Annotated in this window: 50 protein-coding genes and 1 pseudogene (1 of these 51 running past the window's edge); 21 read left to right on the plus strand and 30 right to left on the minus strand. The window is 73.3% G+C overall.

Features of this window, described 5'->3' with window-relative positions:
- On the minus strand, positions 1–380 hold a 380-nt coding region (locus tag RBH18_RS12320; RefSeq protein ID WP_306207051.1), incomplete at its 3' end, for an LLM class flavin-dependent oxidoreductase.
- A gap of 85 nt (positions 381–465) precedes the next feature.
- Here RBH18_RS12320 and RBH18_RS12325 point away from each other — a divergent pair.
- On the plus strand, positions 466–2,253 hold the full coding sequence (locus tag RBH18_RS12325) for a glycoside hydrolase family 76 protein (protein ID WP_306207053.1): 1,788 nt from the start codon (positions 466–468) through the stop codon (positions 2,251–2,253).
- Here RBH18_RS12325 and RBH18_RS12330 read toward each other — a convergent pair.
- Positions 2,224–2,808: a TetR/AcrR family transcriptional regulator gene (locus RBH18_RS12330; RefSeq protein ID WP_306207055.1), complete on the minus strand. Its 585-nt coding sequence runs from the start codon at positions 2,806–2,808 to the stop codon at positions 2,224–2,226. The genes RBH18_RS12325 and RBH18_RS12330 overlap by 30 nt on opposite strands.
- A 115-nt stretch (positions 2,809–2,923) precedes the next feature.
- Between RBH18_RS12330 and RBH18_RS12335 the strand changes: the two genes are divergently transcribed.
- Positions 2,924–4,930, plus strand: coding sequence for a pyridoxamine 5'-phosphate oxidase family protein (locus tag RBH18_RS12335; protein WP_306207057.1), 2,007 nt, complete (start codon positions 2,924–2,926; stop codon positions 4,928–4,930).
- 69 nt (positions 4,931–4,999) lie between these two features.
- A complete protein-coding gene (locus RBH18_RS12340; RefSeq protein ID WP_306207059.1) occupies positions 5,000–7,237 on the plus strand; it encodes a putative bifunctional diguanylate cyclase/phosphodiesterase in 2,238 nt (745 codons plus the stop codon).
- Between the two features lie 9 nt (positions 7,238–7,246).
- Here RBH18_RS12340 and RBH18_RS12345 read toward each other — a convergent pair whose 3' ends face one another.
- From RBH18_RS12345 to RBH18_RS12355, 3 genes are all read right to left on the minus strand, one after another.
- Positions 7,247–8,320 (minus strand): DICT sensory domain-containing protein, encoded by a 1,074-nt coding sequence (locus RBH18_RS12345; RefSeq protein WP_306207060.1) that lies wholly within the window; start codon positions 8,318–8,320, stop codon positions 7,247–7,249.
- An 87-nt stretch (positions 8,321–8,407) separates the two neighbouring features.
- A complete protein-coding gene (locus RBH18_RS12350; RefSeq protein WP_306207061.1) occupies positions 8,408–9,337 on the minus strand; it encodes a DUF389 domain-containing protein in 930 nt (309 codons plus the stop codon).
- Between the two features lie 13 nt (positions 9,338–9,350).
- Positions 9,351–11,144, minus strand: coding sequence for a thiamine pyrophosphate-requiring protein (locus RBH18_RS12355; RefSeq protein ID WP_306207062.1), 1,794 nt, complete (start codon positions 11,142–11,144; stop codon positions 9,351–9,353).
- Positions 11,145–11,260: 116 nt separating this feature from the next.
- Between RBH18_RS12355 and RBH18_RS12360 the strand changes: the two genes are divergently transcribed.
- Positions 11,261–12,388 (plus strand): baeRF2 domain-containing protein, encoded by a 1,128-nt coding sequence (locus tag RBH18_RS12360; protein ID WP_306207064.1) that lies wholly within the window; start codon positions 11,261–11,263, stop codon positions 12,386–12,388.
- A gap of 379 nt (positions 12,389–12,767) precedes the next feature.
- Entirely contained in the window at positions 12,768–14,045 is a 1,278-nt protein-coding gene (locus RBH18_RS12365) for a nitric oxide synthase oxygenase (RefSeq protein WP_306207065.1), read from the plus strand.
- A gap of 7 nt (positions 14,046–14,052) precedes the next feature.
- Here the strand turns inward: RBH18_RS12365 and RBH18_RS12370 are convergent, their stop codons facing one another.
- Positions 14,053–14,457, minus strand: coding sequence for a globin domain-containing protein (locus RBH18_RS12370; RefSeq protein WP_306207067.1), 405 nt, complete (start codon positions 14,455–14,457; stop codon positions 14,053–14,055).
- A gap of 270 nt (positions 14,458–14,727) precedes the next feature.
- Between RBH18_RS12370 and RBH18_RS12375 the strand changes: the two genes are divergently transcribed.
- The 4 genes and pseudogenes from RBH18_RS12375 to RBH18_RS12390 form a co-directional block, all read left to right on the plus strand.
- On the plus strand, positions 14,728–17,397 hold the full coding sequence (locus RBH18_RS12375) for a BTAD domain-containing putative transcriptional regulator (protein ID WP_306207068.1): 2,670 nt from the start codon (positions 14,728–14,730) through the stop codon (positions 17,395–17,397).
- Positions 17,398–17,438: 41 nt separating this feature from the next.
- Positions 17,439–17,981, plus strand: coding sequence for a hypothetical protein (locus RBH18_RS12380; protein WP_306207069.1), 543 nt, complete (start codon positions 17,439–17,441; stop codon positions 17,979–17,981).
- A gap of 29 nt (positions 17,982–18,010) precedes the next feature.
- Positions 18,011–18,529 carry a DUF3558 family protein gene (locus tag RBH18_RS12385; protein WP_306207070.1) on the plus strand — a complete coding sequence of 173 codons (519 nt, stop codon included), beginning with the start codon at positions 18,011–18,013 and terminating at the stop codon, positions 18,527–18,529.
- 81 nt (positions 18,530–18,610) lie between these two features.
- A pseudogene (locus tag RBH18_RS12390) lies at positions 18,611–19,351 on the plus strand (GH12 family glycosyl hydrolase domain-containing protein); the annotation flags it as partial.
- 212 nt (positions 19,352–19,563) lie between these two features.
- Here the strand turns inward: RBH18_RS12390 and RBH18_RS12395 are convergent.
- The 9 genes from RBH18_RS12395 to kdpF all read right to left on the minus strand — a co-directional run bounded on the left by RBH18_RS12395 (position 19,564) and on the right by kdpF (position 30,230).
- Positions 19,564–20,145, minus strand: coding sequence for a DUF305 domain-containing protein (locus tag RBH18_RS12395; RefSeq protein ID WP_306207071.1), 582 nt, complete (start codon positions 20,143–20,145; stop codon positions 19,564–19,566).
- 3 nt (positions 20,146–20,148) lie between these two features.
- Entirely contained in the window at positions 20,149–21,480 is a 1,332-nt protein-coding gene (locus RBH18_RS12400) for a copper amine oxidase (protein ID WP_306207072.1), read from the minus strand.
- Between the two features lie 11 nt (positions 21,481–21,491).
- A complete protein-coding gene (locus tag RBH18_RS12405; protein WP_306207073.1) occupies positions 21,492–22,166 on the minus strand; it encodes a hypothetical protein in 675 nt (224 codons plus the stop codon).
- Between the two features lie 139 nt (positions 22,167–22,305).
- The gene (locus RBH18_RS12410) at positions 22,306–22,983 is read right to left on the minus strand and encodes a response regulator (protein ID WP_306207074.1); all 678 of its coding nucleotides are present in this window, start codon (positions 22,981–22,983) and stop codon (positions 22,306–22,308) included.
- Positions 22,984–23,067: 84 nt separating this feature from the next.
- Positions 23,068–25,551 carry a sensor histidine kinase gene (locus RBH18_RS12415; RefSeq protein WP_306207075.1) on the minus strand — a complete coding sequence of 828 codons (2,484 nt, stop codon included), beginning with the start codon at positions 25,549–25,551 and terminating at the stop codon, positions 23,068–23,070.
- Between the two features lie 5 nt (positions 25,552–25,556).
- Positions 25,557–26,396, minus strand: coding sequence for a potassium-transporting ATPase subunit C (locus RBH18_RS12420; RefSeq protein ID WP_306207076.1), 840 nt, complete (start codon positions 26,394–26,396; stop codon positions 25,557–25,559).
- 5 nt (positions 26,397–26,401) lie between these two features.
- Positions 26,402–28,498 carry a potassium-transporting ATPase subunit KdpB gene (gene kdpB / locus RBH18_RS12425; RefSeq protein WP_306207077.1) on the minus strand — a complete coding sequence of 699 codons (2,097 nt, stop codon included), beginning with the start codon at positions 28,496–28,498 and terminating at the stop codon, positions 26,402–26,404.
- Positions 28,495–30,141: a potassium-transporting ATPase subunit KdpA gene (gene kdpA, locus RBH18_RS12430; RefSeq protein ID WP_306207078.1), complete on the minus strand. Its 1,647-nt coding sequence runs from the start codon at positions 30,139–30,141 to the stop codon at positions 28,495–28,497. The genes kdpB and kdpA overlap by 4 nt, the downstream gene beginning before the upstream one ends.
- Positions 30,141–30,230: a K(+)-transporting ATPase subunit F gene (gene kdpF, locus RBH18_RS12435; protein ID WP_306207079.1), complete on the minus strand. Its 90-nt coding sequence runs from the start codon at positions 30,228–30,230 to the stop codon at positions 30,141–30,143. The genes kdpA and kdpF overlap by 1 nt, the downstream gene beginning before the upstream one ends.
- A gap of 239 nt (positions 30,231–30,469) precedes the next feature.
- Here kdpF and RBH18_RS12440 point away from each other — a divergent pair, with 239 nt between their 5' ends.
- Together RBH18_RS12440 and RBH18_RS12445 are read left to right on the plus strand one after the other, a co-directional pair.
- Positions 30,470–31,603 (plus strand): glycosyltransferase, encoded by a 1,134-nt coding sequence (locus RBH18_RS12440; protein ID WP_306207080.1) that lies wholly within the window; start codon positions 30,470–30,472, stop codon positions 31,601–31,603.
- Positions 31,604–31,641: 38 nt separating this feature from the next.
- A complete protein-coding gene (locus tag RBH18_RS12445) occupies positions 31,642–32,802 on the plus strand; it encodes an MFS transporter (protein WP_306207081.1) in 1,161 nt (386 codons plus the stop codon).
- Positions 32,803–33,201: 399 nt separating this feature from the next.
- Here the strand turns inward: RBH18_RS12445 and RBH18_RS12450 are convergent, their stop codons facing one another.
- The gene (locus RBH18_RS12450; protein ID WP_306207082.1) at positions 33,202–33,747 is read right to left on the minus strand and encodes a TetR/AcrR family transcriptional regulator; all 546 of its coding nucleotides are present in this window, start codon (positions 33,745–33,747) and stop codon (positions 33,202–33,204) included.
- Positions 33,748–33,868: 121 nt separating this feature from the next.
- On the opposite strand from RBH18_RS12450, the gene RBH18_RS12455 reads away from it, so the two are divergent.
- Complete coding sequence (locus tag RBH18_RS12455; protein WP_306207083.1) at positions 33,869–34,636, plus strand: SDR family NAD(P)-dependent oxidoreductase; 768 nt, start codon at positions 33,869–33,871, stop codon at positions 34,634–34,636.
- A 21-nt stretch (positions 34,637–34,657) separates the two neighbouring features.
- Complete coding sequence (locus RBH18_RS12460) at positions 34,658–35,617, plus strand: alpha/beta hydrolase fold domain-containing protein (protein ID WP_306207084.1); 960 nt, start codon at positions 34,658–34,660, stop codon at positions 35,615–35,617.
- Positions 35,618–35,938: 321 nt separating this feature from the next.
- Here the strand turns inward: RBH18_RS12460 and RBH18_RS12465 are convergent, their stop codons facing one another.
- From RBH18_RS12465 to RBH18_RS12475, 3 genes are all read right to left on the minus strand, one after another.
- Positions 35,939–36,949: a hypothetical protein gene (locus tag RBH18_RS12465; RefSeq protein ID WP_306207085.1), complete on the minus strand. Its 1,011-nt coding sequence runs from the start codon at positions 36,947–36,949 to the stop codon at positions 35,939–35,941.
- Between the two features lie 92 nt (positions 36,950–37,041).
- A complete protein-coding gene (locus RBH18_RS12470; RefSeq protein ID WP_306207086.1) occupies positions 37,042–37,815 on the minus strand; it encodes an oxidoreductase in 774 nt (257 codons plus the stop codon).
- Positions 37,812–38,606, minus strand: coding sequence for an alpha/beta hydrolase (locus RBH18_RS12475; RefSeq protein WP_306207087.1), 795 nt, complete (start codon positions 38,604–38,606; stop codon positions 37,812–37,814). The genes RBH18_RS12470 and RBH18_RS12475 overlap by 4 nt, the downstream gene beginning before the upstream one ends.
- 40 nt (positions 38,607–38,646) lie before the next feature.
- On the opposite strand from RBH18_RS12475, the gene RBH18_RS12480 reads away from it, so the two are divergent.
- Genes RBH18_RS12480 through RBH18_RS12490 form a run of 3 tightly spaced genes read left to right on the plus strand, consistent with a single transcriptional unit; the run spans position 38,647 to position 41,783 of the window.
- Complete coding sequence (locus RBH18_RS12480) at positions 38,647–39,948, plus strand: AfsR/SARP family transcriptional regulator (RefSeq protein ID WP_306207088.1); 1,302 nt, start codon at positions 38,647–38,649, stop codon at positions 39,946–39,948.
- 12 nt (positions 39,949–39,960) lie between these two features.
- Complete coding sequence (locus tag RBH18_RS12485) at positions 39,961–41,130, plus strand: sensor histidine kinase (protein ID WP_306207130.1); 1,170 nt, start codon at positions 39,961–39,963, stop codon at positions 41,128–41,130.
- Positions 41,127–41,783 carry a response regulator transcription factor gene (locus RBH18_RS12490; protein WP_306207089.1) on the plus strand — a complete coding sequence of 219 codons (657 nt, stop codon included), beginning with the start codon at positions 41,127–41,129 and terminating at the stop codon, positions 41,781–41,783. The genes RBH18_RS12485 and RBH18_RS12490 overlap by 4 nt, the downstream gene beginning before the upstream one ends.
- Here the strand turns inward: RBH18_RS12490 and RBH18_RS12495 are convergent.
- Positions 41,752–42,903, minus strand: a complete 1,152-nt coding sequence (locus RBH18_RS12495; protein WP_306207090.1) for an MFS transporter — start codon at positions 42,901–42,903, stop codon at positions 41,752–41,754. The genes RBH18_RS12490 and RBH18_RS12495 overlap by 32 nt on opposite strands.
- 25 nt (positions 42,904–42,928) lie before the next feature.
- Entirely contained in the window at positions 42,929–43,870 is a 942-nt protein-coding gene (locus RBH18_RS12500) for a LysR family transcriptional regulator (protein WP_306207091.1), read from the minus strand.
- Positions 43,871–43,947: 77 nt separating this feature from the next.
- On the opposite strand from RBH18_RS12500, the gene RBH18_RS12505 reads away from it, so the two are divergent.
- Positions 43,948–45,357 (plus strand): NAD-dependent succinate-semialdehyde dehydrogenase, encoded by a 1,410-nt coding sequence (locus RBH18_RS12505; RefSeq protein WP_306207092.1) that lies wholly within the window; start codon positions 43,948–43,950, stop codon positions 45,355–45,357.
- On the opposite strand, the gene RBH18_RS12510 is transcribed toward RBH18_RS12505, so the two are convergent.
- From RBH18_RS12510 to RBH18_RS12550, 9 genes are read right to left on the minus strand one after another with little or no spacing between them, the layout of a single operon-like run.
- Positions 45,354–46,448: a DUF3500 domain-containing protein gene (locus RBH18_RS12510; RefSeq protein WP_306207093.1), complete on the minus strand. Its 1,095-nt coding sequence runs from the start codon at positions 46,446–46,448 to the stop codon at positions 45,354–45,356. The two genes, RBH18_RS12505 and RBH18_RS12510, sit on opposite strands and share 4 nt — an antisense overlap.
- Positions 46,449–46,462: 14 nt before the next feature.
- On the minus strand, positions 46,463–47,122 hold the full coding sequence (locus RBH18_RS12515) for a GntR family transcriptional regulator (RefSeq protein ID WP_306207094.1): 660 nt from the start codon (positions 47,120–47,122) through the stop codon (positions 46,463–46,465).
- Between the two features lie 48 nt (positions 47,123–47,170).
- Entirely contained in the window at positions 47,171–47,845 is a 675-nt protein-coding gene (locus tag RBH18_RS12520; protein ID WP_306207095.1) for an RraA family protein, read from the minus strand.
- Positions 47,842–48,606 (minus strand): HpcH/HpaI aldolase family protein, encoded by a 765-nt coding sequence (locus RBH18_RS12525; protein ID WP_306207096.1) that lies wholly within the window; start codon positions 48,604–48,606, stop codon positions 47,842–47,844. The genes RBH18_RS12520 and RBH18_RS12525 overlap by 4 nt, the downstream gene beginning before the upstream one ends.
- Positions 48,591–49,382, minus strand: a complete 792-nt coding sequence (locus RBH18_RS12530) for a fumarylacetoacetate hydrolase family protein (protein ID WP_306207097.1) — start codon at positions 49,380–49,382, stop codon at positions 48,591–48,593. The genes RBH18_RS12525 and RBH18_RS12530 overlap by 16 nt, the downstream gene beginning before the upstream one ends.
- Positions 49,379–50,446, minus strand: coding sequence for an amidohydrolase family protein (locus tag RBH18_RS12535; protein ID WP_306207098.1), 1,068 nt, complete (start codon positions 50,444–50,446; stop codon positions 49,379–49,381). Before RBH18_RS12535 ends, RBH18_RS12530 begins: the two co-directional genes overlap by 4 nt.
- The gene (locus RBH18_RS12540) at positions 50,443–51,987 is read right to left on the minus strand and encodes an ATP-binding cassette domain-containing protein (protein WP_306207099.1); all 1,545 of its coding nucleotides are present in this window, start codon (positions 51,985–51,987) and stop codon (positions 50,443–50,445) included. The genes RBH18_RS12535 and RBH18_RS12540 overlap by 4 nt, the downstream gene beginning before the upstream one ends.
- A complete protein-coding gene (locus RBH18_RS12545) occupies positions 51,984–53,123 on the minus strand; it encodes a sugar ABC transporter substrate-binding protein (protein ID WP_306207100.1) in 1,140 nt (379 codons plus the stop codon). Before RBH18_RS12545 ends, RBH18_RS12540 begins: the two co-directional genes overlap by 4 nt.
- Before the next feature lie 10 nt (positions 53,124–53,133).
- Positions 53,134–54,078: an ABC transporter permease gene (locus RBH18_RS12550; protein WP_306207101.1), complete on the minus strand. Its 945-nt coding sequence runs from the start codon at positions 54,076–54,078 to the stop codon at positions 53,134–53,136.
- Positions 54,079–54,253: 175 nt separating this feature from the next.
- Here RBH18_RS12550 and RBH18_RS12555 point away from each other — a divergent pair, with 175 nt between their 5' ends.
- The 4 genes in view from RBH18_RS12555 to RBH18_RS12570 are tightly spaced (each overlapping or abutting the next) and all read left to right on the plus strand, a layout consistent with a single transcriptional unit that may run on beyond the window.
- Positions 54,254–55,513 carry an FAD-dependent monooxygenase gene (locus RBH18_RS12555; protein WP_306207103.1) on the plus strand — a complete coding sequence of 420 codons (1,260 nt, stop codon included), beginning with the start codon at positions 54,254–54,256 and terminating at the stop codon, positions 55,511–55,513.
- Positions 55,510–56,703, plus strand: a complete 1,194-nt coding sequence (locus RBH18_RS12560; RefSeq protein WP_306207105.1) for a DUF3500 domain-containing protein — start codon at positions 55,510–55,512, stop codon at positions 56,701–56,703. Before RBH18_RS12555 ends, RBH18_RS12560 begins: the two co-directional genes overlap by 4 nt.
- On the plus strand, positions 56,700–57,107 hold the full coding sequence (locus tag RBH18_RS12565) for a YybH family protein (protein WP_306207107.1): 408 nt from the start codon (positions 56,700–56,702) through the stop codon (positions 57,105–57,107). Before RBH18_RS12560 ends, RBH18_RS12565 begins: the two co-directional genes overlap by 4 nt.
- Positions 57,104–57,671, plus strand: the 5' portion of a protein-coding gene (locus RBH18_RS12570) for a fumarylacetoacetate hydrolase family protein (RefSeq protein ID WP_306207109.1). It continues 260 nt past the right edge of the window; the window shows 568 of its 828 coding nt (coding positions 1–568); the start codon lies at positions 57,104–57,106; its stop codon lies off the right edge, out of view. The genes RBH18_RS12565 and RBH18_RS12570 overlap by 4 nt, the downstream gene beginning before the upstream one ends.

The following is a 57,671-nucleotide window of genomic DNA, read 5'->3' on the forward strand; positions in this document are numbered from 1 at the left end:
GCGTAGCGGTGCGCCTGATCGCCCTCGCTGTCCCCGTACGCGGCGAGGTTGTCCTGCCCCGACACGACGTTGATCAGCACCCGCCCGCCGGACAGGTGCTGCAGGGTCGCCGCCGCCGACGCGAAGTGGGCCGGCTGCCAGTATCCGGGCCGGATCGCGATCAACGGCCGGAACGTCGTGGTACGCGCGGCGAGGGCGGCCGCCACGGTGAACGTGTCGGGCCGCCCCCAGCCGGTGCCGAGCAGAGCACCGTCCCAGCCGTGCTCCTCGAGTGCGAGCGCCTGCGTGGTCAAGGTGTGCAGGCTGTTGTGGTCGTCGGTGACGTCGTCGCCCCGATGCCCGGGCCGGTTCTGATTCGGGATGTACCAGAGGTAATTCATACCTCCACGGTAGGCTTTTTCCGGGTAAACATTGTCATCTTTCGATTAAGGGCGTAGCTTCACCTCAGATCGAAGGAGCACCCCCATGCGAACGCTTCGATTTCTCATCCCCCTGCTCGCCGCCCTGCTGAGCGGCACCGTCCCCCCGGCGTCCGCGGCCCCGGCCGCCGCAGCCGCCGTCTGCTCGCTCAGGTGCGACACCCTGGATCCGTCCCGGGCGCAGCAGGACACCTTCCCCGTGCCCGACAAGGTGCAGAACGGCCGGCGCATCGCACTGCACCTGTCCGAGGCCGACGTGATGGCGTGGGCCAGCATCGACAACGGCACGACCGGCGACTCGGTGTGGCTCGACCGCTCCTGGGACGGCGGCGCCACCTGGGAGGGCCTGCTCGGCAAGGCCTCGATCCCGGGCACGTGGACCGGCACGCGCACGCTCATGTGGAACCTCGCCGACCCGGCACACCACCGCCGGGGACTGCTCCGGGCCTGCGGGGACGCCGGCGGTGTGCAGTGCACCGACTGGTTCCGGCCGCAGGCGTGCGACGCGGCCTGCGACGGTGCCGCCCCCGCGACCGGCGACACGCAGCCGGTGCCCGCCACGACGCTCAGCGGGCGCACGATCGCGCTGCACGCCGACGCGCGCGGCATGATGTGGGCCACCATCGCCGGCGGCGCGACCGGCGACGAGGTCTGGCTGGACCGGTCCTGGGACGAGGGCGCCACCTGGGAGATGAAGGGCCGCACCACCGGCACGCGCACGGGCCTGTTCGCCTCGCGGGACCCCCAGCTGCTGCTGTACGGCGGAGCCCTGCGCGCGTGCGGCCGGGCGGTGACCGGATCCAACGGCAGCTGCACGGCCTGGGCGCGCCCGGCGGGCGACCGGGCCGCCGCGGCCGCCGACGCGCTGATGTGGGCGTACCAGCCGGACACCGCGTGGTGGCCGTCGAGCTGGTGGAACTCCGCCGACGCCGTCACCGCGCTGATGACCTGGATGAAGCGCACCGGGCGCAGCGACTACCGGTGGATCGTCGACCGGACGTTCACCGTCAACCAGGGCGCCTTCCCGGCGGGCGTGAAGAGCAGCGACGCGATCGAGGGCCACTTCATCAGCCGGGCGATCGACGACGCGGCCTGGTGGGGCCTGGCCTGGATCCAGGCGTACGACCTGACGGGCGAGCAGAGGTACCTCGACGAAGCGGTCACCATCGCGACCTACGTGCACGGCTTCTGGGACACGTCGTCCTGCGGCGGGGGCGTGTGGTGGGACCGCGAGCGCACGTACAAGAACGCGGTCACGATCGGCCTCTCCGTGCGCCTGTCCGCCAGCCTGCACAACCGGATCGCGGGCGACACCACGTGGCTCGACCGGGCCGTGACGGGCTGGAACTGGTACACCGCCAGCGGCATGATCAACTCGTCGAACCTCGTCAACGACGGCCTGACCGGCTCGTGCGCCAGCAACAACGGGACGGTCTGGACGTACAACCAGGGTCTGGCCATCGGCGCGGCGGTCGAGCTCTTCCGCGCCACCGGCAGCACCACGGTCCTGGCCCGCGCCCGCGCCCTCGCCGACGCCGCGATCGCCCGCCTCACCACCGGCGGCATCCTCACCGAGTCCTGCGACACCGGCGCCGCCACCTGCGACGACAACGCCAAGGAATTCAAGGGCATCTTCATGCGCCAGCTGCTCGACCTGGCCGACGTCACCGGGCAGGCGAGCTACCGCACCTTCGCCCGCGCCCAGGCCGACAGCATCTGGACCACCGACCGCGACACGCTGAACCGCCTCGGCCAGCGCTGGACCGGCACCACCCCCAACGCCCGCGACTGGCGCACCCAGGCCTCAGCCCTCGGCGCCCTCGTCGCCGCGTAGGTAGCGGGTGACCATGTCGACCAGCTCGCTCTCGAAGGTGGCGGGCGTGGGGGTGCGCGGGTCGGCCATCAGGCGGTGGGTGTTGATCTCGACCGTGAAGGTGATGAGGCCGGCGGCCGTCTCGAGGTCGCGGACGCGCACGTCCGGGTGGCGGGCGAGCAGGTCGCGCACCTGACCGACGCGGAGCTTCTCGTGGCGGGCGATGGTGTCCATCAGCTCCTGGGAGAGCGGGGCCTCCTCGATCATCATGCGCAGCAGCCGGGGGTCGTCGCGGTGGTGGTCGATCGCGTCGCGGACCAGGGCTCGCACGGTCTCGCGCAGGCTGCCCGGGGACAGGTCGACCCGGTCCGCCTGCGCCCACGCGCCGCGGTCGACGTGCTGCACGAGGAGGGCGGCGAGGATGGCGTCCTTGTTCGGGAAGTACTGGTAGAGCGAGCCGATGGAGATGCGGGCGCGCTCGGCGATGCGGTTGGTGGTGCCGGCGGCGTAGCCGTGCTCGGCGAAAACGTGAGCAGCCGCGGTGAGGATCCGCTCGCGGGTGAGCTCCGCGCGCACCTGCCGAGGCTTGCGACGTGGCTGAAGACGGCGATCGGCCGCGGGCATCCGGGCTCCCTCCGGGGTGGGCAAAAGCGAGTAGCCAAAGACCTGAGCTATTACTCACAATAGTGCAGTGAACTGGGAAAACAACGTGACGTCGCGGGACGGGGTCGAGGCGGTCGTGGGCCGTCCGGCCGCCGTCATCATGCTCAAGACGATCCCGTTCCTCGACGACGGCTGCCGCACCGTCCTGGCCCGCAGCCCGGTCGCCGCCTTCGGCTACCGGGACGCCGGCGGCACGAGCCGGACGACGTTCATCGGCGGCGCTCCGGGCTTCGCGCGGGTGCTGTCCCCCACGCGCATGTCCGTTCCGGGCGCCGGCGACGTGTCCGGTCCGGTCTCGTTCTTCTTCCTGCTGCCCGGCGTGGGCGAGGTCCTGCGGGTCAACGGCTCGGCCGACGGGACGACGGTCCAGATCAAGGAGGCGTACGTGCATTGCGCGCAGGCCGTCCTCCGGGCCGGCCTGTGGGAGCCACCCGCCGGGGCCGCACCGGCGGCGGAGGTCGCGGGCGACGGGCCACTCCGGGCGCCGGGGGTGGCCGGCTTCCTCGCGGCAGCGCCCTTCCTGGCGCTCTCCACCTGGGACACCGAGGGGGGAAGCGACACCAGCCCGCGCGGTGATCAGGGGACGGTGGCGCGGATCCTCGACGGCCGCACGCTCGTCATCCCCGACCGCAAGGGCAACAAGCGCACCGACACCCTGCACAATCTCGTGCAGGACGATCGGCTGTCGCTCGCGGCGCTGGTCCCGGGGCGCAGCGGCGTGCTGCACATCCGCGGCCGGGCCGCCATCACCGCCGATCCCGCGCTACTGGCAACCATGGCGCTGCGCGGGCTGCCGCCGCACCTGGCCCTGCTCGTCGATGTCGAGCACGCCGAGGTGGCCGGGAACGACGCCGTGGCCCGCGCCCGGCTGTGGAATCCCGGCGCGCACCTCGGGCCCGGCACGGCACCGGACCTGCTGGCCATGGCCGGCACGCACCTCGCCATCGGATCGGCGCGGCCGGTGGTCAAGAAGCTCTTCGCCGTTCCGGGCGTGTCCCGGCTGATGCGCCTGGCCATGAACAGCGCCTACCGCTCGGGGCTGCGCAAGGAGGGCTACGACGCCGTCACCCTGCCGGCCGCCCGGACGGGGCCCGCCCTGCCCGACCCGCGGCGCGAGGTCCGCCTGACCGAGGTGCGCCGGGAGACGCCGAGCACGGTCACGCTCGTCCTCGAGGACGGCCGGCCCTTCGACTTCAAGCCCGGCCAGTACTTCACGCTCGTCGCCGACGTCGGCGGCCGGCCGGTGCGGCGCGCGTACTCGGCGTCGTCGGCGCCCGGCTCGACCCGCCTGGAGGTGACCGTGAAGCGCGTGGCGGACGGCCGCTTCTCCGGCCACGTGCACACGGCGCTGCGGGCCGGCGACCGGCTGGCGGTGCTGGGCCCCTCCGGCACCTTCCACCCGGCCGGGGACCAGCTCGTCCTCGTCGCGGCGGGCAGCGGCATCACCCCGATGATGAGCATGATCCGTGCCGCGACGACCGGCCGGATCGCCCTGCTCCACGCCAGCCGCACCGAGGACGAGATCATCTTCGGCGCCGAGCTGGAGCGGCTGGCCCTTTCCCGGCCCGGCCGGCTGTCCGTCACCCACGTGGTGAGCAGCACGGACGGTCGGCTCGACGCGGAAGGCGTACACCGGTGGCTCGCGGGACTGCAGCCGATGCCCGGCGCGCACTACTACATCTGTGGGCCCGACGCCCTGACGGACATGGTCCAGGGCGTGCTGACCGAGCGGGGCGTTCCGGACGAGCGGGTGCACAGCGAGCGCTACCTCAGCACCGGCGCCGCGGTGGCGACCACCGAGCCGCAGCAGATGACCGTGGGCTCCCTCGGCGCCGTGGTGGTCGAGCCCGGGCAGACGCTGCTCGACGCCGGGCTCGCCGCGGGCCTGCCGATGCCCTTCTCCTGCACGGTCGGCAGCTGCGGGGAGTGCGTCATGCGCCTGCGCAGCGGCCGGGTGACCCCGCCCCCGGCGGACGGCCGGGTGCTGACCTGCGTGAGCAGCCCGGAGTCGGAGGTGACGCTCGACCCGCTCTGAGCCTCCTTTGCTCCCGGCCGGCAACCGGCGGTCGCGCAGTCCGGACGGCGCGATGCCGAACAGGCGGGTATGGCAGATGCGCGCACGCACCTCTCCCGGTGGCTGACGGCGGCTGTGTGGGGCACAGGTGCCCTGCTCGGCCTGATCCTCGTGCAGTCCGTGACCGGCTGGGGCACCGAGGCCCAGGCGCAAGCGCTCAACGACCTGGCCCAGCTGCCGGTCACCCTCCTGACGGCCGTTCTGGGGCTCCGGCTGATCCGCCGCGGCGGCCTGGACCGCCGGGAGCGCCGGGCCTGGCTGCTGCTGGAGGTGTCCTTCGTCCTGCAGCTGGCGGGGCACCTGGCGGCGCTGGCCGTGCGCTTCGGGGGCCGGCAGCCCGGCTTCCCCAGCATGCCCGACTACCTGTTCTCGGTGGCGATCCCGTTCGTGGTCGCCGGGCTGCTGCTCCTGCCCGCCGAGCGCCGCAACCGCACCGACCGCCTCAAGCTGCTGATCGACTCGCTGATCGTGGTGGCGTGCGCCTGCATGGCCCTCTGGTACGTGGAGATCGGCCCGCTGCTGGAGATCCCCGGCGTGGACCCGTTCGTGATCCTCTTCTCGACCGCCGTGCCGGTGCTCGACCTGCTGCTGGTCTTCGCGCTGATCACCCTGCTGCTGCGCCGCCCCGAGGCCGGGGCGGCGGTGGGCCTGCTCGGCGCGTCCATGGCGCTGAAGGTGGTCGCCGACAGCACGTACACGATCGCGCTGGTGCAGTTCGGGATCTTCTTCGGGCCGGGCGACTGGCCGTTCCTGCTGTGGGCGGCGGGCAGCTTCTTCTCCCTGCTCGCCGTGCACCGCCGCATGACGTGGAACACCACGGCGCAGGAGGAGCGCGGGCGGCGGGGCCGGGTCAGCTGGCTGCCGTACGTCGCGATCGTCTTCGCGTACGCGCTGCTGGCCTTCGTCGCGCGCAAGCAGTCGCTCTATCCGCTCGGCGGGATGATCCTCGGCGTGGTCGTGCTCACGGCCCTGGTGATCGCCCGGCAGGTGTTCGCCCAGCGGGAGAACCGCCGCCTGGCCGTCACCGACCCGCTCACCGGGCTCTCCAACCGGGCGCTGATCACCGAGAGCCTCACCGAGCTGACCCGGCAGCCGGTGCGCGACGGCCGGCACGGCGCCGTCCTGCTCATCGACCTCGACCGGTTCAAACCGATCAACGACGCGTACGGGCACGACGCCGGCGACGCCGTCCTGCAGGGCGTCGCGGCGGCGCTGCGGGCGGTGATCCGGTCCGGCGACACCGCCGGCCGGCTGGGCGGCGACGAGTTCGCCGTCGTGCTGCCCGCCCTGCCGTCCCGCGACGCCGCCGAGGGCATCGCGGAGCGGCTGGTCGACGCCTTGCGCACGCCGGTCGTCTTCGGCAACCAGCTGCTGCACGTCGAGGCGAGCGTCGGCGTGGCCTTCCACGAGGAGGGCACGGCCGACGCCGAGCAACTGCTGGCGCACGCCGACGCGGCCATGTACGCGGCGAAGCGGGCCGGCCGCGGCCACTACCGCGTCTACACCCCCGACCTCGACACCCGCGCCCGCGACGCCGAGCTGTGGCGGGCCGTCGAGAACGACGAGCTGGTCGTGCACTTCCAGCCCGTGGTCGACCTCGCCGACGGCGGCTGCGTCGCGGTCGAGGCCCTCGTGCGCTGGAACCACCCGGAGCGCGGCCTGCTGCTGCCGGGCGCCTTCATCGAGCTGGCCGAGGAGACCGGCGCCGTCATCCCGATCGGCGAATGGGTGCTGCGCGAGGCCTGCCGCCAGGCCGCCGCGTGGCCCGTCAAGCTGAGCGTCAACCTCTCCGCCCGGCAGGTCGTCCAGCCCGGCCTCGTCGAGACCATCTGCGGCATCCTCGACGAGACCGGCTTCCCGGCCGAGCGCCTGGTGCTGGAGCTCACCGAGAGCGTCGTGCTGCAGCCCGACGAGCAGACCGTCGCGCGCCTGAGCGCCCTCCGCGACCGCGGCATCGGCATCTCGATCGACGACTTCGGCACCGGCTACGCGGCCCTCAACTACCTGCGCACCCTGCCGGTCAGCGTCCTCAAGATGGACCGCTCGTTCGTCGCGGCCGTCGACACCGACCCCGACGCGTACGCGGTCGCGGAGGCCGTGGTGCGCCTCGCCCACGCGTACCGGCTGAAGGTGGTGGCCGAGGGCATCGAGACGGCCGCGCAGGCCCAGTGCCTGCTCGAGCTGGGCTGCACCTACGGCCAGGGCTACCACTTCGCGCGCCCGATGCCGGGCGGCGCCCTGGCCGAGCTGCTGGCGGCCGCCCGCTAGCCCGGGATGTCAGTCCCCGGCGGGCTCGTCGACCTTCGCCACGGGGATGTTCTCCGCCACGGCCCACCGCAGCGCCTGGCGGATGTCCTCGGCCGGCAGCGGCCGGCGCCGGGTCACCGTGACCGCCACCGTCGCCGTGGCGGGCAGGAAGGCGTTGTGGGTCGCGGCCTCCGCCAGCTCGGCCCCGACCCGGTAGGCCAGCTGCACGGCGTCGTCGTCCGCCAGCCCCGGCACCAGCAGCAGGAACTCGTCCTCGCCCACCCGCGTCACCCGCCCGGCCGCCCCGGCGAGGTCGCCGAGCATCGTCAGCATGCTCTCGTCGCGCACCGCTGCCGTCCGCCGCCCGGCCTGCGCGGGCAGCCGATGCGCGGCCGGCACGCGCACCCCGAGCATCGCCACGGGCAGCACGCCCGAGGCGGTCACCCCGCCGGACCAGTCCCGGACCTCCTCGCCCGTGGCGAAGCGCGGCTCGGTCACCGGACGCGACGTGGCTCCGCGGCCGCCGCGTACCACCATGTGGTGGAACATGGCGTCGGCCCGGCTCTCGCCCGAAGTGGCCGGCATCTCGCGCACCCGGGTCACCACGTCGTCGAGCGCCGCGGCGGTCGCTGCCGGGAGCCGGTCGGCGAGGGCCCGCCGCAGCCGCAGGAGCTCGTGCAGGGCGTCGTCCCGGCGTACGCTCCACCGCCCGTCGAACAACCGCCCCGCCTCCAGCGTCTCCGCCGTGGCGTCGACGGTCTCCTGGTCGTACGCGACGAGCACCGCCCCGAACCGCGGGGTGAGCACGACGACCGTCCACTCCCGCGCGAGCGGATCGCGGGAGCTCAGCGGCACGAGCACGGTGCCCGCGGGCTGGTGCACCGCCGGGTCCCCGCCGACGAGGCCCATGACGGTGACACTCGCGCGCCGGGCGATGCGCTCGTAGACCTCCCGCTCGCGGTCCAGATAGGGCATCCGCTGGAACAGCGCGACGACGGCCATGGGCCCGTCCTCGCCGGCCGCGAGCGCCGCCCGCTCGATCGCGTGCGACACCGTCACGAGCAGACGCTTCGTGACCTGGCTTCCACTTCCCGCATCCGGCACCCGCGCAGCCTAGGGTCTCCTCGCCCCCACCGCGACCCGCCGGAGACCTGACCGGCCGTGTCCGTGGCGTGGCGGCACACGCCGCATCTAGGTGCGCTGCTGGGCTCGCTTCCAGACGAGGTGCTGGACGAGGAGGGTCAGCACGCCGGCCAGGACGATGGCCGCCGCGTTGATGAGGAGCTGGAGGGCCGAGCCGAGGGCCTCGTCGCGGACGCCGTAGGCCAGGGCGACCGCCGCGTTGGCCGCCGCCGGGATCGTGGTGACCGAGATCAGCACGCCGACCAGGGTGCCGGCCTTGGCCGACGTGAGCGACAGGATGCCCGCGACGCCGCCCAGGAAGCCGATGACCCAGGACAGCGCGTCCGGGCGCCAGATGAAGTCGGTCAGCGGCCGGTCGGCCAGCAGCATCGACCTGTCGACCAGGCCGGCCGCGGTGAGCAGCCACACCGCCCCGACGGTCAGCAGCATGCCGATCGGGAAGCCGGCGCCGAGGGCCAGCGCCGAGCGGCGTACCAGCGGAAGCTTGCGCTGCACCAGGCCCACGCAGAGCGCGGCGAGCGGGCCGAACTCGGGGCCGACGACCATCGAGCCGACGATGAGGATGGGCTGGTCCAGCAGGACGCCGACGGCCGCGATGATCATGGCGACGGTCATGAACGCCAGGAACGAGGCCGACAGCGCGGTCTCCTCGCCGGTCTGGTGCTCGATCTCGTGCCACACCACCGCGTCGACGCCCAGGCCGGGGACGCGCCGCTCGGCCCGGTCGGCCGCGGCGGACATGGTGGTGTCGATGCGCTCCATGACGATGGCGCCGTCGCGGTCGAGGCCCAGCCCGCGCAGCTGGTCGAGGACGGCGCTGGCGCCCTCCCGGACCACGTCGAACTCGATCAGGTCGCCCGGCGGGTCGAGGGCCACGCCGGGCAGCACGACGACGTGGGTGACGGCGTCGTGGCCCTTGAGCAGGTCCAGGACCTGCGCGGAGACGGTGGCGGGCGCGATCACCCGTACGTGCAGCATGGCCGCACGATACCTACCGCGGGTCGTCGAAGCCCTCGTCGGCACGCTCGCGGCGGAGGTGGGTCTCGGCGCGGCGGGCGAGCTGTCCCGGCTCGGCGGCGAGCCCGGCGTACATGGCCTCGATCTGCTCGTACGGGCGGCCCGGCGGCAGCAGCGGCACGGCCGGGTCGACCACCGCCTCGATGAGCACCGGACGGTCGGCGCTCAGGGCGGTAGCCCAGGCGTCGTCCATCTCCCCCGGCGACGTCACCCGCAGGCCGCGCAGGCCGAGCAGGTCGGCGTACTTCGCGTACGGCACGTCGGGCAGCTCCTGCGACGTGCCGAACCGCGGCTCGCCCTCCGCCTCGCGCTGCTCCCAGCTGACCTCGGCCAGGTCACGGTTGTTCAGTACGCACACGACGAAGCGCGGATCCGCCCAGTCGCGCCACCGGGCGGCCACGGTCACCAGCTCGGCCAGCCCGGTCATCTGCATCGCGCCGTCGCCGGTCAGTACGATCTGGGGGCGGTCCGGGGCGGCCAGCTTGGCGGCGATCCCGTACGGCAGGCCGCACCCCATCGACGCGAGCGTGCTCGACAGGTGCGCGGGGACGCCGCCCGGCAGGCGCAGATGCCGGGCGTACCAGTAGACGACCGACCCGACGTCGACCGCGACCTGCGCGTCGGTGCCCAGCCGCCCGCTCAGCGAGCGCACCACGTGCTGCGGGTTCAACGGCTCCGCGGGGGCGGCGGCCCGGCGGGCCGAGATCTCTCCCCAGGTACGCACCCAGCCCTCGACCCGTGCCCGCCAAGCCCCGTGCTCCCGGGGCTTCACCGCGCCCAGCAGCGCCCGCAGCGTCTCCGTGGCGTCGCCGGTCAGCGGCACCTCGACGGGATAGCGCACGCCCAGCTGCCGCCCGTCGATGTCGATCTGCACCGCCCGCGCCTGCCCCGGCGCCGGATAGAACTCCGTCCACGGGTCGTTGGTGCCCACCAGCAGCAGCGTGTCGCAGTTCCGCAGCAGCTCGTTGCTGGCCGTGGTGCCCAGATGCCCCATGACCCCGGTGTGGAACGGCAGACCCTCGTCGAGCACGGGCTTGCCCAGCAGCGACGCCGTCACCCCGGCCCCGAGCCGGTCGGCCAGCTCGGCGATCTCGCCGGCCGCCCCGTACGCCCCCTGCCCGACCATGATTGCGACCCGCTCGCCGGCCTCGAGCACCTCGGCGGCGGCACGCACGTCCGCGTCGTAGGGCACCACCCGCGCCCGCCGCAGCCCCGGGCTGGTCACCATGACCCCGTGCCGCTGGGCGGTGGGGTCCGGCGCCGGCATCGCCTGCACGTCGTGCGGCAGGATCACGCAGGTGGGGCTGCGGGTGGCGAGCGCGGTCCGGAAGGCCCGGTCGATCAGCATCGGCACCTGCTCCGCGGTGTGCGCCGTCTGCACGAACTGCGCGCACACGTCCCCGAAGAGCCGCCCGAGATCGATCTCCTGCTGATAGGCGCTGCCCAGCACGGTGGAGGCCTGCTGCCCGACGATCGCCACGACCGGCTTGGCGTCGAGCTTGGCGTCGTAGAGCCCGTTGAGCAGGTGCACCGCGCCCGGCCCCTGCGTCGACAGGCACACCCCCGGCGCCCCGGTGTACTTGGCGTGGGCGACGGCCATGAACGCGGCCGCCTCCTCGTGCCGAGCCTGCACGAACGCCGGCTTCCCGGCCCGCCGCAACGCCCCCATCACCCCGTCGATGCCGTCCCCGGAGTACCCGAAGACGCGCGGCACGCCCCACTCGGCCAGCCGCTCGACCAGGAGATCGGAAACCGTACGCTCACCCATGCCGCCCGGATGCCCCGAGCCGCACCCCTCAAACGACGCCCGGCGGCCTTCGTCCGGCGGCCCCGGGGGGCCTGGCGTGACCGTGAGACGTGCCGGCGTACGGGTATGCGGGCCCGATGAGACTGGACTTTCTGCGCCCCCTCTTCGACCAGCCCGGGCTCTGGGTGTCGGTCTACCTCGACGCCACCCGGGCCGGTGAGAACGCCGCCCACGAGGTGGAGCTGCGCTGGCGGGCCCTGCGGGAGAGCCTGACCGCGCAGGGCGCCGACGAGGCCACCCTGGACGCCGTGGCGGAGGCGATCGGCGCACACCCGTACCAGCCGGGCCGCTACGGGCTCGCCGTCTTCGCCCGCGCCGGGCAGGTGGCGCTGCTGGAGACGCTGTCCGCTCCGCCGGCGGCCGACGAGGCGTACGCCGGGCCGCTGCCGCACGCCATGCCGCTGGTGGCGCAGCGGGGCGAGGACGTCCCGTACGTCCGGGTGCTCGCCGACCGGACCGGCGGTGACCTGGACGCGATCTCCGCCGGCGGGGTGCCGCGGCACCGGCAGGTGACCGGGGACGAGAGCTTCCCGCTGCGGAAGGTGCATGCCGGCGGCTGGTCGGACCGGCGCTACGACCAGGCCGCCGAGGAGACCTGGAAGCGGAACGCCGGGAACGTGGCGACCGCGGCGGCCGAGCTGGCCGACAGCATCGACGCCGAGGTCATCGTGGTGGGCGGCGACGTCCGGGCGGTGGAGAAGTTCGAGGGCGAGCTGCCGAAGCGCTGGCGCGAGCGCCTGGTGCGCACCGATGCGGGCTCCCGGCACGCCGGCGCCGACGAGGCCGCGCTCGACGACGTGACCGTGCAGGCGATCGCCGAGACCGCCGACCGGCACGTGCGGGAGGCGATCAACCGCTACCGTACGCAGCTGGGCGACGGCACGGCCGGCACCGGCCTCACCGACGTGGTGACCCGGCTGCAGCGCGGGCAGGCCGACATCGTCCTCCTGCACAACGACCCGTCCTCGACGGACACGCTGTGGATCGACCCCGGCGACGTCACGCTGGTCTCGGTCGACGATCACGTCCTGCGCGAGGCCGGTGTCCAGGACCCCCGGAAGGTACGCGCGGACGCCGCCCTCCTGCGCGCCGTCGCCGGCACCGGCGCCTCGCTGATCCTCGTCGCCCCGGACGAGGTCGAGCTGGAGCACGGGATCGGCGCCGTCCTCCGCTACGCCGACGCGAGCAGCGCCGCCGACGTGTGAAGCCCCCGTGGTGCCGGGGTCGGAACCGGCCGTTGAGCTCGCCCGGACGCGGGCCCGGCGTAGACGACCACGTTGTGGCGGTGAGCGCCGTCGGCGGTCCTTCCGGGACGCCACCCGTCCGCCCCGCTGTCGCCCTGACGGCAACCGGCCTACGGTCTTGTCAACCGCGCGTCAGCCCCCAGGGGCCCCGGCGCGGCCAGGGTGTGCCGGTCCAGCAGCGCGGCCGGCGCACCCGAGCCCGCACCAGCATTCACATTAGTGATGAAACTATCCTTGACGCCCATCGGGGACGTATCTACCCTCGTCACCGTCCCGGACTCGCGATCTTCCTGTGCCACCCCAGGCCGGCGCCACGTCCGGGCGGAAGGGGAGGCGACCTGTGGGCACGCCCGGATATCGGGACCACCCGGTCGCCGAGTGGGATGCCGCCGCCCCGGCCGACGCCGGCGAGGCCGAGGACTTCCTGTTCCAGTTCCACGCGGAGAACCCGCACACCGGCCCGGCCGGGCCACGGCTGGCGGCGGTGCTGGCCGAGATCGACGCCACGGGCACCTATGTGCACACGGCCGAGGAGCTGGCGTACGGTGCCAAGCTGGCCTGGCGCAACGCCAGCCGCTGCATCGGCCGGCTCTACTGGCGCAGCCTCGTGGTGCAGGACCGGCGCGACTGCCACACCTCCCCCGAGATCTACGCGGGCCTGGTGCGGCACCTGGAGATCGCGAGCGGGACCGAGGCGCGGCCGGGCGGGCGGCACGCGCGGCGCGGCGGGGCCATCCGGCCGGTGATCAGCGTCTTCCCGCAGGCGGTGCCCGGCCGGCCGTACCCCCGGCTGTGGAACGACCAGCTCATCCGCTACGCCGGGCACCGCACCTTCGACGGCTCGGTGGTCGGCGATCCGGCGCTGGCGGACTTCACCGAGGCCATGGAGGCGCGGGGCTGGAAGGGCGCGGGCACCCCGTTCGACGTGCTCCCCCTCGCGATCGAGACCCCCGACGAGGGGGTACGCCTCTACGACCTGCCGCCCAGCGCGGTGCTCGAGGTGCCCCTCGTGCACCCGGAGCATCCGTGGTTCGCGCAGTTCGGCCTCCGGTGGTACGCGGTGCCCGCGGTCAGCAACATGCGCCTGACGATCGGCGGGGTGCACTATCCCTTCGCCCCCTTCAACGGGTGGTACATGGGCACCGAGATCGGGGCGCGCAACCTGGCCGACCGGGATCGCTACAACCTGCTGCCGCTGATCGCCCAGCAGCTCGGCCTCGACACGAGCAGCGAGCGGACACTGTGGCGGGACAGGGCGCTCGTGGAGCTCAACCGCGCGGTCCTGCACTCGTACGACGCCGCGGGCGTGAAGATGTCCGACCACCACACCGAGTCGGCGCGCTTCCTCGACCACGTCGCCCGGGAGCAGCGGGCCGGCCGGCTGGTGCCCGCCGACTGGAGCTGGATCGTGCCGCCGATCTCCGGGGCGGCGACGCCGGTCTTCCACCGCTACTTCCACGAGGCCGACCTCAAGCCGAACTTCTATCTGGACGAAGGCGCCCGGCTGCTGGCCCGCGGCATCACGCCCGCGGCCACGGGGTGCCCCTTCCACGGGGCGGACACCGGCGAGCTGCCCCTGTTCCACCGGCCGGACCTCCGCGAGGGAGACCCGGCCTGAGCCAGGCTCAGCGGGCCGCCTCGCCGAGCATGTGGGCGCTCATCCAGTCATAGACCCAGATCCAGGCCGAGCTGGTGGCGACACTCCAGTCGCCGCTCAGGTCACGCACCGCGCGGACGAGCGCATGGCCCACATAGGGATAGTGCTCGGGCAGGACGCCGTAGTAGCGCGCGTGGTGCACGCCCAGCATGCCGAGCATCCGCTCCATGTCCTGCGCGTAGCGGTCGGGCTCGGTCAGCGCCCGGATCCCGTCGAGCAGGGCCCGACACAGCTTCTCGGTCTGCGCCGTCATGTCCGGCGGGAACATGGCCCGGGCCTCGGGCACCAGCTCGAACAGGTGCCGGTAGAACAGCTCGGCCAGGGCGACCGGCCGATCGGCGACCAGGGACGCCGTGCTCTGGACGATGCGCATCGCCTCGGCGGAGGGCCTGCGGTGCGGACCGTGTCGCCGGGGAGCCCCGGGCACGGCCCCCGCCGCGGAACGTGAATCGCGGGGTCCAGACTCGATCATGCGGTCCAACCTAACGTGCCCGGTTTGCACCCGCGGCATCGGTACCGGCCTATTTGGTTGACTAGGCAGCTTTGTCCCTGGCAGCAGCCCCTCTTGCCCGTTTGTCCCGCCGCTGCCGCACGCCGGGCCGCGCCGCCGTAGCATGGCAGCACCCAGCGCGCGGAGGCACGGATGCGGTTCGAGGTCCTGGGACCGGTGCGCGTGCACACCGCCGACGGCGAGGGCGTGCTCGCGCCGAAGCCGCGCGCGCTACTGGCCGTGCTGCTGGCCGCCCGGGGCCGCCCGGTCACTGTGGAGCGCCTGGTCGCCGAGCTGTGGCCGGAGGGCGCCCCCGCGACGGCCACGGCGACGCTGCAGATGCACGTCTCGGCCCTGCGCAAGGTGGTCGGCGACCGGGTGCACAGCGCCGCGGGCGGCTACCGGCTCGACCTGACGGGCGCCGTTTTCGATGCCGCCGAGTTCGAGGAGAGCGGCGACCTCGGCCGGTGGCGCGGCGAGCCGTACGACGGGGTGCGGGCCGGGCCGATCGTCGCGGCCGCCGCCGCCCGGCTCGCCGAGCAACGGCTGAGCGCGCAGCAGGAATGGGCGCGCCGGACCCTCGCGGGCGGCCGGCCCGCCGAGGCCGCGACCGAGCTGGCCGGCTGGGTCGCCGCGCAGCCCACCGCCGAAGGCCTGGTCACGCAGCTGATGCTGGCGCTGCACCGGTCGGGCCGCACCGGCGCGGCACTGGCCGCCTATGACCGGGCCGTCGCAGCCCTCGGCGCGCTGGACGCCCGGCCCACCGCCGAGCTGGACGCGCTGGCCGCCGCCGTGCGCCGGCAGGACCCCACGCTCGACGAGCGGATCCTGGGGCTGCCCGCCCGGCGCAACCGCTTCATCGGCCGGCGCGCCGAGCTGGACCGGGCCATCGAGCTGCTCGGCACGGCCCGGTTGCTGACCGTCGCGGGCCCCGGCGGCGCCGGCAAGACCCGGCTCAGCCTCGAGCTGGCCCGCGAGACGGCCGCCGACCACGACGCGGTGCACGTCGTCGAGCTGGCCGAGCACCGCGACGGTCCGCTCGACGCCCGGCTGGCCGCGGCGATCGGCATCCGCGAGGAGCCGGGCACCCCGGTGTTCGAGACGGTGACGCGGCAGCTCACCGGGCGGGTGCTGCTCGTGCTCGACAACTGCGAGCATGTCCGGGACCGGGCGGCGCAACTCGCGGACGCCCTGCTGGCGGCGTGCCCGGGGGTGCGGCTCGTCGCCACCAGCCGGGAGCCGCTCGGGCTCAGCGGCGAGGTGGTCTGCATGCTCGGCGGCCTGTCCACGCCGGAGCCCGGCACGACCGACCCGCACGCGGAGGCGGTGCGGCTGCTCGGCGACCGGGTGGCGGCGGCCCGCGGCGGCGCCGGACTCACCGCCGCCGAGCAGAGCGCCGCCGCCGAGCTGTGCCGCCGCCTCGACGGCCTGCCGCTCGCCATCGAGCTCGCCGCCGCCCGGCTGCGCGCGCTGCCGCTCGCCGAGATCGTCGCGCGCCTCGACCGGCGCCTCGACGTGCTGACCGGCACCTCGCCGGTCCCCCGGCACCGGACCATGCGGGCGGCCATCGACTGGGGCTACGAGCTGCTCGACAGCCCGCAGCAGGAGCTGCTGCGCCGGCTCGGCGTCTTCGCGGGCGGCTTCGACCTGGCCGCCGCCGGCGAGGTGGCCGGCGCCGACCCGGTCGATCCGCTCACCCAGCTCGTCGACCGGTCCATGGTGGAGTGGCGGGACGGTCGCTACCGCCTGATCGAGACCATCCGGGAGTACGCCCGCGAGCGCCTCGGGCCGGTCGAGCGCGCCGAGGCGTACGCCGGCCTGGTGGGGTGGTGGCAGCGACGGCTCGCCGTGCCGCCGCCGACCGACGGCCCGGCGCACACCGCCTGGCTGGCGGAGATCGGCGCCGACCACGACACCGTCGTCGGCGCGATCGACTGGTCCCTGCGCGACGGCGACCCCGCGCGGGGGCTCGAGCTGGCGGCCGCGATGTGGTGGTACTGGTGGGTCGCCGGCCGGATGGCCGAGGGCCGCGCCTGGCTGGCCCGCGCCCTGGCCGCCGCCCCCTCGGCAGCACCGGCGCTGCGGGCCCGGGCGTTGCGGGCGGCCGCCGCGCTGGCCCGCAACTCCGGCGACCTGCCGCAGGCGCGACAGCTGGGCGAGGAGGGGCTGCGCCTGTTCCGCTCGCTGGACGACCGCCGGGGCATGCTGGCCGTGCTCAACAATCTGCTCATCACCGCGCAGGCGCAGGCGGACTATCCGGCTTCGCTCGCGTACGGCTACGAGGCGCTGGCGATCGCCGAGGAGGACGCCATCGCCCCGATGGTCGCGGCCCTCGCCAACAACACGGCGGGCACGCTGCGCTGCCTGGACCGGCTCGACGAGGCAGAGGAGCTGTTCACGCGCGCGCTGGAGGGCTTCCGCGCCCTGGGCGACCGCCGGGGCGAGGCGGCCGCGCTGAGCAACCTGTCCACGACCGACCGGCGCCGGGGCCGCTACGCGACGGCCCGTCCGGCGATGCGGCGGGCGCTGGCCCTCTACACCGAGCTGGGCCTCACCGAGGGGCAGCTCGACGCCGTCGAGGGGCTGGCGCAGCTGGACGTGCTCGCGGGCGATGCCGCCGGCGGGCTGCGGCTGCTGGCGCTGGCCGAGCGGGAGCGGTCGGCGCTGGGCGCCCCCGGCTTCACCCCCGACGAGATCGCGGACCGGGACGGCGCCGAGGCCACCGCCCGGGCTGCGCTGTCCCCGAAGGAGGTCGCCCGCGCCTACCGGTCGGCCGGGGAGACGACGCTGGCCGAAGCCGTGGCGGAGCTGCTGACCGACTGACGTTTGGCGGTTCTTTGGCGCCGCCTCCCATGCTCTGCGTCGTGATGCGATTCCGATCAGCCACCGCAGTCCTGCTGGGTGCCGCGACTCTCTCCGGGTGCACGGTCACCGTGCCGCTCTCCCTGCCCTCCCCCTCCTCCACTTCCCGGTCCGCCGCCGGCTCCCCCGCCTCGCCGCCCGCCGGGACCAAGGCCACTCATCCCGTCACCAAGGCACCGAAGTCCACGAGGGGGAGCTCCGCCCCGGACGGGCCGCGGATCGTCTCTCTGCGGATCGCCCGGCAGCCCAAGTGCGCCGAGGGCACGGCGGTCTTCCGCGCCGACCCGGTGCCCCTGGTCCTCGAGTGGAAGATCACGGGCGCGGCCGGCGGCGCGCTGTCGGTGGACGACCCGACCGGCACCCCCGGCACGTACGGCCCGGTCGGGCGCGAGGGCTCGCAGGAGTTCCTGTTCTCGTGCGCCGGCGAGGTCGGCAGCACGGAGACGCACACCTACACGCTCTACACCACCGGCGACGGCCCGGTGCGATCGAAGACCGTCACCGCCTCAGCCACCGTGCTCGACAAGGGCCCGGGCACCAACTGACCCCCGTACTTTCGTCCGAAGGAGCCACCGTGCACCACCGCCGCGTGTCCCTGGCCGCCCTCTTCCTCATCGTCGCGCTCGCCGGTGGCTGCGGGGTTCTGACTCCGGCCGCCGGAGGTACCGGGCCGGCGCCCGCGTCGACCGCCGCGGACAGCGGGCTGGGTCCGGCCGGCGAGCCGGGCGACCTGCCCGACCCGTGCACCCTGCTCACCGAGGCGCAGGTCACCGGGCTGACCGGCCGCGAAATCACCCAGGTCGACGAGGACGACGCCGCCGGTGAGCCGACCCGCTACTGCCAGTGGCAGCAGTCCGGCGGCCAGCTCGACATCTTCCTGACCCGCACCACGCCGGCCGGCTTCGACGCCGCCGTCGCCGAGGGCGAGCCGGTGGACGGCGTCGGCGAGGAGGCCTCCTGGCTCTCCGGCCACCTGTTCGTCCTCGGCGGCACCGTGCAGCTCGACGTCTACAGCCGCGGCGCCTCCGACGCCCGGAACCTGGCGGACGCGAAGCAGGTGGCGGCGGCCGTCCTCCCGGCGCTCGGGAAATAATCTCGAAACACATCTTCAATCATCGATGTCCTTCCCCTAGGCTGATGGGAGCGCTCCCAATCCCCCCTCGAGGAGAGCCCGATGAAGAGATTCCTCGCCGCCTGCCTGATCGCGGCCGCTAGCGTGACAACCGTGGCCGTGGCCGGCGAAGCACAGGCAGACACCCGCATCTGCGACCAGTACGGCAGCACGACCATCGGCGGCCGCTACACGGTGATGAACAACCGGTGGGGCACCTCCGCCGAGCAGTGCATCAACGTGACGAGCACCGGCTTCAGCATCGTCAGCCAGCAGGGCGTCGGGAACACGAGCGGCGCGCCCGTGTCCTATCCGGCGGTCTACTACGGCTGCCACTACGGCAACTGCTCGCCGGGCTCGGTGTTGCCGCGCCGGGTCAGCGACATCCGGAGCGCCACGAGCAGTGTCAGCTACACGTACGTGGGTGGGGCGACCTATGACGCCGCGTTCGACATCTGGCTGGACCCGACGCCGCGGACCAACGGCGTCAACCAGCAGGAGATCATGATCTGGTTCAACCGCCAGGGCGCCATCCAGCCCATCGGCTCGGTCGTCGGCAACGCGACCGTCGGCGGCCGCACGTGGCAGGTCTGGCGCGGCAGCAACGGCGCCAACCAGGTCATCTCGTACGTGGCTCCCGCACCCATCTCCAGCTGGAGCTTCAGCGTCCTGGACTTCATCAACGACGTCCGCAACCGCGGCGCCATCACCAGCTCGTGGTACCTCACCAGCATCCAGGCCGGCTTCGAGCCCTGGATCGGCGGCGCCGGACTGGCCGTCACCTCCTTCAGCGCCTCGGTGAGCTGACGGCACGAACGCGCCCCGGCGAGCCGACCGCGCGGACGCGCCCCGGTGAGCTGACCGGACCCCGAGACCCGATGAGCTGACCGAACCCCGAGACCCGGGCCGCCCCGACCGCCGGAGAAACCGGTGCCGGGGCGGCTCGTTCCAAACTCGGGGAGCACGGCAGGCGAGCGCGACACGAGAACGCGGCACGGACAACGCGACTCGCGGAATCACGCGGCCAGCAGGGACCGCATCGAATCGATCTCCGCGGTCTGCTCGTTGATGACGTGCTTCGCCAGCCCGTGGATGTAGACGTTGGTCCCGCCGCCGGCGAGCAGTGTCCGGGACATGTCGATCGCCCCCTCGTGATGGTCGATCATCAGCCGCAGGAACAGGCCGGTGGCCTCGCCCGTGCCCGCCCGGTCGAGCGAGCCCAGCTGCGCCTCGCTCAGCATGCCGGGCATGGCGCCCGCGGCCCGGGCCGGCGGCGCGTTCCAGGCCGCCAGCCACGCGTTCGTCTCGTCGATCTCGCGCTGCTGGTCGTGCGCGATGAAGTCGGCGATCAGCCGGATCCGCTCCGGGACGCCCGGCTTGGCGAGCAGCGCCCGGCTCATCCGGACGGCCTGCCCGTGATGGTCCGCCATCATCTGCGCGTAGTGCACGTCAGCACCGGACGGCGCCGCCACGGAGGCGGGCGCTGCCACGGGAGCGGGCGCCGCCGCGGAAGGCGCCTGCCCGTCCCGCGTGGAGAGGGCGAGCACCGCCGCGCCGGTCACAGCAAGGACCAGCGCGGCGGCGACACGACGGAACAAGGCTCAGTTCCTGGCCGCGGACGAAGGCGGCGTGGAGGGCTCTTCCTCCTCCGGGTACGGGTTGCCGTTGACGTTCTCGCGACCGTCCGGCGCGATCGGGTTGATCGCCGTGAAGTCGCGCGGTGCCAGGTCGAAGCCCTGCCAGTGCATCGGCATCGGGCTCTGGTCCTCGTCGCGCGGCACGTGGTGGAAGCCGACACGCACCCACATCACCGGGTCGGTCATCTTCTCCTTGTTGCTCGCGAAGTCGAGGACCGTGTTGATGCCGAGCGGGCACTCCGGGTCCGAGACGTTGTCGGAGGCCCACTTCTCGCAGAGGTTCGCCTGCGTGAAGGTGACGTCCGGCTGCGTCTCCGGGTGCCCCTCGTACGGGTCGTCGGCCCCGGTCACCAGCTCGTAGGAGCGCTTGTGCCCGTCGGCGTTCGTACTCGCGGGGCTGGCGACCCGCCACCAGCGGCGGTCGACCTTGTTGAAGCTGCCCTCCTTGGCGATGGTCTTCTTGGTGGTGGTGAGCTTGGCGGCCATCGCGCCCTCGCCGTCGAGCTTGGTGTCGTACTGCTCGACGACCTCGCCGCCCTTGCCGCCGATGTTGAAGTCCACCCGCCAGAACGCGCTGTGGTAGTGCATGGTCGCGTAGTCGCGGGCCTGCTTGCCGATCGGCCAGCCCCGGTCGGCCTCGGAGTACTCGCCGGGGGCCAGGTCACCGGTCGCGCCGAGACGGGCCGAGATCTGGCCGGTGTCGCCGAGGCGGTACTCGGTCACGTACTCGTACCAGCCGACCTTGCTGATCGCCCGGAGCACGAGCTCGTGGCCCTGCCGGGAGTAGACCTTCTCGGTCCCCTCGCCCGTCTCCTCGTCGTACTCGTAGTCGTGCAGGCGGTTCGCCAGGCCCGCCGGCTCCGCGCTGACGCAGAGCAGCTCGCGCTGCTGCGGGTCGGCGCCGCCGTCGGAGCCCGTACGCGCGGAGCCGCCCTTGCAGTCCTCGCCCGTGAGCGTTTCCATGTTGTAGCTGCCCAGGCCGTACTCGGTGAGGTCGTTGTACTCGGTGTCACCGGTGTCGTAGGGCACGTTGAGCTGCGCGAGCCGGATGGAGTTGAGCACCTGTACGGGCTCGGGCTGGCGCGGCGAGGACACGTAGACGTTGTTCAGGACCAGGCCGGCGCGGTCGTTGATGCGCCAGCAGAGCTGCCACGTGGTGCCGTTGGGCAGCGTCTCCTTGACCGTGGCGGCGGCACCGCACGGCGACGGCTCCGGTGCCGCCTCGGCCCGGCCGGGCGCGACCAGGGCCAGCGAGCCCGTGGCCAGCAGGGTGGCGGCGATGGTACGGAACTTCATGCGGCCCTCGTTCATGAAAGGCGGGCGACCTTGCGCCCGGACAGGTCGACAACCACGTCGGTCACGTTGATGAACTGACCGTCGCCGGTCTGCACGATGAGCTGGACACAGCGCTTCTTGCCGCACTGGGCGGCCCCGGTGTCGGCGGGCTTGGCCTGGTAGATGTGCGCGGTGACGTTCAGCCCCTCCTTGCCGGCGAAGGGCTTGCCGGTGGCCTCGGCGTACGCGGTCTTGAAGCCGGCGCCGAGCGGATCGGCCAGCAGCAGATCCAGCGCGACGGTCGCCTCCCGCGGCGTGGCCGGCGGCTGCATGCCCGCGGCGGAGTAGCTGTTGGCCAGCTTGCCGGTCGTCAGGTTGACGACCTGCTTGATGAGCTTGTCGGTCCGGTAGTCGTAGAAGTAGAGCTCCGCCTCCCGGCCGGCGCCGTCGAGCCCCAGATCGGCCGACAGATACTCGGGGCCGGCCTCGCCGGTCACGCCCCGCGCGTCGGCGGCCAGCTGCGGAGTCAGCGCGGCGGCCCGGGCCTTGTCCACCTCGGTGGAGGTCAGCGCGTCGCTGCCGGTCCCGGCCGCCGCCTCGGGCACCGGGTCGGGATCGGACACCTTCGGCAGCATGCCCCCGACCCCCGGGCTCGGGTCGCCCGGCGCCGCGTTCGCCTGCCATGAAGCCACCCCGAAGGCGCTCACGGCGGTGACGGTCGCGATGCCGAGACCCCACCCCCATTTCCTGTACGAACCCACTGTCGACAGTCCTCCTCGGTCTTGATCGGCCCTGAGACCGTGCCGGGTGACCGGTAAGATCGACGTAAAGTGATGTCTGTCTAGGCTAGGGGCGGAAGCGGTAGCCCATCCCCGGCTCGGTCAGCAGGTGGCGCGGGCGCGACGGGTCGTCCTCGAGTTTGCGGCGCAACCGGGCCATGTACTGGCGCAGGTAGTTCGTCTCGGTGGAGTACTGCGGGCCCCAGACGTCGTGCAGCAGGGCCCGCTGGCTGAGCAGCTTGCCGGGGTGGCGCAGCAGGTGCTCGAGGAGCTGCCACTCGGTGGGCGTCAGCCGCACCTCGCCGTCCCCGCGCGTGACGCGGCGCGCGCCCAGGTCGACGGTGGTGGCGCCGACGGCGACCGTGGGCAGGGCGTCGCCGGGGGCGTGGGCGCGGCGGGTGACCGCCCGGATGCGCGCCAGCAGCTCGTCGATCCCGAAGGGCTTGGTGACGTAGTCGTCGGCGCCCGCGTCGAGCGCGCCGACCTTGTCGTGGCTCTCGACCCGGCCGGAGAGCACAATGATCGGCACGCCGGTCCAGCCGCGCAGCCCCCGGATCACGTCGGTGCCGGCCATGTCGGGCAGGCCGAGGTCGAGCACGACGAGGTCGGGGTGCCGGTCGCCGGCCAGCCGCAGCGCCGAGGCACCGTCCGGCGCGGCGTCCACCTCGTAGCGCCGGGCGCGCAGGTTGATGGTCAGCGCCCGCACGATCTGCGGCTCGTCGTCGACGACGAGAACGCGCGTCATCGCCGGACCTCCGCGAGCAGGGCGGCGACGAGAACGAGCGTCATCGCCGGACCTCCGCGAGCAGGGCGGCGACGGGGACCCGGGTCACGGCCGGGCCGCCACGGGCAGGGACACGATCATGGTGAGTCCGCCTCCGGGGGTCTCGTCCGGCGTGAGGGTGCCGCCCATCGCCTCGGTGAGGCCGCGGGCCAGGGCCAGCCCGAGCCCGACGCCGGTGTGGTTGTCATGGTCGCCGAGGCGCTGGAACGGCAGGAAGACGTCGTCCCAGCGGTCCTCGGGGATCCCCGGGCCCTGGTCGGCGACCCGGAACTCCACGGTGCCGCCCAGCGCGCTGGCGGAGATCATCGGCGGCCGGCCGGGCGGGCTGTGCCGCAGGGCGTTCGCGGTCAGGTTGACGAGCACGCGTTCCAGCAGCCCGGGATCGGCGCGCAGGGCGGGCAGGTCCTCGGGCACCTGGACCCGCACGGTATGGCCCTCCGGCCCGAGGTCGTCCAGGACGCGCGGCACGATCTCCTCGGCGCCGAGGTCGGCCGCTGCCACGCCGAGCGCCCCGGCCTGCAGGCGGCTCATGTCGAGCAGGTTCGTCACCAGCCGGATGAGCCGCTCCAGCGACTCGTCGGCGGTCGCCAGCAGTTCCGCGCGGTCCTCCTCGCCGAAGTCGACGTCGCCGCTGCGCAGGCTCGCCACCGCCGCCTTGGCCGAGGCCAGGGGCGTACGCAGATCGTGGCTGACGGCGGCGAGCAGGGCGGTGCGCATCCTGTCGGCCTCGGCGAGGGGCTTGGCCGTGGCGGCCTCGGCGGACAGCCGCTCCTGGCGCAGCGCGACCGCGGCCTGGGCGGCGAACGCCTCGACGATGCGCCGGTCGGAGGCCTCCAGCGGGCGGCCGCAGAGCAGCATCGCCAGGTCGTCGTCCACCTTGACCTCGACGTCCGAGTCGCCGGCGCTGGTGCAGGGGCGCTCACCGACGCTGGCCACCACGACGCCCCGGTCCAGCAGGGTGACCGAGCGCAGGGTGAAGGTCTCGGTGAGCCGTTCCATCAGCGCGATCAGCGGCCGGTCGCCGCGCAGCACGCTGCCCGCGACGGTGGCCAGGGTCTGCGCGTCGGCGCCGGCCTGCGCGGCCTGGCGGGTCTTGCGGGCCGCGGTGTCGACCACCCAGCTGACCGCCAGGGCGACCACGATGAAGATGGCCAGCGCGAGCAGGTTCTCGCCCTCGGCGATGGTGAACCGCCGCACGGGCGGGGTGAAGAAGTAGTTGAGCAGCAGCGACCCCGCGACCGCGGCGAGCAGTGCCGGGCCGAGGCCGCCGATCAGGGCGACGCCGACGACCGCGGCGAGGAAGACGAGGATGTCGTTGGTCAGCGACAGCCCGTCGCCGATGCTCAGCAGGCCGGTCAGGGCGGGCAGCGCGGCGGCCACGGTGACGAACCCGGCGACGCGCCGCCGCCGGGACAGGGCGGCCGGCATCCGGCTCGTACGCCGGCCGGCTCCGGCCCGCTCGTGCGGCACCAGGTGCACGTCGATCGTGCCCGACAGCGCCGTGGTGGTCGCGCCGACGCCGGCGGAGAACATCTGCGCGAGCCGCCCGCGGCTGGAGGCGCCGAGCACGATCTGCGTCGCGTTGACCGCCCGGGCGAAGTCGAGCAGCGCCTGCGGGATGTCCGCGCCGACCACCTGGTGGTAGGAGCCGCCCAGGCTCTCCACCAGGACCCGTTGCTGAGCCAGGCGGGCCGGGTCGGCACCGTTGAGGCCGTCGTTGCGGGCGACGTGGACGGCCATGAGGTCTGCGCCCTTGGTCCGCGCGGCGATCCGGGTGGCCCGGCGGATCAGCGTCTCGCCCTCGGGCCCGCCGGTGAGCGCGACCACGACCCGCTCCCGGGTCTCCCAGGTCTTGTCGATCTTGTTGTCGGCGCGGTACTTGCCGAGCTGGTCCTCGACCTTGTCCGCCAGCCAGAGCAGGGCCAGCTCCCGCAGCGCGGTGAGGTTGCCCGTACGGAAGTAGTTGCCCAGCGCCGCGTCGATCTTCTCCGGCTGGTAGATGTTGCCGTGCGCCATCCGCCGGCGCAGCGCCTCGGGCGTCATGTCGACCAGCTCGACCTGCTCCGCCGCCCGCACGACCGCATCCGGTACGGTCTCCCGCTGCTCGACGCCCGTGATCTGCGCGACCACGTCGTTGAGCGACTCCAGGTGCTGGACGTTGACCGTGGTCAGCACGTCGATCCCGGCGCCGAGCAGCTCCTGCACGTCCTCCCAGCGCTTGCCGTGGCGGGCGCCGGGCACGTTGGTGTGCGCCAGCTCGTCCACCACGGCGAGCTCGGGCTTGCGGGCCAGGACGGCGTCGAGGTCCATCTCGGTGAAGCCCGCGCCGCGGTAGCGCATCTCCGTGCGCGGGATCACCTCGAGCTCGCCGATCATGGCCCGCGTGTGCTTGCGGCCGTGGGTCTCGACGAAGCCGATGACCACGTCGGTGCCGCGTTCGGCGCGCCGGTGCGCTTCCTCCAGCATCGTGTACGTCTTGCCGACGCCCGGTGCTGCGCCGAGATAGATGCGGAGCTCCCCGCGCGCCATGGCCGTTACTTTCTCTCGTCGAGGGCCAGGTTGAGCTCGAGCACGTTGACGCCGGGCTCGCCCAGGAAGCCCAGGGCGCGGCCGTCGGTGTGCTCGCCGACCAGGGTACGGACGGCGTCCTCGCTCAGCCCCCGTTCCCGGGCGATCCGGGGCACCTGCAGCGCGGCGTACTCCGGGCTGATGTGCGGGTCGAGCCCGCTGGCGCTCGCGGTGACCGCGTCGGCCGGGACGACGGGGTCCCCGGCCGAGCCGCGGACAGGGGTGATCACCCCGCCGAGCGCCTGGTAGTCCTCCCCCGGCCGGGGCGCCTCGACGGTCACGCCCTCGTAGGTGGCGACGAACGGGGTCCCGTTCACGGAGACCGCCCGGGTGACCGGGCCGGTGAGCCCGTCGCGGTGGTAGACGGCCAGCACCGCCCCGACGCCGTCGGCCGTGCAGTAGGGCCGGCGGCCGTCGACGCCCTCCAGCTGTCCGACCGCCAGGCTACGGGCGCACACCTGGGTCAGCAGGCTCTTGCGGTCCCCCGTGTCCACCACGTCCTCCGGGCCGAGGTTGCTGGCCGAGGTCGACGTGGGGTCGTAGCCGTCGCCGGCCGCCGACGGCCGGGACTGGAAGTAGCGCGGGTCCGGGTTGCCGTCGGCGTCGGTGAAGGCCTGGCCGATCAGGCTGCTGCCCACGACCGTGCCGTCCCTGGTCAGCAGCGAGCCGTCGGCCTTGCCGGCCAGGCCCGGGACGCGGCCCACGGCGACCAGGAGCAGCGGGTAGATCAGGCCGGTGAGCACGGTCAGGACCAGCAGGGCGCGCAGGGCGGCCAGGTGCTGGGAGATCCAGGATGGGAGTCGCATGGTGATCAGATCCCCGGGATGAACTGGACGAGAAGGTCGATGAGCTTGATGCCGAGGAACGGCGCGATGACGCCGCCCAGGCCGTAGACGAGCAGGTTGCGGCGCAGCAGGGCCGCCGCCGACGAGGGCCGGTAGCGCACGCCGCGCAGGGCGAGCGGGATCAGCGCGACGATGACCAGGGCGTTGAAGATGACCGCCGACAGGATCGCCGAGCCCGGCGAGTGCAGCCGCATGACGTTGAGCGCGTCGAGGCCCGGGTAGACCGCGGCGAACATGGCCGGGATGATCGCGAAGTACTTGGCGATGTCGTTGGTGATCGAGAAGGTCGTCAGCGCGCCGCGGGTGATGAGCAGCTGCTTGCCGATCTCCACGATCTCGATGAGCTTGGTCGGATCGCTGTCGAGGTCGACCATGTTGCCGGCCTCCTTGGCGGCCGACGTGCCGGTGTTCATGGCCACGCCGACGTCCGCCTGGGCCAGCGCCGGGGCGTCGTTGGTGCCGTCGCCGGTCATCGCGACCAGCCGGCCGCCCTCCTGCTCCCTCCTGATGTACGCGAGCTTGTCCTCCGGCGTCGCCTCGGCCAGGAAGTCGTCGACCCCGGCCTCGTCCGCGATCGCCTTCGCGGTCTGCGGGTTGTCGCCGGTGATCATGACCGTACGGATGCCCATGCGGCGCATCTCGTCGAACCGCTCGCGCATGCCGCTCTTGACGACGTCCTTGAGGTGGATCACGCCGAGCACGCCCTCGGTGCTGGAGGCGACGACCAGCGGCGTGCCGCCCGAGCTGCTGATCCGCTGGACGATGTCGGTCACCTCGACCGGGTTGGTCCGCGCCCACTTGAGCACCGCGGCCGCGGCGCCCTTGCGGATCTGCCGGCCGTCGATGTCGACCCCGCTCATCCGGGTCTGCGCGGTGAAGGGCACGAAGGTCGCCCCGGCGATCAGGCCCGGCTCGCGCTCGCGCAGCCCGAACTGCTCCTTGGCCAGCACCACGATCGAGCGGCCCTCGGGCGTCTCGTCCGCGAGGCTGGACAGCTGCGCGGCGTCGGCCAGCGCCTCCACACCGACCCCCGCGACGGGTACGAACTCGGCCGCCTGCCGGTTGCCCAACGTGATCGTGCCGGTCTTGTCCAGCAGCAGCGTGTTGACGTCACCGGCCGCCTCGACCGCGCGCCCGCTCATCGCGAGCACGTTGCGTTGCACCAGCCGGTCCATGCCGGCGATGCCGATCGCGGACAGCAGGGCGCCGATCGTGGTCGGGATCAGGCAGACGATCAGCGACACGAGCACGATGCCGGTGACGCCGTTGCCGTCGATCGCCGCGGTGTCCGGCGCCGCCGCCTGCCACTGCTTCGAGAAGATGGCGAGCGGCTGCAGGGTCACCACGGACAGCAGGAAGACCAGGGTGAGCGCGGCGAGCAGGATGTTCAGCGCGATCTCGTTCGGGGTCTTCTGCCGGTTGGCGCCCTCGACCAGCGCGATCATCCGGTCCACGAAGCTCTCGCCCGGCTTCTGCGTGATCGTGACGACGATCCGGTCCGACAGCACCTTCGTGCCGCCGGTGACCGCCGACCGGTCGCCGCCGGACTCGCGGATGACCGGGGCGGACTCGCCGGTGATGGCCGACTCGTCGACGCTGGCGATGCCCTCGACCACGTCGCCGTCGCCCGGGATGATCTCGCCGGCCTCGACGACGACCAGGTCGCCCTGCTTCAGCTCGGTCGCCGGGGTGGCCCGCTCGACGCCGTCGACCAGCCGCCGGGCGACGGTGTCCTGCTTCGACCGGCGCAGCGTGGCGGCCTGCGCCTTGCCCCGGCCCTCGGCGACCGCCTCGGCCAGGTTCGCGAAGACCACGGTGAGCCAGAGCCAGCCGGTGATGATCCAGGACAGCGTGCTCGGCTGCGCGATCGACAGGACCGTGGTGAACAGCGCCCCGGCCTCGACGATCAGCATGACCGGGTTGCGCCACAGGGTGCGCGGGTCGAGCTTGCGCAGCGCGTCGGGCAGCGACTTGACCAGCTGCCCGGGGTCGAGCAGGCCGCCCTGGACGGACTTGCGCTGGGTCTGCGCCGGCGCCGCCGGCTTTTCCATCAGATCGGTCATGACAAGCCTTCAGCGATGGGTCCGAGTGCGAGGGCGGGGAGGAAGGTGAGCGCGACGAGCACGACGGTCACGCCGACGACCATGCCCACGAACAGGGGCTGGTGGGTGGGCAGCGTGCCCTCCGACTCCGGGGTGGCCTGCTGCCGGGCCAGGGCGCCGGCCAGGGCGAGGACGAGCACGATCGGCAGGAAGCGGCCGAGCAGCATCGCCAGGCCCAGGGCGGTGTCCCACCAGGGCGTGTTGACGGTGATGCCGCCGAAGGCCGAGCCGTTGTTGTTCGCGGCGCTGGTGAAGGCGTACAGGACCTCGGAGAGGCCGTGCGGCCCGGTGTTGAGCGCCGTGCTGTTGTTGCCGGTGGCGAAGGCCGCGGCCGTGCCGATGAGCACGAGCGCCGGGGTGATCAGGAAGTACGACGAGGCGAGCTTCATCTCCCGGGCGCCGATCTTCTTGCCCAGGTACTCCGGCGTGCGGCCCACCATCAGCCCGGCCACGAAGACCGTGATGACGGCCAGGATGAGCAGCCCGTACAGGCCGGATCCGGTGCCGCCGGGCGCCACCTCGCCGAGCATCATGTTGAGCATCGGCATCATGCCGCCGAAGGACGTGTACGAGTCGTGGAACGAGTTGACCGCCCCGGTGGAGGTCAGCGTCGTCGCCGCGGCGAAGGTGGCCGAGTCCGGGATGCCGAAGCGGACCTCCTTGCCCTCCATCGCCGCGCCGACCGCTTGCGGAACAGTGCCGCTGCCGTGGAGCTCCAAGGCCACGGTCAGCGCCGTCGAGGTGAGCGCGAGCACGGCCATGACGGCGACGATCGCGTACCCCTGGCGGTTCTGGCCGACCATGCGGCCGAAGACCCGCGGCAGGCTGAACGGGATGAGCAGGATCAGGAAGATCTGGATCCAGTTGGTCCAGGTCGTCGGGTTCTCGAACGGGTGCGCCGAGTTGACGTTGTAGAAGCCGCCGCCGTTGGTGCCCAGCAGCTTGATCGCCTCCTGCGAGGCCACCGGGCCGCCGGTGATGTGCTGCGTCGCGCCGGTCAGCGTCGTCACGTCGGTGCCGCCGGACAGGTTCTGCACCGCGCCGCCGACCATGAAGGCCAACGCCGCGAGTACGGCGACCGGCAGCAGGATCCGCAGCGTCACCCGGGTCAGGTCGACCCAGAAGTTGCCCAGCTCGGGACTCTTGCGAGCCACGAAACCGCGGATGAACGCCACGGCCACGGCGATGCCGACCGCGGCGGACACGAAGTTCTGCACCGCGAGCCCGGCCATCTGGACCAGGTGGCCGAGGGTCGACTCCCCGGCGTACGCCTGCCAGTTGGTGTTGGTCACGAAGCTGACCGCGGTGTTCCAGGCGATGTGGTCCGTGACGGCGGGCAGGCCCAGCGAGAGCCACAGCTTGTCCTGCACACGCAGGAAGAGGTAGAGGAAGAGGATCGAGACCGCGGAGAAGGCGAGGACGCTGCGGGCGTAGACGCCCCAGCTCTGCCCGGCGGCCGGGTTCACGCCGACGAGCCGGTACGTGCCGCGCTCGACGACGTTGTGCCGGGTGCCGGTGACGACGCGGTAGATGTAGTCGCCGAACGGACGGTAGGCCGCCGCGACCGCGAGGACGAGGGAGACGACGAAGATCCAGCCGGCCATCAGAACTTCTCCGGGAACAGCAGGGCGGCCACCATGAAGGCGGCGAGCAGCACGGCCACGACCAGACCGATCAGATTGACGGCGCTCACGAGCGTTCGACCGCCCGGACCAGCACGGTCAGCGCTGCGAACAGCACCACCGTGAGAAGGACGAACACGACGTCGGCCACGAGGACTCCTAGAGACGATTGCCTGCTTGGTGCGCTGCAAGCTCAGCGCGCGGGCAACGCCGTGTCATCGTTGTTCACGCGATGACTACGCGGCCGGGCGCCATCTATACGCGGTCTTAACGCTCCCGGTGGCGGGCGTCACGGGTGCAGGATGGCGGCGTGAGAGTCGCGCACTTCTGCGACAGCCACGGCGGGCGGCCGGACGGGGTGGCGCTGTCGGCGGCCCGGACCGTCCGGCTGCTGCGGGCGGCGGGGCACGAGGCCGACCTCTACCGGCCCGGCGCGGTGCTGAGCCGCGTACCCTCCGTGCCTGTGCCGGGGCGACACGTCCGGATCGGCTTTCCCGTGGGCGTCCGGCCGGCCGAGGTCGTGCACGCGCACACCACCGGGCCGATCGGCATGGCGGGCTTCCGGGCGGCCGCCGCGTGGCAGGTGCCGCTGGTGGTGACGTGGCACACCGATCTGCTGGCGTACGCGGACCGCTTCCCGGAGATCCCGATCGGTGCCGCGTGGTGTGCCGTCAGCCTGGGGCTGGGCTGGTCGGCGCGGGAGTTCCTGGAGCTGGGCCGGCCGGGGGCCGTGCGCCACGGCCGGCTGGTCGAGCTCGGCAAGGCCATGGCCGCCCGGATGGCGGTGGCCGTCGTGCCCTCGGCCAAGACGGCGGCGGGCTTCGCGGTGTTCGAGCCGTCCGCCGAGGTGCACGTGCTGCCCACCCCGGTCGAGTCCGCTGCGCCGCGTCCGGCGTCGTCCGGCGGCACGGTCGTGCTGTCGGTGGGCCGGGCCACCGGCGAGAAGAACCCCGAGCTGCTGCTGCGGGCGTTCGCCCGGGTGCATGCCGTACGGCCGGGTGCCCGGCTGGTCATGCTCGGGGTGCGGCAGGGGCGCCGGCACGTGGTGGGCCGGGTCGCCGCGCTCGGGTTGTCCGGCTGCGTCTCGGTGCTGCCACCCGTGCCGCACGACGAGGTCGCCGGCTTCTTCCGGGCCGCCGACGTGCTGGCCTTCGCCTCGACCACGGACACCCAGAGCCTGGTGCTGTCCGAGGCGGAGGCGGCCGGGCTGCCCGCGGTGGTGGCGGATCCGGCCCTCGCCGACCGCCCGGACGGCTCGTTGCGGTTCACCTGCGCGCCCCGGGCGGCCCCCTTCGCCGGGGCACTGCTGCGGATGCTGGACGACCACGCGCTGCGGGCCCGGGTGGCCGGCGCGGGGCGGGCGGCCGTGGCGGCGTACACCCCTGGGGTCTTTGTCCGTCGGTTGACCGCGATCTACGAGCAGGCGCTGGGAAATTCGGCGTGACGCTGTACTCGCCCGGCCGGGACGACGATGATCGGCGGATGGGGGTTCGGAGCGCCGTCTGGATCGGGGCGGGCTATGCGGCGCAGGGGCTCGGCTACGCGTCCGTGGTGACCGCGCTGCCGCTGCTCAAGTCGCGGCAGGGCATCGACGACGCGTACGTGTCGGTGGTCCTGCTGCTCGTGTGCTTCGGCGCGGCCGGCGGCTCGATCCTGGCCGACCTGGTCGCGGCCCGCTGGGGCAGCCGCTACGCGCTGAGCGGCGGCCTGCTCACCATCGCCACGGCCCTGGCGCTCACGACGTTCTTCACGCCGACGCCGGTGTTCACGCTGATCTTCGTCGGCTACAGCGTCGGGCTCGGCGCCGTCGACGCGAGCCTCAGCATGCAGGGCGTCCTCGTCCAGGCCCGGCTCGGGCGCAGCGTGATGAGCCGGCTCTTCGCCGCGTACACCGCCGCCGCCATCCTCGCCGCCCTGCTCATGTCGGCCTTCGCCGCCGGCGGCGAGAGCGCCTCCGTCGCGGTCGGCGCCGCCGCCGTCGTCGCGGCCGCCGTGGCCCTGGCCGGCTTTCCCCGCTTCGAACCGGCCCGCACCGTCGTCCTCCACCAGGGCAGGCGCACCCGTCCCCCGGGCAGCCGCCGCGTCGTCCTGGTCTGCGGCGCCCTCGTCGGCACGGCCTTCCTCGCCGACTCGGCCGTCAGCACCTGGAGCTCGGTCTACCTGCACGACGCCCTGGCCGCCCCGGCGGCGATCACCCCGCTCGGCTACGCCGCCTACCAGGCCACCGTGCTGCTCTCCCGGCTCGCCGGCGACCACCTGGTCCCCCGCCTGGGCCGCACCGCGTCGGCCGCCGGCTGCCTGGTGATCTGCGCGCTCGGCTGCGCCCTGGTGGTCGCGGTCCCCACGGTCGGCGCGGCCGTCACGGGCTTCGCCCTGACCGGCATCGGCGTCGGCATCCTGGTCCCCCTGGCCTTCACCGCCGCCGGCGAGGCCGCCCCGGGCCGCAGCGACGAGATCATCGCCCGCGTCAACCTCTTCAACTACGCGGGCGCCCTCCTGGGCGCCGTCCTGCTCGGCGCCCTGTCCGCGCCGGTGGGCCTCCGTGTGGCCTTCCTCGTCCCGGTCGTGGGCCTGCTGCTGACCCTCCCCGCCGTCCGAGCCCTGACCCACCTCCGCCCCGCCCCCGACCCCGTCGCCCGCTGACGGCCCTCCCCCACCGAGCGGCGATGATCCGGCCAGTGGCAGGTGCGTGACCCCGACCGAACCACTCGCTGTCGGCCCAGCCAACTGTGGAGAATGACATCGACAAATCCCATCGGCATCGACCCGTGCCGAGGCGAAGCCTTGATCGGCAAAGACGTGCCGGACTGGGCTGGTCAGATACGCGACGAGCAGGGCGGTCTTGCCGCCGTCGCGGTCCTGCCACGAAGCGGCCAGGACGGCGACAGTGATCAGCAGCCCGGGGCCTTGACCCGCAGCGCAGCGGGCAACGGGTAGCCACGGCGCGTTGACACCCGGACACCCTGCCCACCCCTGGCAGGGCTGTCATGCCACCACACCGTCTCCATGAGAACTTCTCAAACACTCGCTCAGGGCTGCCGCTTATTTCAGAGCTGCTGCGGCCAGCCGCAAGTCGTTGAACGTCGCATCGAGTTGCTCGTGCAGCGGTGTGGCCGGGTGTTGCATCCAGCGATGGGCGGCGGCGGCGAACGTGTCCATGCCGATCTGCGCGCACAGAGCGGCCGCCGGCGGATCGACGCCTCGGGCGCACAGGGCCTCGGTCAGCGCGGCGACCAGGGCAGCGGTCTTGGCGAGCGAGCGCTCCTTCAGTGCCGGTACGTCAGCGAGCAACTTCGCGCGTGGCTCGGTGACCGGGCGGTTGCGCTCGAGCAGGGGCACGGCTTCGTGGAAGGCGGCGCGCAACGCCGGCAAGGGCCTTGTCCGGGGTGCAACCCCGGCCACGGCGCGGACCAGGAGATCGCGCAGCTCCTCCTCGCCGTCGAAGAACATCTCGCGCTTGTCGGAGAAATGCCGGAAGAACGTGCGTTCGGTGACTCCGGCCCGCGCGGCGATCATCCCCGCGGTGGTCTGGTCGTAGCCGCGCTCGGTGATCAGCTCCAGCGCCGCCTGCTGCAGGCGCTGCCGCACCGCTTCCCCGCTCCGTGGCATGCCGGGACCGTATCACAAACGTCAGCGACTGACACGTGGTTGCGTCAGTGACTGACGCGTCGTATCGTCAGCAACTGACGATACGAAAAGGGGTGAGCGCATGGAACAGCGCTTCGTCGGCAAGACCGTCGTGGTCACCGGGTCGAGTTCCGGGATCGGCGTCGGCATCGCCCGGCGCTTCGCTGCCGAAGGTGCCAACGTGGTGCTCGCGGCCCGGCGCAAGGATCGGTTGGACACGCTCGCGGACGAGCTGGGAGCCGATCGTTGCCTCGCGGTGGCCACCGACGTCACGAATGCCGCCGGCGTCCAGTCGATGATCGACGCCGGAGTGGACCGCTTCGGTGGCCTCGACGTCCTGGTGTCCAACGCCGGCCTCGGACTCAGCCGCGACTTCCAGGACTCGACTCTGGACGACTGGCGCCTGGTCATGAGCACCAACCTCGACAGCTGCTTCTTCGGCGCCAAGGCGGCGCTCCCGCATCTGAGGCGCACCCGCGGCAGCATCGTGCAGATCGCCTCCGCCTCGGGGCTGGGCGGCGACCGCACCCTCACCGCCTACAACGCCGCCAAGGGCGCGGTCGTGAACCTGACCCGCGGACTCGCCTTCGACCTCGGCCAGGACGGCATCAGGGTCAACACCGTCGCCCCGGCCCTGACCGTCGCCGATGAGCACCTCGGCAACCCGATGGTCGCGGATCTCATCGAGCGATTCAACGAGCGCCGGGCCCTGACCGGCTACAGCACCCCGGACGACATCGGCGCCGCAGTCGCGTTCCTCGCCTCGGCCGACGCCCGCTTCATCACCGGCACGATCCTGCCCGTCGACGGCGGCATCACCGCCGGCAGCGGCCAGCCTTCCCTGTTCTGACCCGCCGAGGAGACGAGCCCCATGCCCTACGCACTCGACCCCGAACTCGCCACCCCCCTCGCCGCCATGCCGAAAGGCCCCAACGGTGCGGTGATGGACCTGACCGACATCCCGGCACTACGGGCAGCGATTGCTACCACCGCCGCGGGCTTCCCCGCACCGGTGCCCGACCCGCGTGTCACCGTCACCACTCACGTCGCGCACCGGGACGACGGCACCACGCTCGACATAGTCCTGTTCCGCCCCGACGACGCGCCACTTCCCGCTCCAGCGCTCGCCTGGTTCCACGCCGGCGGACAGATCCTCGGCAGCGCCCATGACGACGCCGAGTACCACGCCGCGCTCGCCCTCGCCCTCAACTGCGTCGTTGCCGCCGTTGACTATCGCCTCGCCCCGGACACCCCCGCACCCGGAGCCGCCGAGGACGGCTACCTGGCCTACACCACACTGGTGAAGGACGCGGCCGCCCTCGGCATCGACGCCGCTCGGATCGGCCTTGCCGGTGCCAGCGGCGGCGGTGCACCCGCAGCCGCGACCGCCCTCATGATCCGCGACCGGGGCGCCGCGAAGCCCTGTCTGCTCGCACTGAACTATCCGATGCTCGACGACCGCAATGAGACGCCGTCCAGTCGCCAGGTAGTGGACCTCGGCATCTGGGACCGCCGCGAGAACCTGCTCGCCTGGGCCGCCGTACTCGGCGACCGCGCCGGGACCTCCGATGTCGACGCCTACAGCGCCCCCGCTCGCGCCACCGACCTGCACGACCTGCCCGAGACGTTCATCGCCGCCGCCCAGTACGACGTCTTCCGCGATGAGGACATCGCCTTCGCCGCCGGGCTCATGGCCGCAGGAGTGCCGGTCGAGCTGCACGTGTACCCCCACGCGTTCCACGCCTGGGACCGCTTCGCTCCCACGTCCCGGCTCACCACGGTGTTCGAGCAGACCTGGCACGGCTTCGTCATCCGCCACCTGCATGCGTAGGGAGCCATGCCCGTGGCGCCTGCCGGCGGGGTCACCCCCGCACGATTCGGCAGCGAGCCCGCACCGGGCAGGGCCGGCGGCTCGCCGTTCCTCTTTGGGCTCGCTGCCGACGAGACGGCCGATTCCCCGGACGAGGGCCGATGAGTCCGACCGCCGGCCTGCGGGCCCAAGCCCGTCCCCGGCCGAGTGCGGCTCGCCGGGGGGTGGCGCGGAACGAGATGGCTGGGCGGCAGCGGAGGCCAGGTGTTCGGGGGCAGGCGGGCGGCGAGGAACTTGGGTTGCAGGCGGCAGCTGTCGGTCCGGACGGCGGCGCGGCGATCGTCAGGGGCGGAGGGGCGGGTCGCGGTCGGCGGCGGTCTGGAGGCCGGTGGCGATCGTGCCGGCGACCACGGTGGACAGGCAGGCGAAGAAGGCGGTGTTGGCGACGGCCGTGTCCGAGTTCTTCTGGTGGTAGATGGCGAAGAGGACGCCCATCGCGGCCCAGCCCAGGAGGGCCAGGACCACGCCGGGGAGGACGCGGCGGGAGGTGCGGGGGTCGCGCACCCGGGAGGCGAGGTAGATGCCCGCGCCGAGGATGGCGCTTGATTCGGCGACGTACCAGAGGTCGGCGCGGGACGAGTCCCACCGCCACACGGCCGCGCCCGCGAGGAGGGCGTAGAGCAGGCCGGCGGCCACGCCGCGCGGGACCCGCCGCGGGGTGATCACCTCGGCGAAGCAGAGCACGACGGCGATGAGCAGGATGAGCATCGCGGCCAGGAAGGGCGCGTGCACGCCGATCACGTCGAACTGGCTGAGCAGCACGCCGGTGAAGGACGCCGCCACCGGCACGGCCAGGATGCGCCACGGCCGGGACGACGGTCGCGGCCGGGGCGGCGCCGGGCGGTAGGGCGCGGGACGGGCGGACGGTGCCGGCCCCTGCGCCCACCCGGCGGTACGCGGCGACGGGTCGGCCGGGCGAGGCGGCGAACCGGCCGCGCGAGGCGAGCCGTCCGGGCCCGGGAACCAGTCGCCGGCGCGGGGCGGCCAGGCATCCGTGCGAGGCGGCCAGGGATCCGCGCGGGGCGGCCGGTCATCGGCGGGAGGGGGCCACGGCGGCCGGTCGGCGGTGGAGTCCGGCGCGGGCGGCGGGGCGGAGGGCGCCCCGCCGAGGCGCCAGGACACGGCCACCAGCACGATGATGACCGGCCAGGACAGCCAGGCCCACCGCTGGGCGCCGCCGGGCAGGCTGTCGCTCGCCACGTTCACGGCGAAGGGCAGCAGCACCAGCGGCACCGTGCTGACCACCGCCCCGGCCAGCGACCGGCGCGGCGGCCCGGACGGATCGATCGGCATGCCCGTCATTGCACCGCACGACCCCGACGGCCGTCCATCCCGTTACCTGCGCCCGCCGGCGGCAGGCCGCGGGCGACGACCCGGCAGACACGTCACAGGGAGGTGGTCAAGCCGCCGTCGATGAGGATGTCGGTGCCGGTGACGTTGGCCGCGCGGTCGCTCGCCAGGAACAGCACCAGGTCGGCCACCTCCTCGGGCCGGGTGAAGCGGCCGGTGGCGGTGCCGGCGACGGCGTTCCTGGCGACCTCGTCGGGGGCCAGCCCGCCGGCCGCGCCGACGGTCTCCGCGACGCCGCCGGCCCCGAGCCAGAGGTCGGTCCCGACAGGCCCGGGGCTGACGGTGTTGACGCGTACGCCCCGGGGCCCGACCTCCTTCGACAGCGCCTTGCCGAAGTTGACCAGTGCCGCCTTCGCCGCGCTGTAGTCGATGACGAGCGGATCGGGCAGGGACGCGTTGACCGAGCCGACCGTGACGACGGCGCCCCGGCGGTCGAGCAGGTACGGCAACGCGGCGCGCGTGGTGCGTACGGCGGCAAGGAAGTTGATCGTCAGGGTCTCCAGCCACTCGTCGTCGGTCACCGTCAGGAAGCCGCCGGTGCGCGGGTGCACGCCGCCGACGTTGTTGACGAGGATGTCCAGCCGGCCACCCAGCCGCGCGACGGCCGCCTCGACGAGCGCGGCGGGCCCGCCGGGCGTGCCCAGATCGGCAACGACGAAGTCGGCCGACGGCGAGGAGGCGGCGGGCTTGGTCCGGGCGGCGGCCACCACCCGGACGCCCGAGGCGGTCAACGCCTCGGCGATCGCCAGCCCGATGCCGCGGCTCGCGCCGGTGACCAGGGCGGTCCGGCCCTCGAGGCCCAGGTTCACGAGAATCCCTGACCCTTCAGCCACGCGAGCGCCGCCTCGGCCACCTCGCGCCAGCCCGAGTCGATGGTCAGCGAGTGTCCCCGGTCCGGGAAGTCGGCGAAGTCCGTGACCGCCTGGGAGTGGCGGTACTGCTTGAGCGTCGCGCGGACCACCGTCTCGGGCACGGTGTGGTCCCTGCCGCCCGCGACGAGCAGCAGCGGGCCGCGGGACGCGTTGGCGGTGGCGACCCGGGCCGGCGAGTGCGGATCGAAGTTCGCGGCCGCCGCCTCGAAGAGCGGCTTGCCGGGCGCGGGGATGGACCAGCGGTCGTACAGGGAACGGGATTCCTGCTCGGGGATCGCGTTGCCGAAGGCGTAGCGGAACTGCTCGGGGGTCAGGGCGACGGACCGGTGCCGGTTCGCCGGGTTGCCGAGCACCGGGAAGCCGGAGCGCAGGGCCGAGAGCGGCAGCGGCAGCACGCCCTTGATCTGTGCGGCGTCGACGGCCACGGCCGCGGCGGCGAGGTCGAGGCCGAGCAGCTTCTGGGCGATCATCCCGCCGAACGAGTGCCCGACGAGGATCGGCCGGGCCGGCAGGTCGCCGATGATCCGGGCGTAGTGCTCGACGACGTCGTCGATGCCGTGCCCGGCGAGCGCGTCCGGGTCGGCGCGGGTCTGCTCGACGGTCACGGCGTCGCCCGGCCAGCCGGGGGCGACCGGGTGGTAGCCGCGCTCGGTGAAGAGGTCGATCCAGGGCTGCCACGACGACGCGTGCAGCCACAGGCCATGGATGAAGACAACGGGGACAGACATGGCGGAGACGCTACGAACGGCCAGTGGACAAAGTGTGGGCATGCCCTACGGTCATCATGTGGACGACCTGCTGCCCGGGCCGAAGATCTACTTCGCGCTGTTCGGGGGAGTCCGGGCCTGGCGCATCCAGCAGCCGCTCGACCTCGGGCCGCCGCAACGGCGGGCGCTGCTCGGGCTGCTGCTCGCCGCGGACGGCCGCACGGTCGGCGCCGGCGACCTGATCGACGCCATGTGGGGCGACCGCCCCGGCGCCAGCGCCATGAACTCGTTGCACCGGCACGTCGGGGAGCTGCGCCGCACCTTCGAGCCGGAGCTGCCCGCCCGGGCGACGGGCCGGTGGCTGGTCCGGTCCGGCCCCGGCTACCGGGTGCTGGTGGACGCCGTCTCGTGCGATCTGCGCCGGTTCCGCCTGCTCAATCGGCAGGCGGCGGGCGCCGGCCCGGCGACGGCGGCGGATCTGCGGCTGCAGGCGCTCGCGCTCGCCGCCGGCCCGCCCGGTGCGGGGCTGTCCCTGCACGACGCCTCGGTGTTCCAGGTCATCGAGCGCGAACGGGTGGACACCGCACTGGCGGCCGCCGCCGGGGCCGCGCGCCCCGGCGAGGTCGTCCCGCACCTGCTCTCGCTGGCGGCGCGGCATCCGCTCGACGAGCCGCTGCACGCCGCCCTGATCGACTGCCTGGGCGCCGCCGGGCGCCGGGCGGAGGCGCTCGACGTCTTCGCCGGCATCCGGCAGCGGCTCGCGGAGGAGCTCGGCGTCGCCCCCGACCGGACGCTGCGCGACGCCCGCCGCCGGGTCCTGGACCGGGCCGGCCCCGCCCCCGTACGCACGTCCGCCGCGACCATGCCGACCCAGCTGCCGCCCGCCCCCGCGCTGCCGGCCGGGCGCGAGCGCGAACTCGCCGCCGCCGACGCCACCCTGGTCCGGCCGCCGACCGCGGGCCATCGCATCTGCGCCGTCACCGGGCTCCCCGGCATCGGCAAGACGGCCTTCGCCCTGCACTGGGCGCATCGCGTGGCCGCGCACTTCCCGGACGGTCAGCTCTACGTGAGCCTGGCGGACGCCGCGCCGGAGGACGTGCTGCGCGGCTTCCTGCGCGCGCTGGGCGCCCCGATCACCGCGACCGGCGGCGAGGCAGCGCTGGCGGCGGCCTTCCACCGCACGGTACGCGGCCGCAAGCTCCTCTTCGTCCTGGACGACGCCCGCGGCAGCCGGCAGGTCCGCGCGCTGCTCCCCGCCGACCCCGAGTGCCTCGTGGTGGCCACCAGCCGCTTCTGCCTGACCGGGCTGATCGCCCACGAGGGCGCCCAGCCCGTGCCCTTGGAGCCGGCGCCGCTGCCCTAACATCGAAAGGTGATGATGCGCGCCGAGGCCCGGGTCGTGGCGGCCACCTTCGCGCTGTGCCTGCTCGGCGGCGTGATCCAGGCCGACAACACGCTGGCGCCCCCGCCCGCCGCCGCCTACATCGTCGCCGCGCTCTCCTGCGCCGCGCTGCCGCTCCGGCACCGGGCCCCCGCGGCGGCGCTCGCGCTCACCACCGCGGCAGGCCTCCTCGTGCAGCCCCTGGGCCTGCTCCTCAGCCCGCTCCTCGTGGCGCCCGTCGCGATCACCGCCTACGCGTACGCCGCCGGCGGCCGCACCGACCGGCGAGCGATCCCCCTCAGCGCCGCGGTGCTGCTGCTCGCCTGCCTCCCCGCGGCCGGCGATCTGTCCTGGCAGGACGCGGGCCGGATCGGCGTGGTGACCGCCCTGCCCCCGGTCGCCGCCCTGGCCGGGCACTCGGCGCGCCACCGGCGGGCCGCGCTGGCAGCCGTGGCGGACCGGGCCCGGCGGCAGGTGGCCGAGGAGCGGATGCGCATCGCCCGGGAGCTGCACGACCTCGTCGCCCACCGGATCACCCTGGCCAACGCGCAGGCCAACGTCGCCGCCCACCTCTTCGACACCCGCCCCGAGCAGGCCCGCACGAGCCTGCGCGAGCTGGTCGAGACCACCGGCCACGCGCTCGACGAGCTGCGGGCCACGGTCGGGCTGCTGCGGCAGAGCGACGACCCGGCCGCACCCGTCGAGCCCGCGCCCGGGCTGTCCCGGCTGCCCGAGCTGCTCGGCTCCTTCCGCCGCGCGGGGCTCGACGTGTCGGTCGAGCACGAGGGCGACGCGCGGCCCCTGCCGCCGGCGGTGGACCTGACCGCCTACCGCATCGTCCAGGAGGCGCTGACCAACGTGACCAAGCATGCCCGTACGAGCGCGGCCCGTCTGCGGCTGACCTGGCAGTCCGCGCACCTGACCGTCACCGTGGCCGACGACGGGCCGGCCGGGCCGGGCAGGCCGAGCGGGCCGGGCAGGCCGAGCGGGCCAGGCGGGCCGAGCGGGCCGAGCGGGCCCGGCGGGCCCGGCGGGCCGGAGCAGGCGCCCGGCTACGGCCTGATCGGGATGCGGGAACGGGCGGCCGCCGTCGGGGGCAGCCTCACCGCGGCCCGGCGGGCGGAAGGCGGCTTCCTCGTCAGCGCGCGGCTGCCGGTGTCATGACGCTGCGCGTGCTGCTCGCCGACGACCAGGCGCTGTTGCGGGGCGCCTTCCGCCTGCTGCTCGACAGCGCCGGCGACATCACCGTCGTCGGCGAGGCCGCCGACGGCCGGGAGGCGGTGCGGCTGACCCGCCGGTTGCGCCCGGACGTGGTGGTCATGGACATCCGCATGCCCGGGACCGACGGCCTCGCCGCCACGGCCGAGATCGGCGCGGATCCGGACCTGCGGGCCACCCGCATCCTGATCCTCACCACCTACGAGACCGACGAGTACGTCGCCCGGGCCCTGCGCGCGGGGGCCGGCGGCTTCGTCGGCAAGGGCATCGGGGCGGAGCAACTGCTGGACGCCGTCCGCACCATAGCCGCCGGCGACACCCTGCTCTCCCCCGCCGCGACCCGCTCGCTCGTGGCCCGCTTCCTCGCCACGCCGGACGCCCCGGCCGAGGATTCCGGCCGCCTCGCCGTCCTCACCCCGCGCGAGCGCGAGATGGTGGCCCTCGTCGCCACCGGCCTGTCCAATCAGGAGATCGCCGAGAAGATGGTCCTCAGCCCCTTCACCGTACGAGCCCACGTGCAGCGCGCCATGACGAAGCTGGACGCGCGCGACCGGGCGCAGCTCGTCGTCATCGCCTATCGGACGGGACTCGCCGGGTGAGCAGCAGGGCCAGGGCGGCGGCGAGCCCCGCGACCGCGAAGCCCGGGGCGGAGCTCCCGTCTAGGAGCACGCCGCCCGTCTGCGCGCCCACGGCGACGCCGGCCACGCGGAGCACCACGAGCAGGCTGCTGGCGGTGCCGGTCTCCCGGACGTCGACCCGCGCAGCAGTGCTCGCCAGCAACGCGGTGGCGCCGATGCCCACGGCGAAGCCGATCAGCACCCGCCCGAGCACGAGCTGCCACACGGCGGGGTGCACCGACGCGAGCCCGGCGAGGGTGGCCGCCGTGGTGAGCAGGGCGGCGACGACCACGGCGCGCGCGCCGAAGCGCCGGGCCGCGAACCCGGCGGCCGAGTCGGCCACCGCCCCGGCGACGACCCCGGGCAGCAGCAGGAGGCCGATGTCGGTGGTGCCGACGCCGTCCGCCGCGAACATCTGCGGGAGCAGGAAGAAGACCATTCCCGACACCGCGGTGAGGGCGAAGGTCAGCGCGTACGCGTGCCGCGTCCCCGGCCGGACCAGCAACCGCAGCAGGGCGGCGCCGGGCCACCCGATCCGGCGTCCCGCGTCGACCGGCGGGTCGTCCGGCAGCACCCGCAGCACCGCGAGCGTCGCGGCGGCGACGACGAGCGCGGGCAGCACGAACATCCACCGCCAGGACAGGCCCTCCGCGATCGGGCCGGCGATCACGGTGCCCACCATGCCGCCGCCCGTGAACAGCGCGACGACCACGCCGATCATCGGCTGGGCGCCGGCCGCCGGAAGATGCTTGCGGACGAGGATGAAGGACAGCGGCAGCGCGCCGACCATGGCGCCCTGCAGCACCTGACCGAGCAGCAGCACCGGGAGATTGGGCGCCGCCCCGGCCAGCAGGCCCCCGGCCGCTACCAGGATCATCAGCCGGACGAGGACGCGTTTCCCGCCGTACCGGTCACCGAGGGCGCCCGCGACCGGCGCGACCACCGCGCCGGTGACGAGCATCGCGCCGCCGGCCAGCGCCCCGGCGCCGGGGCCGATGCCCAGCTCCCGTTGCAGCAGCGGAAGCGCGGGATCCAGCACCGTCTGCAGCGTGCCGAGGGCCAGTGCCAGGACGCCGAGGGCGCCGACCGCCGGCCGGCCCATGCGAACCATTGTTTCGGACATGGCCTCAGCCTCGCGGCGCGCGCCTCGGCGGACATCGTGCCGCTGCACCGTCTTCGCCTGGTGCGTACGCACCAGGCCCGTAGCGCTCGGTGCAGAAATGGACCAGCCGCTCGGCGAGGGCCCGGAGGGCCGGCGCGGCGAAGTGGCCGGGCTGCCAGGCCGCCCAGAGGCTGATGCGGACGGCGCCCGCGGGCCCGGTCACGCCGAGCGGGCGCAGGCCGAAGCGGGTGTCGTCCGACACGACGGCGATGCCGCGGCCCGAGGCGGCCACCGCCTGCGCCACCTCGGCGGAGGTGAACTCGTGGACCTCGGCGTAGGCGAGCCGGGCCGTCTCGGCGGCCCGGTCGAGGGCCTGCCGGGGGTGGTAGTCGCGGGTGAGCAACAGCAACGTGCGCCCGGCGAGCTCGGGGAGCGGCACGGCCTGCCTTTCGGCCCAGGGATGACCCTCCGGGACGTACGCCCACACGGGCAGATCGGCCAGCGGCAGGCTCGCGAACGGCGCGGGCGCGGGCGTCGTCCCGATCGCCAGGTCGGCCCCGGCGTGCAGGGCCGCGTAGACCGAGCCCGGCACCTCGGCGCGGGCGGCGGGCATCGGGTCGCCCGGGCCGAGCGTGGCCAGGAAGGGCGCGACGAGGTCGGTGAGGGTGGTGGCCGGGGCGGCGATGGTCAGCCGCGACAGGCGGCCGGCGGCGATGGCGGCGGCCTCGGCGCGGGCGCGGTCCGCCTCGGCCAGCACGCGCCGGGCTACCGGGAGGAAGGCCAGCCCGGCGGCGCTCAGCCGGAACCGGCCGTCGTCGCGGGCGAAGAGGGCGAGGCCGAGCCGGCGTTCCAGGTGCCGGGTCTGCCGGGAGAGGGACGGCTGCGTCAGGTGCAGGGCCTCGGCCGCCGCGGTGATCGAGCCGGCCTCGGCGACGGCCACGAAGTAGCGGAGGGTGCGCAGCTCCACGGGGATGCCTCCCGGGCATGCGGCCGGTGCGGGACCGGCATTGGACCGGACGGCCCGGCGTCGGTGAGGCTCGTCGCATGACGATCACCGACGTCGTGCCCCGCCGGTTGCTGATCGGCGGCGCCTGGCGCGACTCCAGCGACGGCGCGACAGTGCCGGTCGAGAACCCGGCCACCGGCGAGATCCTGACGTCGGTCGCCGACGCCGGCGTCGCCGACGGCGATGCGGCACTGGCGGCGGCCCACCGGGCGCAACCGGCCTGGGCGGCCACCCCGCCCCGGGCGCGCGGGGAGATCCTGCGGGCCGCCTTCGAGCTGCTGACCGAGCGGTACGAGGACTTCGCCGGGCTGATGACGCGGGAGATGGGCAAGCTGCCGGGCGAGGCCCGGGGCGAGGTGGGCTACGGCGCCGAGTTCTTCCGGTGGTTCGCCGAGGAGGCCGTCCGGGTCGCCGGCCGGTGGCTGCCCTCGCCCGACGGCGCCCGCCGGCTGCTCACGATGCGCCGCCCGGTGGGCCCGGCGCTGCTGATCACGCCGTGGAACTTCCCGCTCGCGATGGGCACCCGCAAGATCGGCGCGGCGGTGGCGGCCGGCTGCACGATGGTGGTCAAGCCGGCCACCCAGACCCCGCTGACCATGCTGGCCCTCGCCGGGCTGCTGCGGGAGGCGGGACTGCCGGACGGGGTGCTCAACGTCATCACCACCACGCGGCCGGCGGAGGTGATGGAGCCGCTGGTGCGCGACCCTCGTACGCGCAAGCTGTCCTTCACCGGTTCCACCGGCGTCGGCCGGCTCCTGGCCGGGCAGTCGGCCGAGCGGCTGCTGCGGGTGTCGATGGAGCTCGGCGGCAACGCGCCGTTCCTGGTCTTCGCCGACGCCGACCTGGACGCCGCCGTGGAGGGCGCGATGACGGCGAAGATGCGCAACACGGGTCAGGCGTGCACGGCCGCCAACCGCTTCCTGGTGCACGAGCGGATCGCCGGCGAGTTCACCCGGCGGTTCACCGAGCGGATGGCGGCCGTCCCGTGCGGGCCGCTCATCGACAGGGCGGCTCGCGACAAGGTGGCCGCGCTGGTCGACGACGCCGTTGCCCGGGGCGCCGAGGTGCTGTGCGGGGGCGGCCCGGTCGGCGAGGCCGGGTACTTCTACGCGCCCACGGTGCTGACGGACGTCCCGGACGATGCGGCGATCTCGCGGCAGGAGATCTTCGGGCCGGTCGCGCCGGTCGCCACCTTCCGCGACGAGGCGGAGGCGCTGGCGCGCGCGAACGACACCGAGTACGGCCTCGCGGCGTACGTCTACACGCGCGACCTGGCGAGGGCCGTCCGCGTCGGCGAGGCCCTCGACTGCGGCATGGTCGGCGTGAATCACGGTGTCGTGTCCCACCCGGCGGCGCCCTTCGGCGGCGTGAAGTCCTCGGGCTTCGGCCGCGAGGGCGGCGTGGAGGGCATCGAGGAGTATCTCGACACGAAGTGCCTGACCATCTAGGCGCCGGAGGTCAGGCGCCGGTGGAAGTGGGCCGGGCCGCGGTGGTGATCGGCGCGGGCGTGGTGCTCGATCAGCAGGTCGTGGCCGAGGTCGTTGTCCAGGTCGCGCCACACGGCGTGGGCGTGCTGCCCGGCGGCCACCGCGTTGTCCGACTCGACGAGCAGGTGGCGGGTGGAGACCCGGAAGTAGTGGGCCGTGTCCGGGGTGGTGCCGCCGGCCCACGCGAAGGTGAGCTCCGACGCGGGCTCCGAGAAAACGGCGCTGCGATACTGTCCGGCCAGTTCGTCCGGCCCCGCATCGACGAAGTGCAGCAGCAGTTCGCGGGCAAGGGCAAGCTCGTCGGCGCCCAGAAGCGAGCCGTTGATCCCGGAGGGTGAGCGCCGTTCGAAGCGCAGGGCCTGGCGGTCCTCGTCGGTGATGCGGTAGGTCTCGATGCCCAGGTCGACGTGGTCGGGCAGCTCGATCTCGCCGACCCGGGGGACCTGCCGGGTGGTCCAGTCCGCCGGGGCGACGGAGTGGATGTGCGCGGCCTTGCGCTGGTCGTCGGTGAGCCGGCCGAACAGGTCGAACGCCATCGCTTGGGGCTCGCCCAGAGGGTTGAGCACGCCGGCGGGGATCGGCATCGCGCCGATCGCGAACGGGGTGACCGAGAGGTGCTCCTGGCCGACGATCGTGTAGTTGAGGCCGAGGTGGTGGCCGATGACCCGCCAGCCCCAGGTGTCCTCGAAGGCCGGGCGGCCGAACCAGCTGAACAGATAGTTCTCCGGATCGCGGAAGTCGCCGGCGTACGCGCCGAAGCCGCGCCCCACCGCCTCCCGCTCGCGCAGGATGTTCTCGGTCGCCATGACCGCCAGGGCCTGGCTGTAGCCGCGCATGCTGAGCCCGGACTTGAGCAGGGTGTGGGCGAGCACCTTCTGGTGCCGGTCGAGCTCGAAGAGCGGGATGCCGGTGCGGTCGGGCTTGGGGATGAAGTCCCAGTCGAGGCGGCGCGGGTCGTCGAAGGCGAACATCGCCCGCGACCGCTGATCGGCGGTGAAGCCGTTGATCAGCGACCAGGTAGCGAACAGCATGTCCCGGATGGTCGTCGTCATGGGAGCCCTTCCGGCTACAGGAGGGCGGCCCCCGTCGCTTCCGCGTGCCGGGTGACCGCTTCGAGGGTGTTCAGCTTGTGCCGCCGCGCCGCCACCTCGACGGCGTCGAACTCCGCGCGCGCCTCGAGCAGGTCGAGCAGGGCGTCGTGCTCGGCGACCGACTCGACGGCCCGGCCGGGCGCGTGGGTGAAGGCGGAGCGGCGGATGACGTCGAGCCGCGCCCACTCGTTGTCGAGCAGCGCGATCAGGTGCGGGTCGGCGGCGCGGTGCACGATCAGGGTGTGGAAGCGCCGGTTGAGCTGGGAAAAGCGCAGCGGGTCGAAGTCGGCCAGCGCCTTGCGCATCTCGCCGTTGATGCCGCGCGCCTCGGCCAGGTCCGCCGCGGTGAGCTCGGCGGCGGCCAGCGCGGTGGCGAGCCCCTCCAGCCGGGCCAGCAGCCGCATGGTCCGGGCCCACTCCCCCGCGTCGAAGGTGGCCACCCGGGCGCCGACGTTGGGGATGATCTCGACCCAGCCCTCGGCCTCCAGCCGGCGCAGCGACTCGCGCCACGGGATGCGGCTGATGCCGGTCTCCCGCTCGAGCTGGTCGATCACGAGCCGGTGCCCGGCACCGTACGTGCCGTCGAGGATGCGCCCCTTGAGCAGGTCGTAGCAGACATCGGTCCGCGTCGCCACGCGCCACCGCCCTCTCGTCGATGCAGCAACTTATCGTATGCGATCTGCTCATCCGGCCTCGTACCGGCGCCGCCACCGCTCGTTCATCGGGAAGAGCCCGTCGAGCGACTCCCCCTCGGCGACGCGGGCCGCGATCCAGGCGTCCCGCCGCTCGTCGTCCTCCGCCTCGGCCAGCACCTCCGCGGCCAGGGGCGCCGGGACGACGAGCACCCCGTCGCCGTCGCCCACCACGAGGTCGCCGGGCACCACCGCGGCGCCCCCGCAGGCGATCACCACGTCGGTCTCCCACGGGACGTGCCGGCGCCCCAGCACGGACGGGTGGGCGCCGCGGGCGAAGACCGGAAGCCCGATCCCGGCGACCGTGTCCGCGTCACGCACCGCGCCGTCCGTCACCACCCCGGCCGCGCCGCGCTGGTGGGCCCGGGTGGCGAGGATGTCGCCGAGCGTCCCGGCGTCGGCCAGCCCCCGGGCCTCGATGACCAGCACCTCGCCCGCCCCGACGGTGTCGAAGGCGCGCTTCTGCGGGTTGAGGCCGCCGCCGCGCTCGGCGAGCAGGTCCGGGCGGAACGGCACGAACCGCAGCGTCCGCGCCGGTCCCGCCAGCCGCATGCCGGGCGCGAGCGGAGCGACCCCGTCGACGAACACGTCGTGATAGCCGCGCTTGCGCAACGCCGTGGACAGTCCCGCCGTCCCCACCGCCGCGAGCCGGTCGCCGATGCTCATCGCGTCCACCCTTCCGCAAGGTCCTCCGAGCCGCGCGCCAGCAGCGTGACGTCGGCCCCCACGAGGAGAAACGACGCACCGGCCGCCGCATAGCGCCGCGCGGTCCCCGGCTGAAACGCATTGATTCCCACGGGTACGCCGGCCCGCACGCCCGCCGCGATGCAGTGCTCGGCCGCGGCGACGACCTCGGGGTGCTCCTGCTGCCCGGGCAGTCCCATCGACGCGGCGAGGTCGCTCGGCCCGACGAAGATGCCGTGCACGCCGCTGCGCGCGATCTCCTGCACGTGTTCCACGGCGACGGCCGACTCGACCTGCACGAGCACCGACACGGTGTCCGCGGTCAGGTAGCCGTCGACGCGGTTCCAGCGGCCGCCCCGGCTCAGGGCGCTGCCGACGCCCCGGATGCCGCGCGGGGGATACGTCGCCGCGCGCAGGGCCGCCTCGGCGCCGGCCCGGGACTCCACCATCGGGACGAGCAGGTTCTGGGCGCCCAGGTCGAGCACCTGTTTGATCGTCACGGCGTCGTTGGCCGGCACCCGTACGACCGGGGTGAGGGGGTAGGCCGCGACCGCCTGCAGCTGAGCGAGCACCGACGCGAGCCCGTTCGGGGCGTGCTCCATGTCGATCAGCAGCCAGTCGAGGCCGCTCCCGGCGCAGATCTCGGCGACCAGCGGACTGCCGCTGCACACCCACATGCCGATGCGCGGGCGGTCCGCCGTGGCGAGCGCGGCGGCGAAGGGCGGGTCTAGGCGAACCGGCACGACACCGCCCCCAGCTCCCGGTAGTCGCCGAGCACGATGTCGCCGCGCTGCACCCACAGCGGCCGGGTGAAGCTGCCGGCGAGCACGATCTCCCCGCTCGCCAGCGAGTCGCCGTGCGCCGCGAGCTTGTTGGCCAGCCAGGCGACCCCCATGGCCGGGTGCCCGAGGACGGCCGCGGCGACCCCGGACTCCTCGATCGTCTCGTTGCGGTAGAGCAGGGCGCTGACCCAGCGCAGATCGACCGCCGCGGGCGCCACCGGGGACCCGCCGAGCACCACCCCGCCGAGCGCCGCGTTGTCGCTGATGGTGTCGACGATCGTGCGGCCGCTCAGCTCGATGCGCGAGGACAGGATCTCCAGGGCCGGCACGACGTACCGGGTGGCGTCGAGCACGTCGAACATGGTGACCGCCGGACCGGTCAGCGCGGCGCCGAGCACGAACGCGAGCTCCACCTCGACCCGGACGTTGGCGAACCGGTCGAACTCGACGGTCGAGCCGGACTGGTGGATCTGGTCGGCGAACACGACGCCGTAGTCGGGCTCGGTGATGCCGGTCGCCGCCTGCATCACCTTCGAGGTCAGCCCGATCTTGCGGCCCGCGTGCCGGCGGCCGGCCGCCAGCCCCCGCGCGTGCCAGAGCCGCTGGACCGCGTACGAGTCGTCGACCGTCATCCCCGCGTAGCGGGCGGTCAGCAGCGGCAGGATGCCCCGCTCCCGCTCGGCGCGGGCGAGGTCGTCCGCGATCTGCTCGTGCACGGCCGGGTCGAGCACGGTCACGCCCCCGCGGCCGCGGTGATCGGCAGCTTGAACAGGCGGACGGCGTTGCCGGCCAGCACCAGGTCACGGTCGGCCTGCGCGATGTCGAGCGTGTCGCGGACAAACTCGACACCCTGGCTCATCCAGCCGTAGAAGACCGGGAACGACGAGCCGAAGAGGAAGTGGTCGGCGCCGTTGACCTTGAGCGCGCACTCGACCTGGTCCTTGCCCCACGAGTGCGGGTGGGTGAGGTCGAAGAAGATGTTGTTCTCGAGGTAGCCCTTGATCTTCTCGGCGCCGGTCGACTCGAGCCGCACCAGCGACTCCTTCTTGTTCGACGCGTGCGGGGTGAGCAGCGCCGTGTTGGCGAACCAGTTGCCGCCGAGCATGGTGTGCACGAAGCGCAGGTTCGGGAACTTGTCGAACATGCCGCTGAACAGCTCGCGGCCCACCGCGGTCGCCTGGTCCTGGATCCGGCCGAACTCGCGGCGGAAGTTCGTGTACTCGATGACCGAGCGCCACTCGACCGGCAGGGGCGTGTGGTGCACGATCACCGGCACGTCGAGCTCGTTGAGCACCTTCAGGTACGGCTCGAAGACCTCGTCGTCCAGGTAGAGCTGCCCGTAGTGGCAGGCGAGCTGCACGCCGACCGCCCCGAGCTCCTTCACGCACCGCTCGACCTCGTAGATGTTCTCCTTGCCGCCCCACGGCGGCACGCACGCGGTGGCGAAGAGCCGTCCGTTCGAGCGCTTGACGATGTCGAAGGCGTTGTCGTTGACCGCCCTGCAGGTCTCCAGGTCGAGCCACTCCTGCCAGACGGGCACCCGCATGATGCCGTAGTCGACGCCGGCGTCGTCCATGGCGGCCAGCTTGGACTCCGCGGAGTAGTCGCCCTCGACGTAGTTGAGGTTCTGGTAGCCCTTCGGCTTCTCCAGGATGAGCTGCCGCTTGCCGTTGTCCATGGTCTCGACGCGGGCGATCTCCCCGAAGCCGCGCGGCGCCGAGGTGAGGAAGCCGTTGAGGATCCTCGGGTTGTCGAACAGGTCCTCGGGCAGGTGGTGGATGTTGATGTCGACGACGGTCACGGGACGTACCTGCTTTCTGCCGGGGTGCCGCGCAGCGGGCGGCGGTCGGTGGTGGCGAAGGTGGCGGCGACGATCTCGTCGGGCCCGCACGGACAGGTCAGCTCCCGCTCCACGTGGCCCTCGCGGAAGACCAGGACCCGGTCGCAGAGCATGGAGAGCTCGCTCTCGTCGCCGCTGGCCACCAGCACGCCGCAGCCCGCGGCGGCGGCGTCCTTGACGGCGGCGATGATCATTTCCCGGGCGCCGACGTCGACGGCCTGGGTCGGCTCGTGCAGGGCCAGCACCTTCGGGTCGCGAACGAGCCACTTGGCCAGCACGACCTTCTGCTGGTTGCCGCCGGAGAGCCGGTGCACGACCATGTGCGGGTCCCGGGGCCGCAGATCCAGCCGGTCCAGCCAGGGCGCGAGCCGTTCCCGTTCGGCGCGCCGGCGGATCGGCGCCAGGCTGCGGCCGCCGGTGCGGGGCAGGGCGGCGTTCTCGGCCACCGTCTGGTCCATGGCGAGGCCGGCCCGCTCCCGATCGCCCGGGATGAGCGCGATGCCCCTGCCGATGGCCGCCGCGGGCGTCAGCCCGCGCAGGTCGCTGCCGTCCAGGGTGCCCGCCCGCGCGGCCAGGGCCCCGCCCAGCACGTACGGCAGATCCTCGTAGCCGGAGTCGGCCAGCCCGGTGACCCCGACGATCTCGCCCCGGCCCACGTGCACGTCGACGGCCTGCAGCCGAGCCGTGCGTACGCCCGTCAGGTGCACCGCTTGTGCCGGGGAGGCGTGGCCGCCGCCCGACCGGATCTGCCCGAGCACCCGGCCGAGCATCAGCTTCGCGAGCGCGCTCTCGCCCAGACCGGCCACGGGCAGGCCCGCCTCGACGACCTCGCCGTCGCGCAGGACGGTGACCCGGTCGGCCGCCTCCACCACCTCTTCCAGGCGGTGGGTGATCAGCAGGGCCGAGGTGCCCGTACGCACCACGCCGTCGAGCATCTCGTAGAAGTGCTCCAGCGACCGGCGCGACAGCGGCCGCGTGGACTCGTCGAAGATGATGAGCCCGCCGCCTGCCGGGGTGTCCTGCAGCGCCCGGGCGATCGCGACGGTGGCCCGGTCCTCCTCGCTCAGCTGCCGCACGGGTGCGTCGAGCGGCACCGGCCGGCCGAGCCGCTCGAACACGCGCCCGGCGGCGTCGCGTTCCTCGGCCCAGCGGATCCGCCGGGAGAAGCGCCGGGCGCGCAGCCGGCCGATGCGCATGTTCTCCAGCACGGTCATCTCCGGCACGAGCCCCAGCGACTGGTGCACCACGGCGACGCCGCTCGCCCGGGCCTCGCGGGGCTGGACCGGCAGCCGCAGGGCGACGCCGTCCACGTCGGCGCGGGCGCCGGGCTCCGGGACGTACAGGCCGGTCAGCACCTTGACGAGGGTGGACTTGCCCGAGCCGTTCTGGCCGATCAGCGCGTGGATCTCCCCCGCGCCGACCGCGAAGCCGACGTCGCGCAGCACCCGGTTGCGGCCGAAGGTGACGGACACGCCCTCGGTGCGCAGGCGGGGCGTGCTCATCCGAGGCCCCACAGCTTCAGATAGGAGGCCGGGAAGTCGGTCGGCCCGAACCACTCGCCGGAGGCCTGCGCCGCGTCGGTGAGGCTGACGCTGCCGATGGTCTCGCGGGTGAAGAGGCGGATCGGGATCTTGTGCTCGGGCAGGTCGGCGCCGCTCGTGCCGGTCATCATCCGCAGCACCGCGTCGGCGTCGGCCCAGCCCTGGTAGGCCGAGGCCTGGCTCACCCCGGCGTAGAGGAAGTTGCCGTTCTTCAGCATCTGCAGCCCGGCCAGCTGCGCCGCCCCGGTGAGACCCTTGACGCCCGCGAGCCGGCCGGCCTGCTGGACTCCGCCGAGGGTGGGCTGCAGGTACTGGTCGAACTCGGAGACGACGTACTTGACGCCGGGGTTCTTCAGCAGCGCCGAGCTGGTCGACGAGGGGATCAGCGAGAAGTTCGCCGAGGAGATCGGGTTGATCGTGACCTTGCAGTCCGGGCACTCCTTGGCGAACTCGTCCTTGGCCGCGGTGACGTAGGCGACGGCGGACGGGCCGTCGGTGCTCTGGTTGATGACGACCTCGGCCTTGCCGCCGGAGTCGTTGATGATCCAGTCGGCGACGGCGACCATCTGGTCCGAGCCCGGGGCGGTGATGTAGCCGTGCTTCTCGGCCGCGGGGTGCGTCTCGTCGGGCAGCTGGTTCGTGTTGAGCACCGGGATGCCGGCGGCGATCGCGGCGTCCAGGGCGTTGGCGCCCAGCGCGTACGGGATGGCGTCGGTGACGATCGCCCCGGCCCGCGCCCTGGTCGCCTGGCTCACGCAGGCGGAGATGTCGGTGGGGGTGGCGTTGCCGTTGCAGGTCTGCACCTTGACGCCGGCCTTGCCGAGCGCGGCCGTGAGCGCCTTCTGGGTCACCCCGAACTGCGGGGCCTGCTGGGTGATCGGGATGTAGTAGACGGTCTTGCCCTTGACGGCGTCGAGCCCGGAGATCGGGTCGGCCGGGATCGCGTAGCCGGGGTGGGCCTGGGACGCATCGGCGACCTTGTCGGCGAGCGGGCCCTTGCCGCCGGTGGACGACGCCGCCTGCTCGGTGGCGGTGGTGCAGGCGGCGAGCAGCAGGACGGCTGCGCCGAGGACGGTGACTGTACGGGGAACGGACATCGGGACCTCCTCAGAGGACTTTGCGATGCAGGAGAGTGGAGATCGTGACGGCGACGACGAGGACGCCGCCGTAGAAGACCGACGAGACCCAGCCGGCCGCGCCGAGCAGTTGCAGGCCGAGGATCCCGGTGGCGAGGAAGTAGACGGCGAGCAGCGTGCCGAGCGGGTTGAACCGGCCGGGCTCGAGGATCGCGGTACCCAGGAAGGTGGCCGCGAAGATCGGCAGCAGGTAGGACTGCGAGACCGTGACGTCGAAGCCGCCGGTCGCCGCGGCCGCGAGCACCCCGCCGGTGCCGGCGATCAGCCCCGCGACGGTGAAGGCGCCGATCCTGATCCGGTGCACCCGGATCCCGGCCAGCCGGCTCACCTCGCGGTTGGCGCCGACGAAGCGCATCGTGCGCCCGAGCGGGGTGAAGGTCAGGACATAGGCGAAGCCGAGCATGAGGAGCAGGCCCTCGTAGAAGCTGACCGGCAGCCCGGCGATCGTGGAGAGCGCGATGTTGGCGAACTCGGGCGGCAGCCCGGAGATCGGGGTCAGGTTGGTGATCCAGAGGCCGAGGCCGAGCAGGAAGGTGCCCATGCCCAGGGTCACGACGATGGTGTTCACGCCCAGCCGTACGGTCAGCCAGCCGTTCACCAGGCCGACCAGCGTGGCGACGGCGATCGCGGCGAGGGCCGCGAGCCACACGTTCCAGTGCAGGTCGACGTGGAGCACCGCCACGAGCACCGCGGCGAAGCCGAAGTTGGACGCGACGGACATGTCGACGAACTCGCCGACGATGATCGTGCACAGCAGCGCGGCGGTGAGGAAGACCAGCGCCTGCTGCGATCCGAAGATGGTCTGGAAGGTGCCCGCCGTCAGGAACGTCTGGGGCACGAGCGCGGCGTAGAGGACGGCGAGGACCAGCCAGAACGCCAGCGCGGCGAAGCGGGAGCCGAGGGTGGAGCCGGTCATGTGACCTCCCGGGAGGGGTGCGCTCGGCGGAGAACGTAACCGCGGTGATCCGCCCCGGTCAACGGATCCTGCAACTTTGTCGTATACGAAATGAAACACCCTCGACACCTTGAGCGCCGTGCACGGTATCGCATACGATCCGCGCCGTAGCACCTCCGACCAGCGAGGAGTGCCCATGCCCGACCTCGACATCGCCATCGCCGGCGCCGGACCGGGCGGCCTGATGACCGCCCTCCGGCTGCACCAGCAGGGCCTGCGCCCCGTGATCTATGAAGCCGTCCCGGAGCTCAGGCCGCTGGGCGTCGGGATCGACGTCAAGGTGTACGCCACCAGGGAACTCGACGAGCTCGGCCTGCTCGAGGAGTTCCGCACGATCTCCGTCGACGCCCGCGAGTCGCTCTTCTTCAGCCGGCACGGCCAGGAGATCTACGCCGAGCTCTGCGGCGTGCACATGGGCTACCTCTACGAGCAGCGCTTCGTGCACCGCGGCTACTTCCAGATGTTCCTGTACGACAAGGTGATCGAGCGCCTCGGCGCGGACGTCGTGGTGCCGGGCACCCGCGTGCTGCGCTACGACCAGGACGACGCCGGCGTCACGCTGACCCTGCGGCACGCCGACGGGACGACCAGCGAGGCGCGGCACGACGTGTTCATCGCCGCCGACGGCATCAAGTCCGCCGCGCGCCGGCAGATGCACCCGGAGAGCGCCGATCCCACGTACTCCGGCATCACGATGTGGCGCGGCACGACCCTGATGAAGCCGTTCAAGACCGGCGGCACGATCCTGCACATCGGCGATCCCCGGCGGTCGAGCATGATCGTCTACCCGTTGCTGGACAACTTCGAGGGCACCGGACTCACCCTGGTCAACTGGGTGGTCGAGGCCACCCGTGAGGAGTCCGTGGAGGACTGGAACCAGCGCGGCACGGTCGACGAGATCCTGCCCTACTACGACGAGTGCGAGATCCCGTTCCTCGACGTGCGGCAGATGCTGCGCGACGCCCGCGAGGTCTACCTCTTCCCGCTCATCCGGCACGAGCCGCTCGACTCCTGGTGCGACGGGCGGGTCACCCTGCTCGGCGACGCCGCCCACGCCATGTACCCGCGCGGCGGCAACGGGGCCTGTCAGGCGCTCGTGGACGGCCGGGTGATCGCGGAGAAGCTGGCCACGATCGATGATCCGGTCGCGGCGCTGCGGGCGTACGAGGACGAGCGCCGCGAAGCCGTCAACCGGATCGTCATGTCGCACCGCGGCGAGGGCTACGAGGTCATCCGCCGGATGGTGGCCGAGCGCACGAACGGCGAGCGCTTCGACGACATCGAGCAGGTGCTGCCGCTCGCCGAGGCGGACGAGATCTTCAGCCGGTACCACCGGCTCGTCGGCCAGCCCCGCCCGGGCTGGGAGGACGGCCAGGCGACGGGCTTCCGGTCATGAGCGACTACCGGGACTTCCTCATCCCGGCGGACTCGCCCCGGCTGACCGAGGCGCGCGGGCTGGACCCGTGGACGTACGCGAAGCCGATCCGCGCCACGGCACGGGCGCAGGAGCTCATCGAGTTGTGGCAGGGCCTCTACCGGGAGCCGTTCCGGGGCATCACCACCGACGGCACCGTGCGGCCGGGGCTGTTCCCGATCGCCGACGAGGGCTTCGACGTACGCCCGGCCGTCGCCGCCGCCCGCGCCCTGCTGGACGTGCTCCCCGGCACCGCACGCGTGCGCTATCCGATCGACGCCCCTGAATGGCGCGACTGGTACAACCCCGAGTGGCCCATGAACGACCACGGCCTGCGCCTCGACCAGGCTTCCCCCGAGGCCCGCGACGCGGTCACGGCCCTGCTGCGGGCCTGCTTCAGCGACGACGGGTACGTGAAGACCACGCACGTGCGCGACGCCAACCTGTTCCTCGGCGAGCTGTACGACCTGCGCACGATCCTCAACGAGTGGAGCTACCACTTCCTGCTCTTCGGCGAGCCCAGCGAGACCGGGCCGTGGGGCTGGAACCTCTACGGGCACCACCTGGCGCTCAACGTGCTCGTGCTCGGCCCGCAGATCGTCGTCTCCCCCGTGTTCCTGGGCGCGGAGCCGAACGCTGTCGAGGGCCGCTACGAGCTGTTCCGCCGGGAGGCGCTGACCGCGATCGAGCTGATGCGTGGGCTCCCGTCCGCGGCGCAGGAACAGGCGCGGAGGACCACCGAGCGGTGGCACTTCGCCGACGAACGGCAGCTCGGGGGCGCGTACCGGGACAACCGCATCATCCCGTACGAGGGGGTCCGCGCGCGTTCCCTGACCGGCGCCCAGCAGAGCGGGCTGCGCGACGTCGTCGCGAGCTTCCTCGACCTGTTGCCGCGCCGGCCGTTCGAGGCACGGATGCGGCAGGTGGAAGCGGCCCTCGACGACACGTGGTTCAGCTGGATCGGACCCGCCGACGGCGTCTCGCCCTTCTACTATCGCGTGCAGAGCCCGGTGATCATGGTCGAGTTCGACAACCACACCGGCGTCTGGCTCACCAACACCGAGCCCGCGCGCTTCCACGTGCACACCATCGTGCGGACGCCCAACGGCAACGACTACGGCAAGGACCTGCTGCGACAGCACTACTCTTCTTCCCACCGGGAGCCGGCGTGATCGCGGAGATCCTGGCCGTGGAGGACCGCCGCCGGCGCGCGCTCATCGACGTCGACCTCGACACCCTCGACGAGCTCTTCGACGACAGCCTCGTGCACATCCACGCCCCGGGCGTGACGCACACCAAGGCGCAGCTGCTGGAGCACACCGCGACCCGCCGCGCCTATCTCGACATCGTGCGCGGCGAGCTGACCGTGCGCGTCTTCGGCGACGTCGCCGTGGTGACCGGCCCGATCACCAACCGGCTGCGCACCTCGTCCGGCGGGGAACGCACCCTCGCGGGTGTCGCGACCCAGGTGCTGCACCGCTCCCCCGGCGGCGGCTGGCGGTTCGTGAGCTTTCAGATGACCCCGTACGGCGAGCAGGCCTGGCCGTCGTTGCCCTCGGAGAAGGAGAGCGCATGAGGATCGCCCGGTTCCACACAGGCGACGGCATCATCCGGGTGGGCCTGGTCGGCGGCGACCGGGTGACCGAGGTGACCGGCGCGGGCGGTTCGGTGCGTGCGCTGCTGCCCCGGCTGTCGTCGGTGCGAGCCGACGGACCCTCGTACGATCTGGCCGATGTCGTCCTCGCGCCGCCGATCGACGACCCGCAGAAGTACCTGGCGATCGGCATGAACTACCGGGCGCACGCCGAGGAGGCCGCCAGGGCGGGCATCCCCACGCCGAAGCACCAGCTGTGGTTCAACAAGCAGGTGTCGTGCCTCGCCGGCCCGTACGACGACATCGTGCGGCCCGCCGTCTCCGAGCAACTCGACTACGAGGTCGAGCTCGGTGTGGTCATCGGCCGGCGGTGCCGGAACGTGCGGGCCGGGGACGCCCCCTCGGTCGTCGCCGGCTACCTGGTGGCGAACGACGTGTCCGTCCGCGACTGGCTCATGGCCCGTTCTCCCACCTTCACCCTGGGCAAGTCCTTCGACACCCACGGGCCGATCGGACCCTGGCTGACCACCGCCGACGAGATCCCCG

The organism is Actinoplanes oryzae (genome assembly GCF_030757795.1).
GTDB lineage: Bacteria > Actinomycetota > Actinomycetes > Mycobacteriales > Micromonosporaceae > Actinoplanes.

Bases quoted from the DNA above. Each gene is read 5' to 3' on its own strand.
- RBH18_RS12325 (WP_306207053.1), top strand. From the start codon at position 466: ATGCGAACGCTTCGATTTCTCATCCCCCTGCTCGCCGCCCTGCTGAGC.
- RBH18_RS12340 (WP_306207059.1), top strand. From the start codon at position 5,000: ATGGCAGATGCGCGCACGCACCTCTCCCGGTGGCTGACGGCGGCTGTG.
- RBH18_RS12350 (WP_306207061.1), bottom strand. From the start codon at position 9,337: ATGCTGCACGTACGGGTGATCGCGCCCGCCACCGTCTCCGCGCAGGTC.
- RBH18_RS12355 (WP_306207062.1), bottom strand. From the start codon at position 11,144: ATGGGTGAGCGTACGGTTTCCGATCTCCTGGTCGAGCGGCTGGCCGAG.
- RBH18_RS12360 (WP_306207064.1), top strand. From the start codon at position 11,261: ATGAGACTGGACTTTCTGCGCCCCCTCTTCGACCAGCCCGGGCTCTGG.
- RBH18_RS12370 (WP_306207067.1), bottom strand. From the start codon at position 14,457: ATGCGCATCGTCCAGAGCACGGCGTCCCTGGTCGCCGATCGGCCGGTC.
- RBH18_RS12375 (WP_306207068.1), top strand. From the start codon at position 14,728: ATGCGGTTCGAGGTCCTGGGACCGGTGCGCGTGCACACCGCCGACGGC.
- RBH18_RS12400 (WP_306207072.1), bottom strand. From the start codon at position 21,480: ATGAAGTTCCGTACCATCGCCGCCACCCTGCTGGCCACGGGCTCGCTG.
- RBH18_RS12410 (WP_306207074.1), bottom strand. From the start codon at position 22,983: ATGACGCGCGTTCTCGTCGTCGACGACGAGCCGCAGATCGTGCGGGCG.
- RBH18_RS12415 (WP_306207075.1), bottom strand. From the start codon at position 25,551: ATGGCGCGCGGGGAGCTCCGCATCTATCTCGGCGCAGCACCGGGCGTC.
- RBH18_RS12420 (WP_306207076.1), bottom strand. From the start codon at position 26,396: ATGCGACTCCCATCCTGGATCTCCCAGCACCTGGCCGCCCTGCGCGCC.
- kdpB (WP_306207077.1), bottom strand. From the start codon at position 28,498: ATGACCGATCTGATGGAAAAGCCGGCGGCGCCGGCGCAGACCCAGCGC.
- kdpA (WP_306207078.1), bottom strand. From the start codon at position 30,141: ATGGCCGGCTGGATCTTCGTCGTCTCCCTCGTCCTCGCGGTCGCGGCG.
- RBH18_RS12445 (WP_306207081.1), top strand. From the start codon at position 31,642: ATGGGGGTTCGGAGCGCCGTCTGGATCGGGGCGGGCTATGCGGCGCAG.
- RBH18_RS12455 (WP_306207083.1), top strand. From the start codon at position 33,869: ATGGAACAGCGCTTCGTCGGCAAGACCGTCGTGGTCACCGGGTCGAGT.
- RBH18_RS12460 (WP_306207084.1), top strand. From the start codon at position 34,658: ATGCCCTACGCACTCGACCCCGAACTCGCCACCCCCCTCGCCGCCATG.
- RBH18_RS12465 (WP_306207085.1), bottom strand. From the start codon at position 36,949: ATGCCGATCGATCCGTCCGGGCCGCCGCGCCGGTCGCTGGCCGGGGCG.
- RBH18_RS12475 (WP_306207087.1), bottom strand. From the start codon at position 38,606: ATGTCTGTCCCCGTTGTCTTCATCCATGGCCTGTGGCTGCACGCGTCG.
- RBH18_RS12480 (WP_306207088.1), top strand. From the start codon at position 38,647: ATGCCCTACGGTCATCATGTGGACGACCTGCTGCCCGGGCCGAAGATC.
- RBH18_RS12485 (WP_306207130.1), top strand. From the start codon at position 39,961: ATGATGCGCGCCGAGGCCCGGGTCGTGGCGGCCACCTTCGCGCTGTGC.
- RBH18_RS12490 (WP_306207089.1), top strand. From the start codon at position 41,127: ATGACGCTGCGCGTGCTGCTCGCCGACGACCAGGCGCTGTTGCGGGGC.
- RBH18_RS12495 (WP_306207090.1), bottom strand. From the start codon at position 42,903: ATGGGCCGGCCGGCGGTCGGCGCCCTCGGCGTCCTGGCACTGGCCCTC.
- RBH18_RS12505 (WP_306207092.1), top strand. From the start codon at position 43,948: ATGACGATCACCGACGTCGTGCCCCGCCGGTTGCTGATCGGCGGCGCC.
- RBH18_RS12510 (WP_306207093.1), bottom strand. From the start codon at position 46,448: ATGACGACGACCATCCGGGACATGCTGTTCGCTACCTGGTCGCTGATC.
- RBH18_RS12520 (WP_306207095.1), bottom strand. From the start codon at position 47,845: ATGAGCATCGGCGACCGGCTCGCGGCGGTGGGGACGGCGGGACTGTCC.
- RBH18_RS12540 (WP_306207099.1), bottom strand. From the start codon at position 51,987: ATGAGCACGCCCCGCCTGCGCACCGAGGGCGTGTCCGTCACCTTCGGC.
- RBH18_RS12545 (WP_306207100.1), bottom strand. From the start codon at position 53,123: ATGTCCGTTCCCCGTACAGTCACCGTCCTCGGCGCAGCCGTCCTGCTG.
- RBH18_RS12550 (WP_306207101.1), bottom strand. From the start codon at position 54,078: ATGACCGGCTCCACCCTCGGCTCCCGCTTCGCCGCGCTGGCGTTCTGG.
- RBH18_RS12555 (WP_306207103.1), top strand. From the start codon at position 54,254: ATGCCCGACCTCGACATCGCCATCGCCGGCGCCGGACCGGGCGGCCTG.
- RBH18_RS12560 (WP_306207105.1), top strand. From the start codon at position 55,510: ATGAGCGACTACCGGGACTTCCTCATCCCGGCGGACTCGCCCCGGCTG.